Source organism: Cupriavidus sp. FW306-01-F10A, from assembly GCF_058782785.1.
Genome location: NZ_JBYSYA010000017.1, coordinates 1 through 57671, shown reverse-complemented (window position 1 = coordinate 57671; position 57671 = coordinate 1). Strand labels below are relative to the sequence as shown.

The 57671-nt window shown below is 63.1% G+C and carries 45 protein-coding genes and 2 pseudogenes (1 of these 47 running past the window's edge); 33 read left to right on the top strand and 14 right to left on the bottom strand.

Annotated elements, in window-relative coordinates; translation table 11 throughout:
• From AC3WLF_RS22310 to AC3WLF_RS22285, 6 genes are all read left to right on the top strand, one after another.
• Positions 1–409, top strand: the 3' portion of a protein-coding gene (locus tag AC3WLF_RS22310; protein WP_492319514.1) for a winged helix-turn-helix transcriptional regulator. The gene continues 80 nt to the left of window position 1, outside the view; 409 of the gene's 489 nt are visible here — the last part of the coding sequence; its start codon lies off the left edge, out of view; its stop codon occupies positions 407–409.
• A 74-nt stretch (positions 410–483) separates the two neighbouring features.
• Positions 484–1590: an HlyD family secretion protein gene (locus AC3WLF_RS22305; RefSeq protein ID WP_492319515.1), complete on the top strand. Its 1107-nt coding sequence runs from the start codon at positions 484–486 to the stop codon at positions 1588–1590.
• Positions 1590–3191, top strand: a complete 1602-nt coding sequence (locus AC3WLF_RS22300) for a DHA2 family efflux MFS transporter permease subunit (RefSeq protein ID WP_492319516.1) — start codon at positions 1590–1592, stop codon at positions 3189–3191. Before AC3WLF_RS22305 ends, AC3WLF_RS22300 begins: the two co-directional genes overlap by 1 nt.
• A 13-nt stretch (positions 3192–3204) precedes the next feature.
• Positions 3205–3396, top strand: coding sequence for a hypothetical protein (locus AC3WLF_RS22295; RefSeq protein ID WP_492358861.1), 192 nt, complete (start codon positions 3205–3207; stop codon positions 3394–3396).
• 158 nt (positions 3397–3554) lie between these two features.
• Complete coding sequence (locus AC3WLF_RS22290) at positions 3555–4607, top strand: alpha/beta fold hydrolase (RefSeq protein ID WP_492319518.1); 1053 nt, start codon at positions 3555–3557, stop codon at positions 4605–4607.
• Between the two features lie 232 nt (positions 4608–4839).
• On the top strand, positions 4840–5274 hold the full coding sequence (locus AC3WLF_RS22285) for a MarR family winged helix-turn-helix transcriptional regulator (RefSeq protein WP_492351352.1): 435 nt from the start codon (positions 4840–4842) through the stop codon (positions 5272–5274).
• 32 nt (positions 5275–5306) lie between these two features.
• On the opposite strand, the gene AC3WLF_RS22280 is transcribed toward AC3WLF_RS22285, so the two are convergent.
• Positions 5307–6083, bottom strand: a complete 777-nt coding sequence (locus AC3WLF_RS22280; protein WP_492319520.1) for an enoyl-CoA hydratase — start codon at positions 6081–6083, stop codon at positions 5307–5309.
• Positions 6084–6374: 291 nt separating this feature from the next.
• On the opposite strand from AC3WLF_RS22280, the gene AC3WLF_RS22275 reads away from it, so the two are divergent.
• From AC3WLF_RS22275 to AC3WLF_RS22265, 3 genes are all read left to right on the top strand, one after another.
• Positions 6375–6863, top strand: coding sequence for a winged helix-turn-helix transcriptional regulator (locus AC3WLF_RS22275; RefSeq protein ID WP_492319521.1), 489 nt, complete (start codon positions 6375–6377; stop codon positions 6861–6863).
• Between the two features lie 128 nt (positions 6864–6991).
• Positions 6992–8179 carry a thiolase family protein gene (locus tag AC3WLF_RS22270; protein ID WP_492358860.1) on the top strand — a complete coding sequence of 396 codons (1188 nt, stop codon included), beginning with the start codon at positions 6992–6994 and terminating at the stop codon, positions 8177–8179.
• A gap of 65 nt (positions 8180–8244) precedes the next feature.
• Entirely contained in the window at positions 8245–8718 is a 474-nt protein-coding gene (locus AC3WLF_RS22265) for a MaoC family dehydratase (protein WP_492319523.1), read from the top strand.
• Positions 8719–9016: 298 nt separating this feature from the next.
• On the opposite strand, the gene AC3WLF_RS22260 is transcribed toward AC3WLF_RS22265, so the two are convergent.
• The 3 genes from AC3WLF_RS22260 to AC3WLF_RS22250 form a co-directional block, all read right to left on the bottom strand.
• Positions 9017–12136: an efflux RND transporter permease subunit gene (locus tag AC3WLF_RS22260; protein WP_492358859.1), complete on the bottom strand. Its 3120-nt coding sequence runs from the start codon at positions 12134–12136 to the stop codon at positions 9017–9019.
• Positions 12133–13257, bottom strand: coding sequence for an efflux RND transporter periplasmic adaptor subunit (locus AC3WLF_RS22255; protein ID WP_492340419.1), 1125 nt, complete (start codon positions 13255–13257; stop codon positions 12133–12135). Before AC3WLF_RS22255 ends, AC3WLF_RS22260 begins: the two co-directional genes overlap by 4 nt.
• A 94-nt stretch (positions 13258–13351) precedes the next feature.
• Positions 13352–13969 carry a TetR/AcrR family transcriptional regulator gene (locus AC3WLF_RS22250; protein ID WP_492319526.1) on the bottom strand — a complete coding sequence of 206 codons (618 nt, stop codon included), beginning with the start codon at positions 13967–13969 and terminating at the stop codon, positions 13352–13354.
• Positions 13970–14064: 95 nt separating this feature from the next.
• Between AC3WLF_RS22250 and AC3WLF_RS22245 the strand changes: the two genes are divergently transcribed.
• The gene (locus AC3WLF_RS22245) at positions 14065–15510 is read left to right on the top strand and encodes an efflux transporter outer membrane subunit (protein WP_492358858.1); all 1446 of its coding nucleotides are present in this window, start codon (positions 14065–14067) and stop codon (positions 15508–15510) included.
• A 12-nt stretch (positions 15511–15522) separates the two neighbouring features.
• On the opposite strand, the gene AC3WLF_RS22240 is transcribed toward AC3WLF_RS22245, so the two are convergent.
• Both AC3WLF_RS22240 and AC3WLF_RS22235 read right to left on the bottom strand, forming a co-directional pair.
• The gene (locus AC3WLF_RS22240; protein WP_492319528.1) at positions 15523–15846 is read right to left on the bottom strand and encodes a putative quinol monooxygenase; all 324 of its coding nucleotides are present in this window, start codon (positions 15844–15846) and stop codon (positions 15523–15525) included.
• Between the two features lie 73 nt (positions 15847–15919).
• A complete protein-coding gene (locus tag AC3WLF_RS22235; protein ID WP_492319529.1) occupies positions 15920–16669 on the bottom strand; it encodes an SDR family oxidoreductase in 750 nt (249 codons plus the stop codon).
• Positions 16670–16782: 113 nt separating this feature from the next.
• Here AC3WLF_RS22235 and AC3WLF_RS22230 point away from each other — a divergent pair, with 113 nt between their 5' ends.
• Both AC3WLF_RS22230 and AC3WLF_RS22225 read left to right on the top strand, forming a co-directional pair.
• Positions 16783–17700: a LysR family transcriptional regulator gene (locus tag AC3WLF_RS22230; protein ID WP_492358857.1), complete on the top strand. Its 918-nt coding sequence runs from the start codon at positions 16783–16785 to the stop codon at positions 17698–17700.
• Positions 17701–17768: 68 nt separating this feature from the next.
• Complete coding sequence (locus AC3WLF_RS22225; protein ID WP_492358856.1) at positions 17769–19148, top strand: FAD-containing oxidoreductase; 1380 nt, start codon at positions 17769–17771, stop codon at positions 19146–19148.
• Between the two features lie 12 nt (positions 19149–19160).
• Here the strand turns inward: AC3WLF_RS22225 and AC3WLF_RS22220 are convergent, their stop codons facing one another.
• The gene (locus AC3WLF_RS22220) at positions 19161–19793 is read right to left on the bottom strand and encodes a malonic semialdehyde reductase (RefSeq protein ID WP_492319532.1); all 633 of its coding nucleotides are present in this window, start codon (positions 19791–19793) and stop codon (positions 19161–19163) included.
• Between the two features lie 491 nt (positions 19794–20284).
• Between AC3WLF_RS22220 and AC3WLF_RS22215 the strand changes: the two genes are divergently transcribed.
• Positions 20285–21223, top strand: coding sequence for a S1C family serine protease (locus tag AC3WLF_RS22215; protein ID WP_492358855.1), 939 nt, complete (start codon positions 20285–20287; stop codon positions 21221–21223).
• A gap of 34 nt (positions 21224–21257) precedes the next feature.
• On the top strand, positions 21258–21473 hold the full coding sequence (locus tag AC3WLF_RS22210; protein WP_492351343.1) for a response regulator transcription factor: 216 nt from the start codon (positions 21258–21260) through the stop codon (positions 21471–21473).
• Positions 21474–21507: 34 nt separating this feature from the next.
• On the opposite strand, the gene AC3WLF_RS22205 is transcribed toward AC3WLF_RS22210, so the two are convergent.
• Entirely contained in the window at positions 21508–22104 is a 597-nt protein-coding gene (locus tag AC3WLF_RS22205) for a DJ-1/PfpI family protein (RefSeq protein ID WP_492358854.1), read from the bottom strand.
• A gap of 83 nt (positions 22105–22187) precedes the next feature.
• Positions 22188–23312, bottom strand: coding sequence for an NAD(P)H-dependent flavin oxidoreductase (locus AC3WLF_RS22200; protein ID WP_492358853.1), 1125 nt, complete (start codon positions 23310–23312; stop codon positions 22188–22190).
• Positions 23313–23579: 267 nt separating this feature from the next.
• On the opposite strand from AC3WLF_RS22200, the gene AC3WLF_RS22195 reads away from it, so the two are divergent.
• Positions 23580–24476 (top strand): GntR family transcriptional regulator, encoded by an 897-nt coding sequence (locus AC3WLF_RS22195; protein WP_492358852.1) that lies wholly within the window; start codon positions 23580–23582, stop codon positions 24474–24476.
• A 108-nt stretch (positions 24477–24584) separates the two neighbouring features.
• Here the strand turns inward: AC3WLF_RS22195 and AC3WLF_RS22190 are convergent, their stop codons facing one another.
• Entirely contained in the window at positions 24585–25253 is a 669-nt protein-coding gene (locus tag AC3WLF_RS22190; RefSeq protein ID WP_492319538.1) for a GntR family transcriptional regulator, read from the bottom strand.
• Between the two features lie 335 nt (positions 25254–25588).
• Here AC3WLF_RS22190 and AC3WLF_RS22185 point away from each other — a divergent pair, with 335 nt between their 5' ends.
• Genes AC3WLF_RS22185 through AC3WLF_RS22170 form a run of 4 tightly spaced genes read left to right on the top strand, consistent with a single transcriptional unit; the run spans position 25589 to position 31111 of the window.
• Entirely contained in the window at positions 25589–26842 is a 1254-nt protein-coding gene (locus AC3WLF_RS22185; protein WP_492351341.1) for an MFS transporter, read from the top strand.
• A 28-nt stretch (positions 26843–26870) separates the two neighbouring features.
• The gene (locus AC3WLF_RS22180; protein WP_492319540.1) at positions 26871–27683 is read left to right on the top strand and encodes a putative hydro-lyase; all 813 of its coding nucleotides are present in this window, start codon (positions 26871–26873) and stop codon (positions 27681–27683) included.
• Positions 27684–27710: 27 nt separating this feature from the next.
• Positions 27711–29354 carry a 5-oxoprolinase subunit PxpB gene (pxpB, locus tag AC3WLF_RS22175; RefSeq protein WP_492358851.1) on the top strand — a complete coding sequence of 548 codons (1644 nt, stop codon included), beginning with the start codon at positions 27711–27713 and terminating at the stop codon, positions 29352–29354.
• A gap of 26 nt (positions 29355–29380) precedes the next feature.
• Positions 29381–31111 (top strand): acetyl/propionyl/methylcrotonyl-CoA carboxylase subunit alpha, encoded by a 1731-nt coding sequence (locus tag AC3WLF_RS22170; protein WP_492356000.1) that lies wholly within the window; start codon positions 29381–29383, stop codon positions 31109–31111.
• A gap of 20 nt (positions 31112–31131) precedes the next feature.
• On the opposite strand, the gene AC3WLF_RS22165 is transcribed toward AC3WLF_RS22170, so the two are convergent.
• Positions 31132–31935 carry a BPL-N domain-containing protein gene (locus AC3WLF_RS22165; RefSeq protein WP_492319543.1) on the bottom strand — a complete coding sequence of 268 codons (804 nt, stop codon included), beginning with the start codon at positions 31933–31935 and terminating at the stop codon, positions 31132–31134.
• A gap of 1306 nt (positions 31936–33241) precedes the next feature.
• Positions 33242–34867 (bottom strand): AMP-binding protein, encoded by a 1626-nt coding sequence (locus tag AC3WLF_RS22160; protein ID WP_492358850.1) that lies wholly within the window; start codon positions 34865–34867, stop codon positions 33242–33244.
• Between the two features lie 629 nt (positions 34868–35496).
• Here AC3WLF_RS22160 and AC3WLF_RS22155 point away from each other — a divergent pair.
• The 14 genes and pseudogenes from AC3WLF_RS22155 (at position 35497) to AC3WLF_RS22090 (ending at position 54593) form a co-directional block, all read left to right on the top strand.
• A complete protein-coding gene (locus tag AC3WLF_RS22155; RefSeq protein WP_492358849.1) occupies positions 35497–36135 on the top strand; it encodes a TetR/AcrR family transcriptional regulator in 639 nt (212 codons plus the stop codon).
• A 654-nt stretch (positions 36136–36789) separates the two neighbouring features.
• Complete coding sequence (locus tag AC3WLF_RS22150) at positions 36790–38004, top strand: ABC transporter substrate-binding protein (RefSeq protein WP_492358848.1); 1215 nt, start codon at positions 36790–36792, stop codon at positions 38002–38004.
• Between the two features lie 44 nt (positions 38005–38048).
• Positions 38049–38948 (top strand): branched-chain amino acid ABC transporter permease, encoded by a 900-nt coding sequence (locus AC3WLF_RS22145; protein WP_492358847.1) that lies wholly within the window; start codon positions 38049–38051, stop codon positions 38946–38948.
• Between the two features lie 8 nt (positions 38949–38956).
• Positions 38957–39943 (top strand): branched-chain amino acid ABC transporter permease, encoded by a 987-nt coding sequence (locus AC3WLF_RS22140; RefSeq protein WP_492358846.1) that lies wholly within the window; start codon positions 38957–38959, stop codon positions 39941–39943.
• Positions 39940–40701, top strand: coding sequence for an ABC transporter ATP-binding protein (locus AC3WLF_RS22135; RefSeq protein WP_492358845.1), 762 nt, complete (start codon positions 39940–39942; stop codon positions 40699–40701). Before AC3WLF_RS22140 ends, AC3WLF_RS22135 begins: the two co-directional genes overlap by 4 nt.
• Positions 40694–41413: an ABC transporter ATP-binding protein gene (locus AC3WLF_RS22130; protein WP_492358844.1), complete on the top strand. Its 720-nt coding sequence runs from the start codon at positions 40694–40696 to the stop codon at positions 41411–41413. Before AC3WLF_RS22135 ends, AC3WLF_RS22130 begins: the two co-directional genes overlap by 8 nt.
• 102 nt (positions 41414–41515) lie before the next feature.
• Positions 41516–43618: a 3-hydroxyacyl-CoA dehydrogenase NAD-binding domain-containing protein gene (locus AC3WLF_RS22125; protein ID WP_492358843.1), complete on the top strand. Its 2103-nt coding sequence runs from the start codon at positions 41516–41518 to the stop codon at positions 43616–43618.
• A 121-nt stretch (positions 43619–43739) separates the two neighbouring features.
• Complete coding sequence (locus AC3WLF_RS22120; protein WP_492358842.1) at positions 43740–44915, top strand: acetyl-CoA C-acyltransferase; 1176 nt, start codon at positions 43740–43742, stop codon at positions 44913–44915.
• A 205-nt stretch (positions 44916–45120) separates the two neighbouring features.
• A complete protein-coding gene (locus AC3WLF_RS22115; RefSeq protein ID WP_492358841.1) occupies positions 45121–48429 on the top strand; it encodes a carboxyl transferase domain-containing protein in 3309 nt (1102 codons plus the stop codon).
• An 11-nt stretch (positions 48430–48440) separates the two neighbouring features.
• Positions 48441–49355, top strand: a complete 915-nt coding sequence (locus tag AC3WLF_RS22110; RefSeq protein ID WP_492358840.1) for a crotonase/enoyl-CoA hydratase family protein — start codon at positions 48441–48443, stop codon at positions 49353–49355.
• A gap of 128 nt (positions 49356–49483) precedes the next feature.
• A complete protein-coding gene (locus AC3WLF_RS22105) occupies positions 49484–50476 on the top strand; it encodes an NAD(P)H-dependent flavin oxidoreductase (protein ID WP_492358839.1) in 993 nt (330 codons plus the stop codon).
• A gap of 139 nt (positions 50477–50615) precedes the next feature.
• The gene (locus tag AC3WLF_RS22100; protein ID WP_492358838.1) at positions 50616–51167 is read left to right on the top strand and encodes a YbaK/EbsC family protein; all 552 of its coding nucleotides are present in this window, start codon (positions 50616–50618) and stop codon (positions 51165–51167) included.
• A gap of 153 nt (positions 51168–51320) precedes the next feature.
• Positions 51321–51622: pseudogene (locus AC3WLF_RS22095) on the top strand (carbonic anhydrase); the annotation flags it as partial.
• Positions 51623–51920: 298 nt separating this feature from the next.
• Positions 51921–54593 (top strand): indolepyruvate ferredoxin oxidoreductase family protein, encoded by a 2673-nt coding sequence (locus AC3WLF_RS22090; RefSeq protein WP_492358837.1) that lies wholly within the window; start codon positions 51921–51923, stop codon positions 54591–54593.
• Positions 54594–56374: 1781 nt separating this feature from the next.
• On the opposite strand, the pseudogene AC3WLF_RS22085 reads toward AC3WLF_RS22090, so the two are convergent.
• A pseudogene (locus AC3WLF_RS22085) lies at positions 56375–56522 on the bottom strand (transcriptional regulator); the annotation flags it as partial.
• 51 nt (positions 56523–56573) lie between these two features.
• Positions 56574–57539 carry a PDR/VanB family oxidoreductase gene (locus AC3WLF_RS22080; RefSeq protein WP_492358836.1) on the bottom strand — a complete coding sequence of 322 codons (966 nt, stop codon included), beginning with the start codon at positions 57537–57539 and terminating at the stop codon, positions 56574–56576.
• Positions 57540–57671: the final 132 nt, after the last annotated feature.

Genomic DNA, 57671 nt, shown 5'->3' with positions numbered 1-57671 from the left:
GATCCTGCGCGAAGCGTTCTACGGTGTGACGCGCTTTGACGAGTTCCAGCACAACCTGGGCATCGCGCCCAACATGCTGACCCGCCGCCTGAACTCGCTGGTGGAGGAGGGCATGCTGGTGCGGCGCCCGTACTGCGACCGCCCGCCGCGCTCGGAGTACGTCCTGACCGAGCGCGGCAACGACTTCCGCCCGGTCTTGCTGGCCATGCTGGCCTGGGGCAACAAGCATCTCGCGCCCGAAGGCGAAAGCGTGCAGCTGGCCAACCGGCTTACCGGCGAGCGTGTCGAGCCGGTACTGGTCGATGCCGCCAGCGGCCGCCCTGTCACCGACCCCGATTTCCACATCGCTCCCGGCCCGGCGGCTACCGACGGCCTGCGGCGACGGCTGAACCGCTCGGCCGAGGCCTGACCCGAACTCTCCCGAACCCTCCACCTATTCCGCCTCGCAGGCGGGGTAAGCCTTGAAAGCAGAAAGGAAGTGCCATGAGCAGTAATACGCTGACTGATCGGGCGGGTACCGAACCCGTTCCCGCTTCGAAATCCAAGGCCAGCCCCAGGCGGCTGCTGGCGACCGGCGCGCTGGTTGTCGCCGGACTGGCCGCGATCGGCTACGGCTACCACTGGTGGACAACGGCTCGCCACCTGCAGAGTACCGATGACGCCTATGTCGGCGGCGATGTCACGGTGATCGGCGCCAAGGTCGGTGGCTACATCGCGGAAGTCACGGTGACGGACAACCAGACGGTCCACGCGGGCGACGTGCTGGTGCGTATCGACGACCGCGACTACCGCGCCGCACTGGCCAAGGCGGAAGGCGCCGTGGCCGCGCAACAGGCACTGCTGGCAAACCTGGATGCCACCGCGCGCCTGCAGGAGGCGGTCATCGCCCAGGCCAGGGCTGGCATCTCGGCTACTATTGCAGACACCGTACGGGCGCGCGACGACCAGGTGCGCTACGCCAGCCTGGTGGCGAAGGCGGCTGTCTCCATCCAGAGCTCGCAGAAGGCTGACTCGGACTACAAGCAGGCCCAGGCCAATGGCGAGAAGGCGCGTGCCTCGCTGCTGGCCGCGCAGCGCCAGCTGGACGTGATCGGCACGCAGAAGCAGCAGGCGCAGGCGTCATTGGCGCAGGCGATTGCCGAGCGCGACATCGCCAAGCTGAACCTTGGCTATACGGAACTGCGCGCGCCCGTGGACGGCACCGTGGGCAACCGGCGCGCCCGCGTCGGCGCCTTTGCCGGTGCCGGCAGTCAGTTGCTGTCCATCGTGCCGGCCAGCGGGCTGTGGGTGGACGCGAACTTCAAGGAAGGGCAACTGGCGCACATGCGCCCCGGCATGCCGGTCGAAATTGAAGCCGATGTGCTGCCGGGGCGGGTCTTCCATGGCCACGTTGCCAGCCTGGCGCCCGCCACCGGTGCGCAGTTCAGCGTGCTGCCGCCGGAGAATGCCACCGGCAACTTCACCAAGATCGTCCAGCGCGTGCCGGTGCGGATCCGCCTGGACGAGCAGGACGCCCGGCTTGGCGTCCTGCGCCCGGGCCTGTCGGTGATCGCCCAGGTCAACACGCAGCCAGGCAAGCAGGTGCAGTGATGACCACGGCCACCCAGACCACCGCTGCGTCCGCCGTGGCGGCGATGCCGGACGAGATGTCCACCGCCGCCAAGGTGTTCGCCTTCAGCACGATGTGCGTGGGCATGTTCATCGCCTTACTGGATATCCAGATCGTATCCGCCTCGTTGCGCGATATCGGCGGCGCGCTCTCGGCCGGCGCCGATGAAACCGTCTGGGTGCAGACCAGCTACCTGATCGCCGAGATCATCGTCATTCCCTTGTCCGGCTGGCTGTCGCGCGTGATGTCGACGCGCTGGCTATTCGCCGCCTCCGCGGCGGGCTTCACGGTGGCCAGCCTGCTGTGCGGGGTGGCGTGGGACATCAACAGCATGATCGTGTTCCGGGCGCTGCAGGGTTTCCTGGGCGGCTCGATGATCCCGATGGTGTTCACCACGGCCTTTGCCTTCTTCGTCGGCCCCCAGCGCGTCATCGCCGCCGCCACGGTGGGCGGGCTGGCCTCGCTGGCGCCGACGCTGGGGCCCACCATCGGCGGCTGGATCACCGATCACTATTCCTGGCACTGGCTGTTCTTCATCAACCTGGTGCCGGGCATCTTCGTCACCATCGCCGTGCCGCTGCTGGTCAAGGTCGACCGGCCCAACTGGTCGCTGGTGCGCGGTGCCGATTACCTGGGCATGGTGCTGATGGCGCTGTTCCTGGGTTGCCTCGAATACACGCTGGAGGAAGGGCCGCGCTGGGACTGGTTCGGCGACGACGTGATCCTGGCCACCGCCTGGATCTCCGGCTTGTCGGGCGTGGCGTTCATCTGGCGCACGCTGACCTATGCCAACCCGCTGGTGGACCTGCGCGCGCTCAAGGACCGCAACTTCGCGCTTGGCTGCTTCTTCTCCTTTGTCACCGGCATCGGCATCTTTGCCACCATCTACCTGACGCCGCTGTTCCTGGGGCGCGTGCGCGGCTTCAGCGCGCTGGATATCGGGCTGGCGGTGTTTTCCACGGGCGTGTTCCAGATGGCGTCGATCCCGCTCTATGCCTTCCTGGCCAACCGGGTCGACCTGCGCTGGCTGATGATGATCGGCCTGGGGCTGTTCGCGGTGTCGATGTGGTACTTCGCCCCCATCACGCACGACTGGGGCGCGGCGCAACTGCTGCTGCCGCAGGCGCTGCGCGGCATGGCCCAGCAGTTCGCGGTGGCGCCCACGGTGACGCTGACCCTGGGCAGCCTGCCGCCGGAGCGGCTCAAGCTTGCGTCCGGGCTGTTCAACCTGATGCGCAACCTGGGCGGAGCCATCGGCATCGCCGCCTGCGCGACCGCGCTCAACAACCGCGGCAACATGCACTTCCTGCGCGAGGCAGAGCACCTGAACATCCGCAATGAAGCCATGGGCAACCTGTTGCAAGGGATCAGCGACCAGTTCGTCGCGGCCGGGCACGATGCCCTCGATGCGCAGACCGCGGCCCTCAGGCAATTGTGGGGGCTGGCCTGGCGCGAGGCGCAGACCCAGACCTTTGGCGACATCTTCCTGCTGATCCTGGTCTGCTTCGCGATCGCCACCGCCATGGTGCCGCTGATGCGCAAGGTTGGAGCGCCGAAGGGTCCGTCGGCAGACGCGCATTGATGAAGGAACGACCATGAATATCAGTCTGTGCAAGCGGTTCCTGTCTGTCGCGCTGATCGCGGGGAGCGTCACGGTGGCGTATGCGGGGGAGCGCCCGCGCGACAACGGTGTGGCGTGCGCTCGTGCAGCGAATGCTAATTGCAATCTTCCAGATAAGGGCTATAGGCCAATGCCGCAAGGCGTGCCGCAGGGAGAGTCCGATTGACTGGTGTGCCAGTCCTCAACCGGGCTGCTTTGTATCTACGTATGTCGCCATCACGGATCCATACACAGCAATACAAATCCCCCTGAAATCCGACACATGCCGCTTGCCATGGCCTCCTAGACTCGTGCTCACATTGATCACGCAAACAGGAGAAGAAGATGTCGAAGACAGTCGATTTACCCCGTCGAGGCTTTCTGGGTGCAGCGGCAGCGACGCTGGCCACCGCGCCGTTCGGGCTGCCGCAGGCCGCCCGCGCGCAAAACGGTGTGTCGAAGGCGCCGGCGCTGCCCTTGACCACGCCGGGCACCCATGCCAGCTTCGCGCCGATCAAGCACGTCAATGCCGGCGTGCTCAATATCGGCTACGCCGAGGCCGGCCCTGCCACAGGGCCGGTCGCGCTGCTGCTGCACGGCTGGCCCTACGATATCCACAGCTTTGTCGACGTGGCACCGCTGCTGGCGGCCCGCGGCTATCGGGTGGTCATTCCCCACTTGCGTGGCTTTGGCTCGACGTCCTTCCTGTCTGCCGACACCATGCGCAACGGCCAGCCCGTGGCAATCGCCGCCGACATGATCGCGCTGATGGACGCGCTGAATATCCGCAACGCCGTCGTGGCCGGTTTTGACTGGGGCGCGCGCACCGCCGACATCATGGCGGCGATCTGGCCGGACCGCTGCAGGGGGCTGGTCTCGGTCAGCGGCTACCTGATCGGCAGCCAGGCAGCCGGCAAGCAGCCGCTACCGCCTGAGGCCGAGCTCCAGTGGTGGTACCAGTTCTATTTCTCCACCGATCGGGGCCGCGCCGGCTACCAGAAGTACACGCACCAGTTCGCCAGGCTGATCTGGAAACTGGCATCGCCGCAATGGCAGTTCGATGATGCGACGTTCAACCGCAGCGCCGCCGCCTTCGACAATCCCGACCACGTGGAAATCACCATCCACAACTATCGCTGGCGGCAGGGGTTGGCCAGCGGCGAGGCCAGGTTCGACGACTTCGAGAAGCGGCTCGCTACGGCGCCAGCCATCGGCGTGCCCACCATCACCATGGAAGGCGATGCCAACGGCGCGCCGCACCCCGAGCCCAGCGCCTATGCCAGCAAGTTCACGGGCCGCTACGAGCACCGGGACCTGACCGGGGGGATCGGCCACAACCCGCCGCAGGAAGCGCCCACAGCGTTTGCGCAGGCGGTGCTCGACGTTGACAGGCGCTGACGAAAGCGGGGGCGCAATGCGCAGATTGCTGATACTGGCTGCCATGACGCTGTCGGCGCTGGCATCGGAGCTGGGCGGCGCAGGCCATCGGTGCGCATGGTCGGGCATGCCCCGGACCATGCGCCCGGAGAAGCGGGCACGAAACAGGGGCGGCTCGGGCGCTGAGGGCTACACCGGCGCATGATAATATTCGCATGCGAACGAAAATCCCCCCCTTTATGGCGCACCAGACATGGAACATCGCCTCGTCTACCTGTTGAACGTGGGCCAGCGGCGCCTGCAGCGCTGGTCACAAACGCGCACTGCCGCGGGTGGCGTGACACCAGCCCAGGCCGGACTGCTTTTCTTCCTGGGCAGCAACGATGGCGCGCTGACGAGCGAGGCTGCCGCGGCGCTGGACCTGGGCGCGCCCGGGATGAGCGGCCTGGCCGACCGGACCGAAAGGGCCGGCCTGATCGAGCGCCGGCCGGACGAGAACGATGGCCGTGCCTCGCGCCTGTGGCTGACGGAGGCAGGGCGCCTGGCGCGCCAGCGTTCCAAGGCGAGCATGAAGGCATTGAATGCCAGGCTGACCGAAGGTTTCACCGCCGCCGAGATCGACGTGGTGGCGCGCTGGCTGACCAGCCTGCAGACAAAGTTTCCGGCCGCGGACGAGGGCGAGGTGTAGCCTGGCAGCGGCCGGAAAGCGAGGCAGTCGACTTACTGCCCGGCAACCCTGGTGAAGTCAGGTTTGCGTTTTTCGGCGAAGGCGGAGAATGCTTCCCGGGCTTCCGCACTGGCCAGCCGCTCCTCGAACCTGGCGCTTTCGCTGTTCATCTGCGAAACCAGTTTTTCCGCATCGCGCATGAGCTGTTTCATTGCGCTCAGGGAGCCCGCCGGCCTGGCGGCAATCTTCTCGGCCATCCGGCGCGCATCCGTGCGCAGCTGGTCATTGGCGCAAATCTTGTTCGCAATGCCCCATGCCACGGCGGTTTGCGCATCAAGCGGCTCGCCCAGCGCGAACATCTCGAAGGCCCTGGCGTGTCCGATCCGCAGCGGGAGCAGGTAACTCGACGCCGCTTCGGGAACCAGGGCGAGATTGACGAAAGGCGTGATCAGTTGCGCATCCTGGCCGAGTACGACGTAATCACAATGCAGCAGCATGGTGGTCCCGACGCCGACGGCCTTGCCATTGACCGCGGCGACAATCGGTACGGTCGAATTGGCAAGGGCGCGCAGGAAGCGATGCACGTGACGTTCGCTGGGGCCATTTCCCGAGGCGATCGCCGCGAATTCGCCGAGATCATTGCCGGCGGTAAAGCTGTCTCCGTCCCCCTGCAACAGCAATACCCGGATAAGCCGGTCCTGCTGTGCCTGCTCGATAGTGTCGGCAAGCGCGCCGTACATCTCGTTCGTCAAGGCGTTCTTCTTGTCCGTCCGGGCAAGCGTAAGGGTCAGCACGCCGCCGGTGAGGTCAACGCGGATTTCCGGGGTCATTGGTCGGTCTCCAGGTGAGAGTTGCACGCCTGCCGTGCAGGCTTCGCGATTAAGTTCGCATACGAAGTATATAGATGGTTCGCGTGCGAAGTAAACGATGGAGGCCGGGCAGCGTGCGGAATCAGCACCTGGGCCAGCGTCCTCCACACAGACGGTGCGGGCAGACGCGTGCTTGCGGTGCTGATAGGCGCGGAATACAGCACAAGCGGAAAGCGAACTTGCATGATGATAGTGACTGCTCTAGACTGACTTTCAAATCGATAGCAAGTAGGTTTTTCGAGGGAGCCAATCATGCAGAGGAAGCCACTTGGTGAAACGCCGTGTCCGATCGCACGCACCGCGGCCCGCGTTGCCGACAGCTGGAGCGTATTGATCCTGCGCGAAGCCTTTTACGGCGTGACCCGGTTCGACGAGTTCCAGCAAAACCTGGATATCGCACCCAATATGCTCACCCGTCGCCTGAACTCGCTTGTCGAAGAAGGCATGCTGGAGCGTCGCCAGTACTGTGACCGCCCGCCCCGCTCCGAGTACATCCTGACCGAGCGCGGGCGCGATTTCCGCCAGGTGCTGCTGGCGATGCTGGCCTGGGGCAACAAGCATCTCGCGCCTGAAGGCGAAAGCGTGCAGTTGGCCAACCGGCGCACCGGCGTGCGCGTGGAGCCTGTGCTGGTCGACGCCGCCAACGGGCGCCCGGTCACCGATGCCGACTATCACCTTGCGCCCGGCCCGGCTGCCAGCGACCGCGTGCGCCAGCGGCTGACCCGCTCGGCCGAAGCCTGAGACGGATTTCCCGCATGGCCAATTCTTGTTGCAACTTTCAAGGCCCGGCCACCGGGCGCATACCGCATGGCGCCTCAACTGTAGTGCGTGCGGCCGATTGATACCGGGTGTTTGGCAGGGAGAATGCGATGCATGCAAGAGATGTCGTGCTGTGCCAGCCGGTGCGGACCGCTATCGGCGCCTATAACGGCTCATTGAAAGGCGTTCCGGCGGCTGATCTCGGCGCCGCGGCGATACGGGCAACCGTGGCGCGGGCGGGAATCGATCCAGGCGAGGTCGGCAGCGTGGTGTTCGGAAACGTGATCCAGGCCGGCAACCGCATGAACCCGGCCCGGCAGGCTGCCATCGGGGCAGGGCTGCCGGTTTCGGTTCCGGCGATGACCGTCAACCGTGTCTGCGGCTCGGGAGCGCAGGCGATCGCCACGGCCGCCGACGAGGTGCGGCTCGGTTATGTCGACATCGCTGTCGCCGGCGGCATGGAGAACATGGACCGTGCGCCATATCTGATGCCGTCCGGCCGCTGGGGGCAGCGCATGGGCGATTCCGTCCTGTACGACAGCATGCTGCACGACGGCCTGTTCGACGCCTTCTCCGGTGAGCACTCCGGATGGCATACCGAGGACCTTGTCGCCCGCTACGCCCTGACCCGCGAGGCCCAGGATCGCTGGGCCGAGCGTTCGCAGCGGAATTTCGCGCTGGCGCAGGCGAACGGGCGATTCACCGGCCAGATTGCCGGGGTGGCGACCAAAGGGAAGGGCGGTACGGCCATGTTCGACGTGGATGAAGCCAACCGCCCTGATACCAGCCTCGATACGCTCGGCCGGCTCAAGCCGGCTTTTCGACCGGACGGCACGATTACCGCCGGCAATGCGCCCGGGCTCAACAGCGGCGCAGCGGCCATGATCGTGGCCGAACGTTCGGTGGCTGAAGCCAGGGGGCTGGAGCCGATGGGACGATTGGCCGCTTATGGTGTCGGGGCCGTTGAGCCCGGCATGTTCGGGCTGGGTCCGGTCCCGGCGGTGCGGCAGGCGCTGCAACGCGCCGGCTGGGAGCTGGGCGACATTGAACGCATCGAGATCAATGAAGCATTTGCCGCGGTGCCGCTGGCCGTCGCGGCCGAGCTCGGATTGCCGCACGACATCATCAACGTCGACGGTGGCGCCATTGCCCACGGCCATCCGATCGGTGCGACCGGCGCCGTGCTGACGACGCGGCTGCTGCATGCCATGCGGGCCGACGGCATACGGCGCGGCATCGTCACGCTGTGCATCGGCGGCGGACAAGGGATTGCGCTGGCGCTCGAGGCGCTGGCCTGATCCGTCTGTTCTCGTGACGGGCGTGCATGGATCGGAAAGATCAGCGCAAACTATCTGGAGAAGAAATGAGCATTCAATACATTGAGGACCTCGCGCCGGGCCAGAAATACGGTTCGGGGCGGCTGACCGTCGAGCCAGAACGGATCAAGGCCTTTGCTGCCGAGTTCGACCCGCAGCCTTTCCACCTCGATGAAGCCGCTGCACGCGACACCCTATTTCGTGGACTGGCGGCGAGCGGTTGGCATACCGCCGCGCTGACGATGCGCCTGCTGGTCGACGGCGAATTCCGGCCCGCAGGCGGCATTGTCGGCGCGGGCTTCGAGGAACTGCGCTGGCCAAAACCGGTACGCCCCGGCGATGAACTGCATATCGAGAGCGAGATACTGGAAGTGCGGATTTCGAAATCGCGCCCCGACCAGGGCATCGTGAAGGTGCGTACCACAACCTTCAACCAGGCCGGCGAGCCAGTGCAGGTTTTCACCGGCAACCTGATCGTCCGGCGGCGCCCCGCAGCCGCCGCGCAGGCAGATGCGTCATGAAGATTCTTGTACTCGGTGCGGAGGGGGGCATGGGCGGGATGCCAGTTTGCGCCGCGGCGATCGGGCATAGCCGCGGCGCAGGCGGGTGACCGCATTGCCCGGCCAGCTTGAGGCTCTTGGCAATGCGGGTCAGCTTGGCGTGTTCGTTGCTCAGGAAGGCTTGCGCCTGGGCCATTGTCATCGGCTCGATCGCGCGCTGGAGATTGACGGCGCGCCGGATACGGCTTTCCGGGCTGACCCGCCCACGCATTCATGGCCTCCACCACCCGTGCCGTCATGGCATCCGGTGTCTGTCGGATCAAGTGGCGGCCGTGGGCGTGTTCACGCCGCTGTCGTTCAAATCCGCGGGCGTCATCTCGTTCGCATCGGCAGGCATCCTGATTTGGTACCAGATGGCATACATCGCTGGCAGGAACACCAGCGTCAGCACCGTGCCGGCAAAGGTGCCGCCGATCAGCGTGTAAGCCAGCGTCCCCCAGAACACTGAATGCGTCAACGGTATAAAGGCCAGGATAGCCGCCAGCGCGGTCAGGATCACTGGCCGGGCACGTTGTACCGTGGCTTCGACGACAGCGTCGAACGGCGCCAGTCCCGCGCGCTTGTTCTGGTGGATCTGCCCGATCAGAATCAGCGTGTTGCGCATCAGGATACCGGACAGTGCGATCAAACCGACCAGGGCGTTGATGCCGAATGGCTGCCGGAACAGCAGCAAGGTCGGGACTACGCCGATCAGTCCCAGCGGGCTGGTGGCGAGCACCATGACCATGGCCGAGATCGATCGCACTTGCAGGATGATGATCAGCAAGGTCAACGCAAGCATGATCGGGAACAGTGGCAGCAAGGCCTTGGTGGCCTTGTCGGATTCCTCGGTGGCGCCGGCCTGCTCGATCCGGTAGCCGGCCGGCAGCCTGGCGATGACCGGTTGCAGTTGCTGCAGGACGGCCGCGGACACGTCGGGTGGCTGCAGCCCCTCGGCGATGTCGCCGCGCACCGTAATGGCAGGCGTTCGGTCGCGCCGGCGCAGGATCGGGTCTTCCATGCGCACATCGACGGTGCCTACCTGCGAGAGCGGAATGCGCTGTCCTGCCGCACCGGTCAACGTGAAGCCGGAGATCTTCTCCGGGTCCAGGCGTATGTCTCCCGCGGCGCGTGCCAGGACCTGCACCGAGCGAATGTCCTCGCGGACTTCGGTGACCGGCAGGCCGTTGAGGAGAAGCTGCAATTGCTGGGCGACGCCGCTGGAAGTCAGGCCGACGGCCTGCAGCCGATCCTGCTGGAGCGTAAAGTGCAAGGCGGGCGCGCGCGGTCCCCAGTCGGTATTGACGGTTCTCATCAGTGGGCTGGTGTCCATCACCCGGCGCACGTCCGCCGCAATGGCACGCAGCTTGTCCGGGTCCGGCCCGGCGACGCGGAATGCCACGGGGAAGGGCGAGTATGGGCCGAATACCAGTTGGTTGACGCGCACCCTGGCCTCTGGCGCGAGTCCGGCGGCGACCGCCTGGCGCAGCCTGAGCTTCAGCGCCTCGCGTTCGTCCTGGTTCTCAGTCCGCACCACGATCTTTGCAAAGGAGGGATCCGGCAGCTCGGGGGACATGGCGAGATAAAACCGGGGCGCACCCTGACCGATGTAGGCCGTCACGATCTTCGCCTCTGCCTGCCTGGCGAGCCACGCTTCCACCTTGGACGTTGCCGCGCTGGTCTGGGCGATGGACGTGCCATAAGGCATCTGGACTTCGACCAGCACCTCGGGCCGGTCGGAAGTCGGGAAGAATTGCTTTTTCACCAAGCCCATGCCCAGCACGGACACCACAAAGCTGCCCACCACGACGGCGGCCACGATCCATTTGCGCTGGATGACGCGCCCTAGCAGACGTCGGAAGCGGTTGTAGTTCAAGGTGCCATAGATGGCATCGTGGCCGCCTTCGGCCTTGCCGATCTCAGGCAGCAGCTTGACGCCCAGGTAAGGCGTGAAGGCGACGGCGACGATCCAGGACACGACCAGTGCAATGCCCACGATCCAGAACATGTTGCTGGTGTATTCGCCGGCGGTGGAACGCGCAAAACCGTTGGGCATGAAGCCCACCGCCGTCACCAGGGTGCCGGACAGCATCGGCGCGGCAGTGTGACTCCAGGCATAGGCGGAGGCGGCAACGCGGCCGTAGCCTTCCTCCATCTTGACCACCATCATCTCGATCGCGATGATGGCGTCGTCCACCAGCAGGCCCAGCGCAAGGATCAGCGCGCCCAGGGTAATGCGGTCAAAGTTCTTGCCAGTGGCCGCCATGACGACGAACACTGCGGCCAGCGTCAGCGGCACAGCCGCTGCAACGACGATACCGACGCGCCAGCCCATGCTCAGGAAACACACCGCCAGCACCACGAGCAGGGCGACAAAGAACTTGACCATGAACTCATCGACCGATGCGCTGATGTTGACGGACTGGTCGGTCACTTTGGTCAGGCTCATGCCCAGCGGCAACGCTTCATTGATTGCTGACACTTCCGCATCCAGCGCCTTGCCCAGGTCCAGGCCGTTCCAGCCGTCGCGCATCACGATGCCCAGCAGCAGTGCGGGTTCGCCGTTGTTGCGGATCAGGAAGGTCGCCGGATCCTCATAGCCGCGTTCAACCGTGGCGACATCCGAAAGCTTGAGGGTCCGGCCCTGCGCCACCACTGGCGTGTCCCGGATCTTCTGCAGTTTGTCGAAGGCGCCGTCGAGGCGAATGAAAACCCGGGGACCCGAGGTGTCGATCGAGCCGGCCGGCGTGAGGGCGTTCTGGCTGTTCAGCGCGGTGAAGATGTCCTGCGGCGAGATACCCAACGTGGCCAGGCGATCATGGGAAAAGGAAACGAAAATGCGTTCGGACTGTTCCCCGATGATGTTCACTTTCTTCACGCCCGCTACGTGCAGAAGTCTCTGCCGCAGTGTTTCGGCGTCGCGTACCAGCACCCGATGTGGCTCGCCTTTTGCCTTCAACGCAAACAGGGCGAAGGTTACGTCCGAATACTCGTCATTGACGATCGGGCCGATGACGCCGGCAGGCAAGCTGCCCGACTCGTCCAGAATCTTCTTGCGCGCCTGATAGAACTCCTCCTGGACCTCCGACGGCGGTGTGCTGTCGAGCAGGGTCACTGTGGTGAACGCCAGGCCAGGCCGCGTGTAGGTTTCCGTGCGGTCATACCAGCGCAGTTCCTGCATGCGCTTTTCCAGTCTTTCCGCCACCTGGTCCTGCATCTCCTGCGCCGTCGCTCCCGGCCAGGCCGTGATGACCGTCATGGTTTTCACCGTGAAGGCGGGATCTTCCGCCCGGCCCAGCTGGAAGAAGGCGATAACGCCGGCCAGCGACACCAGGACGATCAGGAACAGCGTGACAGATCGTTCACGGACAGCGAGTGCCGAAAGGTTGAACCCACTCATTGCTGCACTCCACGAGCAGGAATCGGACTGGCTCCGGTTCCGCTTGCCGCGATGCGAACCTGCTCGCCGTCGCGCAGAAGATGGGCGCCGAGGGCAACGATCCGGTCCCCGACCCTGAGTTCACCTGCGACACGCGCGGCGTCGTCATCCAAACCGCGGACCTTCACCGGGCGCCAGGTGACGCGATTGGATCTCTCGTCCAGCACCCACACGCCAGGGCCTTTGCCCGGGTCGAAGAGGGCACCGATCGGCACCTGCAGGTCGACTTGCTTCGACGGGCGGATTTCCGGAATCCGGAGGGTAACGGTCGCGCCGAGCGGGGCCTCGGCCAGCGTGCCTTCGAGCACGTACCGTGCTTCGTAGGTGCGGGTCAGCCGGTCCGCCGAGTCGGAAAGCTGCCGGAGTTTCGCCGGCACGGTCAATGTGTCATTGCCGTATAGCGTCGCCTGGCTTACGGAGCCCACGGGGGGCCGGAGCGTTTCCGGCAGGTGAACGATGGCTTCGCGGCGGCCGGCATGCGCCACGCGTACCACGACCTGGCCGGCGTTGACGACTTGGCCGGCATCGGCCAGCGTCTCCACGACTACGCCGTCGGCGTCGGCGAGCAAAACCGCGTAGCCAGTTGCATTGCGCGCCACATCGGCCTGGGCTTCCGCTGCGTTGAGCTGTGCCCTGGCCGACTCCGCCGCGGCCTTGATCTGGTCATAGGACGAGGCCGATACGGCGCCGGACCCGACCAGGTCGCGATACCGGGCCTCATCCTCCGCGGTTTGCCTGGCCCGCGCCCGCGCGGCGACGACGGCCTCCTGCTGGGCGTGCGCCGCCAGCTTGAGGTCGTTCGGGTCGATGCGCATGAGCGGCTGGCCGCGCTTGACGGTCTGGCCGGTATCGACCAGCCGCTCCAGCACTTTGCCAGAGACACGAAAGCCCAGATCGCCCTGGACCCGGGCGGCAACGGTCCCCGTGAATGAACGTGTCGTGGCGGCCGGGTCCTGAACGGTCCCGATTCTGACCAGCGGCGGCTGGCTGCGCGGATCGGGAGGCGCCGTATCGCCGCAAGCGGCTAATACAAGCGGCAACACGCACGCGGCGGCGGATGAGGCAAAGCGGCGCTGAAGCATAAGGTCCTCTCAAGCGAGACTGGACCTGAATTATTGTTCTTGTGACCAATTTAGTCAATGGTCACAAGCAAATCCGCTAGCGATGTGCACCACCTTAAGGAGCAAGGCTGCGCAGTATCAGGCTGGAAAGCTGGACGTGGGCCTCCGCAGCGAGATCGAGGTTGTGCTGTAGCAGCAGCGGATCGATGTAAGGGCGCATGACGAGATAGATGCCCTTGGCGGTCTCATCCAGTGGCGTCTTGCGCTCAAACTCCCCGGACTTGCGTCCTTCCAGAACAATCCGCATTACCACTTGCTTGATGTGGTCCTCATAGGTCAGAACAGGCTGCCACCGCTCCTGGGCTGCCGCCGAAGCAATGGCGTAGAGTTTGCGGTCCTGGAAGAAAAGACGGGCGCTGGCCTCCATCAGGGCCTTGAACAGGCGCCGCAAACGTTCCGACGCGGTCGGGACGTCTGCAATCGCCGCATCAACCTCGGCCGTGATGGCGCACAGGCAGTTCGCGCAGATCACTTCTCCGATCGCCTGCTTGGAATCGAAGAACTTGTAGATGTAAGCCTTGGAAAAGCCGATCGCCTTGGCCAGGTCGGAAACTGTCGTCTTCTCATAGCCATACAGGCTGAAGTGCTCGGTCGCCGCCGCCACGATCTGGGAGCGGACATTGTGGTCGACAGGGCCTCGGGACGGCAGGGCGGTGGGTGTGGTTTCGGTCATGCAGCGAGCTTAGCGCTCCAGATGGCTGTTGACAACCAGTGACCATTTTATAATATAGTCACACATTCCTGTTCGCCCTGGCTTCCGTGAACCCCATGCTTACCCATCGCTTTCTTGCCCTGCTGTTGAGTGTCGGCGTATTGACGGGTTGCGCCGTCGGCCCCGACTACAGACAACCGGGCGCCCCGCTCCCCGACCGCTACCTGGGCCAGTCCGGCGTTGAACAAAGGCATGCGTCATCCGCTGCCGAGCTCGTCACGTGGTGGGAAGGATTTGGCGATCCGCTGCTGACCCGGCTGGTGTCATTGGCATTGGATCAGAACCTGGACCTGGCGCAAGCGTCGGCGCGCGTCACCCAGGCACGCGCGGGGCTCGGCGTGGCCAATGCGGCCTTGCTTCCTTCGGGCAGCGCCAGTGCGCAGGCGGCCAGAAACTATCAGTCGATCGAGACGCCCCTCGGGAAGCTGCTCGATGCAACGCCCGGCTTTGACAGATATGGCAACAGCTACGAGGCAAATCTCGGCGCAGCCTGGGAACTGGATGTATTCGGTGGACTGCGCCGTGGGCGGGAAGCCGCCCTGGCGGAGTACCAGGCATCGACTGCGGGCGCGACCGCGACGCGTCTCGCTGTGGCCGCCCAAACTGCGGATTTCTATATCACCGTGCGCGGACTGCAGTCCCGCATTGCCATCGCCAGGCAGCAAGTGGAGACCCAGCAGAAGCTGCTTTCGACGGTGAGCCTGCTTTACAGCAAAGGGCTTGCAGCCGAACTGGAGGTACGACAGGCCGAAGGCGCGCTCGCTCAGGTCCGCGCGACCGTCCCGGTGCTGGAGACAGGCCTCGATGCAGCGTTGAATGCGCTGGACGTAATGCTTGGTGTTCCGCCCGGCACGTATCGCGCCGAACTGGCCGGCCCTGAAGCGATTCCCGCCGCACCGCAGCTCGCCGGAACGGGCTCGCCGGCGGATCTGCTGCGACGCAGGCCCGATCTCATCGTCGCGGAGCGCCGGCTGGCGGCGGCGAACGCACGAATCGGTGTAGCCATTGCGGAGTACTACCCAAAATTCTCGCTCAGTGCCCTGTTGGGCAGCGCCACAACCGTAGCCAGCGGGAACCTCTTTTCCGCGGGCGCAAGCCAGGCAGCAGGCGTGCTGGGCCTGCGCTGGCGTCTGTTTGATTTCGGCCGCATCAATGCACAGATCGAACTGGCCCGAGGGCAGGAGGCAGAAGCGCTGGCGGCATACCGTCAGGCTGTGCTGCGCGCGACCGAGGATGTCGAAAATGCCTTCTCCGCGCTGATCAAGCGTGAAGATCAGGCAGGCACGCTGGCACAAGGCGAGACCTCGCTGACGCAGGCGCGCAATGCCTCATTTGCCGCCTACCAGAAAGGCGTGGTCCGCTTGATTGAGGTCTTGCATGCTGACGAGAGTCTTCTGCGGACGTCCGACGCCAGAGCGCAGGCACAGACAGAATCAGCGCGGGCCGCCGTGGCGGCGTTCAAGGCGCTCGGCGGGGGGTGGGAACCGGCAGCTGCCTTATAGGGCAATACCGCTCTAGTTGCCGGCTTTCTGGTAGTCGCGCACTGGCGTCAGAAACTCCAGCGTGCGTGGTGCTTTCAGCAAATCGGCCAGCACCGCCTCATATTCGCGCCGGTAGGACGCTTTCAGGTGGTGGTCCCTGAAATGCTGCGCGCTGCAGGCCCAGTTCTCATAGAGAACAAGCGTGTCAGGATCTTCGAGCGAGCGGTGCAGATACGTGTTGATAAAGTCCGGCTCCTTCGACATCTGGTTGAGGACATCAAGGAGTTTTGACTCGAGCTCGGCGCGCCGCTCGGGCTTGCCCGGCAGATGGACGATAAAGGCAATGGATTGGTTCATGGTACTGCTCCAGGCAGGATGGGCCACCTCATGCGCGGACCGCGCTCACGCCGCGGCCCGCAAAGGCATTGACTTACAGTTGGCTCATGCCACCGTCGGCGATGATTTCGGTACCAACGATGAAGGCCGATTCCGGCGCCGACAGATGCAGCACCGTCGACGCAATCTCGGCCGGCTGGCCGAAGCGGCCCAGCGGGATCTGGCTCTGGATCTGCGCGGCGGTGGCCGACAGGGTGTCGGCTTCCAGGCCCAGCTTGCCATACAGCGGCGTCGTCACCGGCCCGGGGCTGACCACATTTACCCGGATGCCCGAGCTGACCAGCTCACCCGACAGGGTCCTGGCCAGCGAGATCAGTGCTGCCTTGCTGGCGGCATACACGGAAGACATCGGCATGCCGATGCGCGCATTGATCGAGCCGTTCAGCACGATCGACGTGCCCGGGTTCAGCAGCGGCAGCAGCGCCTGGATCTGGAAGTACGCGCCCTTCACGTTGGCGTTGAAGGTGGCGTCCCACAGTGCCTCGTCCACATCGGCAACGGCGGCAAACCTCGCAATGCCGGCGTTGATGAAGACGGCGTCCAGGCGGATGCCGGCGTCGGTCAGCTGGCGAGCCAGGTCACGCGCGGCCTGCACGGTGCCGGTTTCGTTGCGGATGGCGATGGCCTCGTTGCCGAGCGTGGCGCGGGCGACTTCCAGTGCCGCTGCGTCGCGGCCGGTGATGACCACGCGGGCCCCTTCCTGGGCGAATGCCTGGGCAGCCGCCAGGCCGATTCCGCTGTTGCCGCCAGTGACCAGAACGGTCTTGCCTTCGAAGCGATTCATGATGTCCTCCGGTTGGGAAAGTTGAACTTGAACAATCGCGTGACTGCAGTATGGGCGCTGGCCTCCGGTTTGCCATACGATCGATCCGACGAACACGTTCGAAGGAGTCGCACATGTTGTCGGAAGACGAACTGGCCCTGCTGGAGGCCATCCGCGAGGCCGGCAGCCTGTCGCGCGCGGCGGCCAGGCTGGGCAAGGCGCCGTCCACGGTGTCGCACGCCGCGCGGCAGCTGGAGCAGCGCTTCGACGCACTCCTGTTCGACCGCCGCCGCTACCGCCTGCAGCTGACGCGTGCCGGCGAATTGCTCACAGAAGAAGCCGCCCGGCTCGCGCAGGATGTCGCGCGCGTCACACAACGCGTGCGGCAGGTCGCCAACGGCTGGGAAGACCGGTTGTGGATCGTGACCGACGAGCTGATGGAATTCGAGACCCTGATGCCCGTCATGCATGCGTTCGACGCGCAGGAATCCGGCGTGGCGCTGCGCGTCACGCACGAAGTGCTGGCCGGCACCTGGGAAGCGCTGCGGGACGGCCGCGCCGACCTGGTCATCGGTGCCACCAACGAGCCGCCCGCCATCCCTAACCTGGGGTGGTTCGAGCTGGGCGTGATCGAATGGGTGTTTGCGGTTTCGCCCCGGCATCCGCTGGCGGCCGCCCGCCAACCATTGACGCGTGAGGAGATCGCCCGCCATCGTGCCGTGGTGGTGGCAGATTCATCACGCCTCACGGGCGGCCGTGCTTACGGCATGGTGGGCGGACAGCGCCTGCTGGCCGTGCCGAGCATGCGAGCCAAGACCCTGGCGCAGCGCGATGGCCTGGGGATCGGCTGGCTGCCCAGGCACCGGGTCGGCTCGCTGCTGCAGCGCGGCGAACTGATAGAGAAGCGCACCGCCGACCCGCGCGAGCCCAACCTGCTCTACGTGGGCTGGCGCGGCGATCACGAAGGCCGCGCGCTGCAATGGTGGCTGGAGCAGTTGCGACGGCCCCGGCTGGCCAGGATGCTGGTGCGGGGCGTCGACGCCTACGCGTAGCTGGCAGGGCAGCGTCCTACCATCTAAAGTAGCTTGTGGCTTTGCGGTACCAGGCAAGGAGAATCGTGATGGCCCAAGGATTCGACGCGATCATCATCGGCACCGGGCAAGCCGGCCCCGCACTCGCTGCGCGGCTGGCCGGCGCGGGTATGAAAACGGCCGTCATCGAGCGCGCGCGTTTTGGCGGCACCTGCGTGAACACCGGCTGCATTCCCACCAAGACCCTCATCGCAAGCGCGTACGCAGCGCAACTGGCGCGGCGGGCTGCCGAGTACGGCGTGACCATCGGCGGGCCGGTCGCGGTCGACATGAAGCAGGTGAAGGCACGCAAGGACGAGATCTCCGGCCGTTCCAGCAACGGTGTGGAACAGTGGATGCGCGGGCTGGAGAATGGCACGGTCTATCAGGGGCACGCTCGCTTCGAAAGCGCGCGCAGTGTGCGGGTCAACGGCGAACTGCTGGAAGCCGACCGGATTTTCGTGAACGTCGGCGGCCGGGCCCTGGTTCCGCCCATGCACGGGCTGGACCAGGTACCGTACCTGACCAACTCGAGCATGATGGAGGTGGATTTCCTGCCGGAGCACCTGATCATCGTCGGCGGCAGCTACATTGGCCTCGAGTTTGGCCAGATGTACCGCCGTTTTGGGGCCAGGGTGACCGTTGTTGAAAAAGGCCCGCGCCTGATCCAGCGCGAAGACGAGGATGTGTCGCAGGCAGTGCGGGAGATCCTGGAACGCGAGGGGATCGAAATCCGGCTCAATGCCAATTGCCTGAGCGCGCGCAGGGAAGGCGATCACATTGCGGTCGGGCTGGATTGTTCGGACGGGGCGCGCGACGTCCACGGCTCGCACCTGCTGCTGGCGGTGGGGCGCGTGCCCAACACCGAGGACCTGGGGCTGGACCAGGCCGGGGTCGAGACCGACGCTCGCGGCTATATCCAGGTAGACGAACAGCTGCGCACCAACGTCCCTGGCATCTGGGCGCTTGGCGATTGCAATGGCCGCGGTGCCTTCACGCATACGTCATACAACGACTATGAGATCGTCGCTGCCAATCTCCTCGACAACGATCCCCGCAGGCTGACGGACCGCATTGCGGCCTATGCCATGTTCATCGACCCTCCGCTCGGCCGCGCCGGCATGACGGAAGCAGAAGCCCGGCAATCCGGACGCAGGCTGCTGGTCGGCTCTCGCCCCATGAGCCGCGTCGGGCGAGCCGTGGAGAAGGGCGAGAGCCAGGGCTTCATGAAGGTCGTGGTCGACGCCGATACCCGCATGATCCTGGGCGCCGCGATCCTCGGCTTGACCGGCGATGAGGTGATTCACTCACTGCTCGACATCATGTATGCCAAGGCTCCCTATACCACCATCAGCCGCGCGATGCACATCCATCCGACGGTGTCGGAACTGGTACCGACGCTGCTGCAGGAGCTGCGGCCACTGGCCTAGGTGCCGCCTCCTTCAGAGCAGTTTGCATGCCTCATCGAATTCCAGGCGGGGGCTGCGTGGGAACAGCTTGGCAGGGTCGCCATAGCCAAGATTGCACAGGAAGTTCGATTTCACGTGGCTGTCCGGGAAATATTCGAGCTGGAAGGCATTGTCCTTAGGGTCCGCGGGAAAGAATTCGTGATCGACCTTGGCATTGTCGAAGCCGGACATCGGCCCGCAGTCGAGCCCCAGCGAGCGGGCGGCGATGATGAAGTACGCGCCCTGCAGGGAACTGTTTCGCCTCGCGGTAGTCAGCGCGAGCTCGGGGGTTTCGGCGAACCACGAGCGTGCGTCCGCATGCGGAAACAGCTTGGGCAGAAGTTCGTAGAACTTGATGTCATAGGCGATGATGGCTGTGACCGGCGCGGCCATGGTTTTCTCTACATTGCCCGGCGCCAGCGCGGGCAACAGGCGCTGCTTGGCCTCAGGGGTACGCAGGAACAGAATGCGCGCGGGAGAGCAGTTGGCGCTGGTCGGCGCCCATTTCATCAAGTCATAGAGCTGCCGCAGGGTTTCGTCGCTCACGGGCTGGTTCAGCCATGCGCTGTGCGTGCGAGCATCGCGAAAGAGCAGATCCATGCCTTCTTCACTCAAGCGCTTGTTCATGGTTATCTCCTGGAAACGGGACCACGCGGCTGCCCGGCCAGGGCGCCGCTTCTGTCTAGCATAGGCAGCGCCGCTCGCCGCCGCGCCGCCGGCTTTCGCATGGATCCGCAGAGATTGTCCGCGCCATCGGCATGTGCCAGCGCGGGCAGGGGCTCAGGTATCCGCAAAGCCGCTTTGGCACGCCGGGCGAAACGCGCAGTGATCCGGTCGAAGTGACGATTGCCGGCCCTGGTGCTCGCGGTGATACTGGCAAGCACCTGGCGCACCTGTGCCACGAAAAATGGGGGAGCAATGGCGAGAAGGCAAAAGCTTGTGCAAACACATACGCCGCGCGCGAGTTCCCCCTGCACCAGCTACCCATCAGGGTGGTGCGCGGCCGTCGCGCGCCTGTCATTGTGAAACCACTCGTCTGCGCTTGCCTGCCTGGCTTCCTCAAGCTGGCCGGGCGCGCGACGCATCGGTTCATGTAGCAAATGGCAGGAGTCATCACCATGGAAACCTCAACCCCCAGCGGAAATCCCTTGCAGGATCTTTCCGCCAACCTGGCAGCCATCGCCGAGCGCGTCGGCCAGAGTGTCGTGGCGGTGCAAGGGCGGCATCGCTTTCCCTCCAGTGGAGTCATCTGGCAACCCGGCGTGGTGGTCACGGCCGCGCATACGCTCAGGCAGGAAGACGGCATTGAAGTCACCCTGGCCGATGGCCGTAGCGTGGCGGCCGTCCTGGCGGGACGGGACCCTGGCACCGACCTGGCCGTACTGAGGCTCGATGGCGTGGAGTTGAACCCGGTCGAGAGCGGTGATGCGCGCGCCCTCAAAGCGGGCCATCTGGTGCTCGCGGTGGCGCGAGTGGACCGGCTCGGCACCAGCGCGGATTTCGGCGTTGTCGGCACTGCCGGCGGTCCATGGCGTACCTGGCGAGGCGGGCAGTTCGACGCCTTCGTGCGGCTTGACGGCGGCCTGCGCCCCGGTTTCTCCGGAGCGGCCCTGGCGGATATGCAGGGGCGGGTCATGGGCCTGTGCACATCGGCGCTCGCGCCTGGCGCCGGCATCCTGATTCCGGCTGCGACCGTGGCGCGCGTGAGCGGCGAACTGCTAAGCAAAGGACGTGTCTCGCACGGCTACCTTGGCGTGGGCACGCAGCCGGTGAACCTGTCGGAGTCTTGGGTGACGAAGCTGAATCTGGCATGCGGGCGCGGGTTGCTGGTGGTATCGCTTGCGGCGGGCGGGCCCGCGGAGCAAGCCGGGGTGCTGATCGGAGATGTGCTGGTCGAACTGGATGGCAAGCCATGCCAAGACATGGACGACGTCCATGCCGCGCTGGGCGGCGACCGCATCGGGCAGTTGCTGAAGATCGGGCTGATCCGGGGTGGCGAGCGCAAGGAGTGCTCGGTCACGGTGGGCGAACGCCAGTCACGGAAGTCGTGCAGCTGAGATTCATGCAAGCCGTCGCATGCCGGATGCCAGGATGACCGCGGCTCTGACCGAAACGCTCACCCCACGCGAGCTTGAAGTGCTGGCCATGCTCGCCGAAGGGCTTGGCAACAAGGAAATCGCGCGCCAACTCGACATATCGGACAACACGGTGAAGTTCCACCTGTCCGCCATTTTCGGCAAGCTCGGCGCAAGCAGCCGCACCGAGGCTGTATTGCAGGGTATGCGGCACGGTCTCATCCTGGTGTAGGAGGCTCAGCCCGGAGTCACATCACCAGCGCGCATCAGAGGAACGGCGCAATGTTCGCCATCGCGCGCGACACGTAGGCCTCCTTCTCGCCCACTGGCGCCACATAGTCAATCGCGCTGCGTGCAGCCTCGACGCCTTCCAGGCGGGCGATGAACCAGGCGGCCAGGTACTGCGACGCCAGGCATCCGCCGGCGGTTGCAACGTTTCCCTTGGCGACAAACGGCTGATCGAGCACAGCCACGCCGGCCTCCACTACCCATGGCTTGGAGATCAGGTCCGTACAGGCCGGAACGTCGTTCACCAGGCCCAATTTGGCGAGGATGAGCGTGCCCGAGCATTGCGCGCCCAACAACTGGCGCGTCGGGTCGAAGCGCAGTTGCGACATCAGCGCGGCATCGGCAACGACGTCCCGGGTTCGTATCCCGCTACCCACCAGCACAGCGTCCGCGTTGCATGCGTCCTCCAGCGATGCTTGCGACTCAATCACCACACCGTTCAGCGAACGCACCTTGGCCGCCGGGCTGGCGATCGAAACCCGCAAGCCGGGCCGCTTGACCCGGTTGAGGATGGCGAGCGCGATCAGCGAGTCGATTTCGTTGAAACCTTCGAAGGTCAGGATGGCGATATGCATGGGGCCTCGTGGGAGTGGAGACGTTGGGTTGCGCCATCGTAGAGCCGGCAGTCAGTACATTCAAATAATTGTTATAGATACGCTCAGGCTGCGTCCTGCGGGTACGCAAACGCCGCCATGCGCAGGACCGCTTCCCTGAGCTCCGACCTGAGTTGCGCCACCAGCTCCGCGGCCGGCAGGGACCTGGCCAAGGGCGCTGCCTGCCCGGCCCACTGCGCTGCATACTCAGCGCTTCCCGCGGCCTTGGCTGCGGCGTGAAGCGCCTTTCCCGCGTCATAGGCGATCGGGTAGTCCGGCACCGGCGGTGCGTCGGCGGCGATGCCGAGTGCCGTGAGCCGGTTGGTGAAGCCCCTGGCCGCGCGGCCCGATATGGCGCGGGTGAGCGTGGTCGCGCGCGGCTGGGGCGCGGTCAGCGCCGCGCGATAGGCGGCATCGGCAGATGACTCCGGGCAGGCGACGAATGCGGTGCCAAGCTGGGCGGCTTCCGCCCCGAGAGCCAGCACCGCGGCAATGCCTGCCCCGTCCATGATGCCGCCCGAGGCAATCACCGGAAGTTTCGTGCCCAGCACCAGGAGACGCACCAGAGCCAGCGTGCCGAGGCCTTCGTCGTAGCCATCGGTGTCGAAGGCGCCGCGGTGTCCGCCGGCTTCGATGCCTTGCGCGACGATGGCGTCCACGCCGGCGGCCTCTATCTGGCGCGCTTCATGCAGCGACGTTGCACTGGCCAGCAGCACGATCCCAGCCGCGCGCAGCGCGTCAATTTTCTGCTGGGCGGGAAGGCCGAAATGGAAGCTCACGACCGCTGGCTTTTCTTCCAGCAGCATCTGGAACATGGCGTCGTCGGCCACGAAACTCTTGTAGATCTCGCGCAGGCTCGCCGGTGTGGTCCCGCCGTGTTCGGCAAACTGGGCGGCAAGGTAGCTGAGCCAGGCCTGCTCGCGCACCTCATCGGCCTTGGCCGGGGCGTGGCAGAACAGGTTGACGTTGAATGGCTTGCCGGTCAGCGCTCGGGTCTCGCGGATGGTCTTGCGCGCGGCTTGCGCGTCCATTGCCCCGACACCAAGCGAGCCCAGCCCGCCGGCCTCCGACACGGCGGCAGCCATGGCCGCTGTGCTGACACCGGCCATGGGCGCCTGGATGATGGGCGTGGAAATGCCCAGGATTGAAAGAAGGTTGCGGCGGTGGCCGGAGGGCGTGGAAGTGTCCATGAAGGTCTCTTTCTCTTTGAAGTGCAGGATTCCGCTCGGGAGCTCATTGAAGGCGAGGCTGTACCGGAGGGTATCGAGCATGCCATGAAATCCGGCGGCGTGAGATGTTGCTGCGGCTTCGCAATGGATTGTTCATCGCGCGGCGCATCCGGTCCTGTCGGTGCGGGGCAAGGTGGCTTACCGCACGCGCCCCGCATTGCAGGCTTGGGATACCCGGCAACTATCGACTAGCTTGGAAGCCTTGGGGCCGCTTCGATGGGGCATTTGATGAAGACGATCACAGGGCGCCTGGTCACGATTGTTTCCGTGGACATAGCAGCGGGCCTCCTTGCCGCAAGCGGCGCGTGGGCCTCTGACATCGTCTGCAAATCCACTGCGCGCGAACCCCCCGTACGCTGCAACAACCCGGATGGCTCCGGGGTGAGATGCAACCTTGCGACGGGCGAGGTCGGCCAGAAGGCGCGCCCGCGGCATCTGATCTGCGATTCCTCCAGGCTGTCAGAGCGCTACGAGCGCATCTACGCCGAGCAGCAGAGGATGCTGCGCAAGGGCAGGATCCTGGACTCGGACATCGGGGCGTGGCGCGGCCGGCGCGATGCCTGCGACTCGGTACGCTGCCTGGAAACCCTGTTCGCCAGATTCTGGCGGGAGCGGGATTCGATGCGAATCGCGCCAGGCCGCTCCGACGCCGCGAATCCGGCGGCAACTGCCAGATCGACCCCGGCCAGCCAGGAGGCGGCACCGCCGCCCGAGGCGGCTTCCGCACAGGCCCCACAGACCTCAACGCAGATTCCTGCGCCGACGCAGCGCGTGCAAGAAGAGCCGCCGCCGGCGGAGCCGCCTGCCATGTCGCCCGCACCGGAACCCGTCGAACCAGCACGGCCGACGGCTCCCGCTGTCGCAGCGCTGCCGGTCTGGCACGCCACAGCGCCTCCGGTTGCCGAGAACGAGAACAGCCGCGCGGACAAGTCCCATCCGGCAGCCCTTGCCGTGGAGAGCCTGCTTTCAGGGCTGGTCGTGATGGGTGCGGGTTTACTGTGGACGCGCCGTGCTGCGAGCGCGCAGGATCGGACGCGTTTCGCCATCCCGGCGGCGGCGGTGGTCGTCTATGGCTTGCTGCTTGTGAATGCCCTGCTGCTGCCGTTTACGCTCGCCGTGAAGTGAGGGCACTGGCGCCTTACCGACGACAATGCATGGCGCCGCATCTTGAGCAGGCGGTGGCCATCGCGGCTCGGCGTGCAGCAGCTATGCATGGATGCGCCGCACCGGCGTTCAACGCCCCTTGAAAATCGGGTGCCGGGCGCAAACCGACAGCACGATGCGCTCGGACTGCACCAGGTAGTCGTTGAGGGCCGCGGCACACTCTGCGAGCTTGCCCGCCTCGAACAACTGCAGGATGTGCTGGTTCATCTCGACATATGGGCCATGCAGGAATTCCGCATCCTGCAGCATGCCGAAAGCCAGGCGCAGCTCGGCCAGCAGGTGGGAGAACATCACGTTCAGCCGCTCGCTGTCGGCCAGTTCCACGATGGCCATATGGAACTCCATATTGGCGGTGCCCGCGCCCTGCCAGTCGCCGCTGTCGCGGCAGCGCAGTCCCATTTCCACCGCTTCGCGCAGGTGCTTCCTGGCCGGATGGCTGGGATAGGCCTGGGCGATGGCCTGGCACTCGATCATGCGGCGCACGCGGTAGATGTCGATGATGGCCGCGATGCTGGGAATTGCCACGGATACGCCGCGGTTGGGTTCGTGCTTGAGCAGGCCTTCCTTGGTCAGCACGCGAAAGGTCTCGCGCAAGGTGTTGCGCGAGATCTGCAGGCTCTCGCTAAGCGCGGCTTCCGACAAGCGCTGCCCGGGCGCGAATTCGCCATGCACGATGCGCTGGCGAATCTGCTCCGTGACCCGCTCGGCCAGGTTTCTTACGTCAGTACTGGATGTCATGTTGGCTTGCGTCGGGGGCGACAGGTTCCGGCATGCGCCCGTGCGGCGATGTTATCTCACTTTGTTGAACAATAGGCACAAGATTGGTGCGAACGATGCCCTACAGGCGTGACTTAGGTGTATACGAGGATCGAATAGCAGCCAATATTGTTCAACAATAAGGCACGGTGGTTGAGTCATACGTGCATATAAATGAACATGGTATGTGTTTTGCTAGACAGCGGCTGGGGTGCGGGGCCGCTGTTTAGCAGTCTTGCTCGCTACCGGAACTTCGTCGTGAAGACAGCACGACGAGCCTTGTCCACGCTTTGTCCTTATCCATAGTGAGCGCAACCATGTGGCTTAAAGAAACCAACCAGGCTGAGCGCAAGACGCTCTTTGCCGCCTTCGTCGGCTACGGGGTCGATGCCTTCGACTACATGATCTACACCTTCATGATCCCCACCTTCATCCTGGTGTGGGGCATGACCAAGGCCGAGGCTGGCTACATCGCGACGGGCGCGCTCATCAGCTCGGCCATCGGCGGCTGGCTGGCCGGCATCCTGGCCGACAAATATGGCCGCGTGCGGATCCTGCAGCTGACCGTGCTCTGGTTCAGTTTCTTTACGTTCCTGAGCGGCTTCACCCAGTCCCCCGAGCAACTGTTCCTGACCCGCATGCTGCAAGGCCTGGGCTTCGGCGGCGAGTGGTCGGTCGGTTCCTTGCTGATCGCCGAGATGATCCGGGCCCGCCACCGCGGCAAGGCGGTCGGACTGGTGCAAAGCAGCTGGGCCATCGGCTGGGGCCTGTCGGCGATTGCATTCTGGGCGGTCTATGCCGTGTTCGAGCAGCAATACGCATGGCGCGTGCTGTTCTGGGCCGGCGTGCTGCCGGCGATCTTTATCCTGTATATCCGCCGCAATATCTCCGAGCCCGAGGTGTATCAGGAAACCAGGGCCAAGCTGGCCCGCACCGGCCAAAGCAATAGCTTCATGCTGATCTTCAAGCCCGGCGTGCTGCGCGTGACGGTGCTGGCAAGCCTGCTGGCGACCGGCATGCAAGGTGCCTACTATTCGGTGACGACCTGGCTGCCCACCTACCTCAAGATGGAGCGCAATCTCTCCGTGCTCAACACCAGCGGCTACCTGATGGTGCTGATCGCCGGGTCCTTCGCCGGCTACCTGACCAGCGCCTGGCTGTCCGACCGTCTGGGGCGCCGGCGTTGCTTCATGCTGTTTGCGGTGAGCGCGGCCTTCCTCGTGATCTGCTATACGCAGTTGCCGATCACCGACGCCGCGATGCTGGTGCTGGGTTTCCCGCTGGGTTTCTTCCTGTCCGGCATCTTCTCGGGGATGGGGGCGTACCTGACGGAGCTGTATCCGAGCCATATCCGCGGCTCCGGCCAGGGTTTCTGCTACAACTTTGGCCGTGCGGTCGGTTCCGTATTCCCGGCCATGATCGGGCATATGAGCGCATCGATGTCGCTGGGTGTTGCCATCGGCTATCTCGCCGCCGGCGCCTATGGGCTGGTCGTCATCGCCTGCCTGCTGTTGCCGGAAACGCAAGGGCGCGAACTGCTCGCCGAAGCCGGGGCCGAGGCTGCGCATTGATCTGATCCAAGACACTGGAGCAACCCTCATGCAAGATTCCGCACTGGAACGCACCCGCATCGCCGCCGTGAACGCCGCGCGCGCAGCGCGCGCAAGCTATCGTGCCGGCACCGTACAGCCTACCGCCGGCATTGCACCGGGGATGACGCAAGCCAACATGATCGCGTTGCCGCGCGACTGGGCCTGGGACTTCCTGCTGTACGCACAACGCAACCCCAAGGCCTGTCCCGTGCTCGACGTGATCGAAGCGGGTGCACAGCAGACCGTGCTGGCGCAAGGGGCCGATATCCGCACCGACATCCCGCTGTATCGCGTGTGGCGCGACGGCAAGCTGGTGGAGGAGGTGGCGGATGCCACGCCCCTGTGGACTGAGCATCCGGATCTGGTCACCTTCCTGATCGGCTGCAGCTTCACCTTCGAGACGCCGCTGCAAGAGGCAGGCATCGAGGTGCGGCATATCGCCGACGGTTCCAACGTGCCAATGTACCGCACCAACCGCCAGTGTCGCCCGGCTGGCCGCCTGCATGGCGAGATGGTCGTGTCCATGCGGCCCATCCCCGCGCATCGGGTTGCCGATGCGGTTTCCATCAGCGCACGCTTCCCGTCGGTGCACGGCGCGCCCGTCCATGTCGGCGATCCGGCCGCGCTCGGCATTGCCGACCTCGCCAGGCCTGACTTTGGTGACGCCGTGCGTATCGAGCCGGGCGAGATCCCGGTGTTCTGGGCTTGCGGCGTCACGCCCCAGGCGGCCGTGATGGCGTCAGGCGTGCCGTTCGCCGTGACGCATGCGCCAGGCCACATGTTCATTACCGACGTGCCAGACAGCACGTATCACGTCTAGGACCGTCGGGTCATTGCGGAGCTAGTTTTGCGTTTTCTGCCCGTCACTTCGAATGCCCTGCTGGTGGAACTGGCCGACCTGGACCAGACCCTGGCCCTGCTTGCCTCGCTGCAGCGCGATCCGCTGCATGGCGTAGCGGAGCTGGTGCCCGCCGCGCGCACCATCCTCGTCCACTTCCGCCCAGTGGCCACCAGCGCCGCCGCGCTGGTATCGGCCATTGCCGCGCGCGACCTGTCGCAGCGCGTGGAGCGCAGCAACATCCTGGTCGAGATTCCGGTGCGCTATGACGGCGAGGACCTGGCCGAGGTGGCCCAGCTGCTTGGCATCACGCCCGCGGAAGTGGTGCGCCGCCACACCGGCAGCGAATACACCGTTGCCTTTACCGGTTTTGCGCCAGGCTTTGCCTATCTCAGCGGCGGCCATCCCAGCTTCGACGTGCCGCGCCGCAGTACGCCGCGCACGCGTATTCCCGCCGGCGCCGTGGGCCTGGCGGGCACTTTCAGCGGCGTGTACCCGCAGGCCAGCCCGGGCGGCTGGCAGATCATCGGGGTCACCCCCGTGGCCATGTGGGACCTGAATCGCGAACAGCCTGCGCTGCTGCAGCCCGGCTATCGCGTGCGCTTCATCGACATCGCCACGCTCGATGGCGTACTCGATGCGGACAATGCCATCGCCGCCGGCGCCCCGGCGCGCCAGCCGTTGCCGACGGACCAGGCGCCTGCTGCCGCGGCGCTGAAGGTGAAGGCCACCGGGCTGCAGACCGTGTTCCAGGACCTGGGCCGGCACGGCCAGGCGGGGCAGGGCGTCTCGGCCTCGGGTGCGATGGACCAGGCCGCCCTCAAGATGGCCAACCGCCTGGTCGGCAACCGCAGCGACGGCGCGGCGCTCGAGACCGTGGGCGGCGGCCTGCAACTGCAGAGCGTGGGCGAAACCGTGCTGGCTGTCGCCGGCGCCGATGCGGCGCTGACGGTGCGCACTGCCGATGGCCGCCAATGGAGCGTCCCGAACCACCAGGCCATGGCGCTGGCCGATGGCGACACGCTGAGCATTGGCCAGCCTCTTGCCGGCGCCCGCAGCTATGTGGCCGCACGCGGCGGGTTTGCCGTCGCGCCGGTGCTGGGCAGTTGTGCGACTGACACACTGGCCAAGGTCGGCCCCGCGCCGCTGGCCGTGGGCGATGTGCTGGAGCTGCTGCCGGCACCGGCCGGCGCCGTCGTGGGCACCCCCGGGTTGCCTGCGGCCGACCTGCCCACGGTGGAGCAGGACGTCGTGCTGGACGTGGTGCTCGGTCCCCGCACCGACTGGTTCACTGCCGAGTCCGTGGCGCGCCTTGCCGCGCAGCGCTGGCAGGTCACCCCACAATCCAACCGCGTGGGCCTGCGCCTGGCCGGCGAGGTGCCGCTGGAGCGCGCCATCACCGGCGAGCTGCCGAGCGAGGGCACCGCCCTGGGTGCGTTGCAGGTGCCGCCAAGCGGCCAACCCGTGCTGTTCCTGGCCGACCACCCGCTGACTGGCGGCTACCCCGTGATCGGGGCCGTGGCGCCTTACCACCTGGACCGCGCCGGACAGGTTCCGGTTGGCGCCTGGCTGCGCTTCAACCCGCTCGGCGCCTTCGAAGAACTTCAACCGTCAGAACTGCAACCGTCGGCGCAGCGACCGTCTGCCGCCTGAGCGCACAAGCCTTAACAGAGATTGCGATGAAGAAAGTCCTGATTGCCAACCGTGGCGAAATTGCCGTCCGCATCATCCGCGCCTGTGCCGACTACGGCGTCGGGTCGGTGGCCGTGTATGCCAATGCCGATATCGACGCGCTGCACGCGCGGCTGGCCGACGAGGCCTACGGCCTGGATGGCGACCGTCCGGCCGACACCTACCTGAACATTCCCAAGTTGCTCGATATCGCCCGACGCAGCGGGGCAGATGCCGTGCATCCAGGCTACGGCTTCCTGTCGGAAAGTGAAGCGTTTGCCAGGGCAGTGATCGATGCCGGCCTGGTCTGGATCGGCCCGTCTCCCGCCACGATTGCGCGGCTGGGCGACAAGGTGGAAGCGCGCAAGATCGCCCTGCAGGTTGGTGCGCCGCTGGTCGCCGGCACGGCAGACCCGGTCGTGGACGCCAGCGAGGTACTTGCCTTTGCCGAGCAGAACGGCCTGCCGATCATCATCAAGGCGGCTTTCGGCGGCGGCGGCCGCGGCATGAAGATCGCATGGCGCATGGATGAGGTGGAAGAGCTGTACGCCTCCGCTGTGCGCGAGGCTGTCACTGCCTTTGGCCGAGGCGAGTGCTTCGTTGAGCAGTTCCTCGACAAGCCCCGCCATATCGAAGCGCAGGTACTGGCCGACCAGCATGGCAATGTCGTGGTGCTGGGCACGCGCGACTGCTCGCTGCAGCGCCGCAACCAGAAGCTGGTCGAAGAAGCCCCGGCGCCGTTCCTGACCGACGCGCAGCGCGCGCGTATCCATGCCGCCGCCCGCGACATCTGCGCGGCGGCCAACTACACCAGTGCCGGCACCGTGGAATTCCTGCTCAGCGCCAGCGGCGCGATCTCCTTCCTGGAGGTCAACACCCGCCTGCAGGTGGAGCACCCCGTGACCGAGCAGACCACCGGCGTGGACCTGGTGGTCGAGCAATTGCGCGTGGCGGATGGCTTGCCGCTCTCCATTACCGAAACCCCGGCGCCGCTGGGCCATTCGATCGAGTTCCGCATCAACGCCGAGGACGTGGGCCGCGGCTTCCTGCCCACGCCCGGGCCGGTGCAGACCTTCGAGGCGCCGTCGGGCCCCGGCGTGCGCGTGGATTCGGGCGTGCAGTCCGGCTCGGTGGTCCCCGGCACATTCGACTCGCTGATGGCCAAGCTCATCGTGACCGGTGCCACGCGCGAACAGGCGCTGGCGCGCGCACGCCGCGCGCTGCGCGAGTTCCGTATCGAGGGGGTGGCGTCGGTGCTGCCGTTCCACCGTGCGGTGATCAACCATGCAGATTTCGTCGGCGCGGATGGCTTCAGGGTCCACACGCGCTGGATCGAGTCCGACTTCGCCGAGCCGCTGGCGGCGGCCACCCGTGCCGAGCCCCGGCACGATGCCAGCCTGCTGCGCACCGCCATCGAGATCGACGGCCGCCGCGTGGTGCTGGGCCTGCCGGCGCAGCTGCTGCGCGGCCTCGCCGATGCGCCCGGGCAAGGCAGCGCCGCGGCGCCGGCCCAGGCCGCCGCTACCGACCCGGCCGACCTGCCATCCCCGATCGCCGGCACCGTGCAGACCTGGAAGGTCGCAGTTGGCGACGAGGTCGAGGAAGGCGATCTGATCGCCGTGATGGAAGCCATGAAGATGGAGATGCAAGTCCATGCCCATCGCGGCGGCCGCGTAACGTGGCAGGCGGCCGAGGGCACTTTCCTGACGGCGGGGACGCGGCTGGTCAATATTGTGTGAATGCACTTAGGGTGCGCCGCTCAGTTCAGCGCAAGCCCCGCGTGCGCCAGCAAGCGGCGAAACACCGCCAGGCGTGTATCGCCGGTCTGCGCCAGCCGGTCACAGACATGGAGGTGTTCAGGCATATCGCTGTGTCCGCGCAGCGCATCCTTGCACTCCCGCTCTGAGATCTCCAGGTGGACGCCGGCGAGCACCGCGCGGCCCTTGCCAACCCGTGAACTGACGATGGCGGGCGGCGTGCCATCGATATCCGCATAGACGGCCAGGACCTGCGTGTCGGGGCCGAGAGCGTCGCCGAAGTCAAAGCGGCAGCCGCCATGGTAGTGGGCGTATAGCGACATCGGGACATCGGTCAGCCTGTCCGTGGTCCGCAGTTTCACCGCGGCCGTGGTACGCGGCGTGCCGTCATACAGCATGCCGTCGGTCAGTTCCGGCAGCGAGCCCACTGCCACCGCGTCGACAAAGCACAGTTCGCGCGGGCCGCAGATTGCGCCCCTGGTGCCGGCGTGAAACGCCAGTTCCCGGCATGCGTAGTAAGCGCCCGCGCAAATCCCGAGGTAGGCGCCGCCCTGCTCGACGAAATGCCGGATGCGCGCGTTCGGGGCCCCGTTCAGCAGTGCACAGTAGGGAAGGTCGGCGCCGCCCGGCATGACAAACAGCACCGCCCCAGCGAACAGCGTGGCGTCGTGCCGGATGTCGTCTGCCATCACCGCGCGGAGCTCGTAGGTGCTGGCATGGAGTTGGTGCCCGATGGTCCGCATCAGGCATGCGGTCCAGTCGGAAGCGCCGGCGTCGACATAGGTCAGGATCTTGGGCCTTGGCATACCGGTATCCGCTTTTGAATAACGAACGGGAACTCACGGGACGGCTCCGGTACCGGTCTCGGATAGGAGGTTGGGTGATTCCAGGTGCTCTTGTTGTGCATTGGTAAAGCACATCGTTGCCCTGAATGGATTCAAGCATAACGCGGCCGACCGGCAAGATTTCAGTGGCAACGCCACCTGGGAAATTCGGAGAATCGTGGCCGCGATTTCAAGCAATTCAGGGCCGAAACTTCTCTGAAATGTGGATATTGAGGCTTTTTTCTTCTGGTGGCATAGAAGCAAATAATGTCCGAACTTGCATTCTTCAACGATAACGCGACCGAATTTTCATTTTCTCTCTTAACTCCTTGAAAGTAATGGAGTTTTTGTTCGGCGACATCTGCGCGCTTCGGCCGGACGGATAATCGCCCAGGCTTTCTGGTGCTTCAAAATAGTGCAAACCGTTACGCTTCGCATCGCGGACGCTATGGAGGAAATTCGTCGACAACCACTGGAATGGCAGGCATATCGACTGCGGCCAGGCCCGAAGCTGCAAGTCTCCGCCGAGCAAACAACAAGGTACGCGAGTTTGAGCTGAGCGAAATTGTGGGACGGCGTGCGAAGACACCTCGTGAGCCGCGGTTCGGAGGGCCGGTACGCGGAGGTTAGCTCCTGTCGCTGGACCATCGGGGGAGGGGCGGTCCTGCTCCGTCAAACCTGGATCCGCTAACTTAGCGTTGATGCTTAACGCCTGCTCGATCACTTCGCATGCTTGCAAAGCAGCCACTGGTTAGCGTTTTACAGTGAACCAGTTCGGGGCTAGAGGTTAAGGAGCTGCCGTCCCTTTTTTGATACTACCTTCCGACCCCAGGGCAGAACAGGACTCTATTGCATAGGCGCTACGATGCAAGGCAAAATCGCAGAAGACCCGGTGCGGGCGAGGGGAGATCCTTCGCGCGGCACCGCATGGGCGGGGCCGCGCGACCGGTCAAGCACGGCGAGCGGGGAAGTTGGCGTCGCGGATTTGGATTTTGCGGCCGCTTGCACAAGAAAGTTCGGTTCATTCTAAGCTTCTTCGCCGAACTGTGAGGTGAGGACAGTGTCTCAAGGCGTCCCGACATCTCCTCCGCAATGGCCGTAGCTGACCCTTGGTAGGTCATCCGCAAAAGCTGAACGAGCGACCGCTTGAATCCACACTGAAGAAGAGACGATCGCCAGCCTATCCGGCACTGGCGAAAACTGCTAAGGGTGGTAGCAATTACGGGAGGGCGCTTCGCCAGGCATGGGGACGTCGGAATGTTCCCTGGCATTCAACAATGTCGCGCGTTCATGTCAACTTCTGACGCGTGACGCGGATACCTTGTGCGTCACGATCCCAGGTGTCGCTGGTAACGCCTGCCGCACGCAGGACATGCTTCTCTACCTTTCCGGTAGGGGTCTTTGGCAAGGCCGGCACAAACCGGAAGTAGCGTGGGACCATGAAATGCGGCAATCGATCGCACAGGAAGGCGACGAGTTCCGCGTTGGAGATCGCAGCATCGGGCTTCAGGGCAAGGGTGGCGAGCACGTCCTGTTCGCCGTGCTCGCTCGCCACGCCAATGACAGCGGCTTCCAGAATGCCGGGGTAGCTCAGCAGTTCGCTTTCCACTTCGAAGGACGAGATGTTCTCGCCCCGCCTGCGAATGGCATCCTTGATTCGGTCCACGAAGAAGTAATTGCCGTCCTCGTCCTGCCGGAACATGTCCCCCGTGTGGAACCAGCCATTGCGCCAAGCACTTGCGGTAGCCTCTGGCATCTTGTGATAGCCCTGCGACATTGTCCACGGCATGCCAGTACGCAGTGTCAGTTCACCGGCTTGCCCGACCGGCACTTCACAGTCATTTTCGTCGACGATCCGTGCTTCGACACCGTCACGCACCTTGCCACACGAGCCAGGGCGGATGGGGTTATCCTCCGAGCGAATCGGACAAGAGGTCTCGCTCATGTTGAAGACCGTATAGACCGTGAAGCCAAAGCGATCGTTCAGTAGTCTGGCGTCTTCGCTGAGCGGAACAACCATGACTCGCCGCAACCCGTGGAGTCGATCGTCTGGCTCGGGATCCTGGCGCAGCAAGAAGGTGGCCATTGCCCCCAGCAGACAGGCCGCGGTTACCCCAAGGCCGCGGCACGTAGCCAAAAAGGTCTCAGTGCGAAACTGGTTGAGCATTCCGATGGAGCTGCCGCGTGCCACCGCACCCATCACAAACAGCGTTCCCCCGACGTGGAACAGCGGCAGGTTGATCAGCCACCGGTCCTGGCAATCGGTACCAGCCGTGCATTCGACCCCCATGGTATAGAGGTGTAGATAGCTAGAGAGCACGCCCTTGGAAGGCCCTGTGGTTCCCGAGGTGAAGCAAATGGACTGAAGATCCCACGGTTGAATTCCTTCGACCGGGAGATCGTCCGCCGCCTCTTGCTCGAGATCACTGATGGGCCGTACGATGAGGCCCCTCTCCCGAAGAACATTCAAGTCGTTGACGCGCTCGATATCCGTAAACACCGTCTTCAACGGCAGGTTGGAGCCACAACTGGCGAGCAGGGGCGCGAGGTCAGGGTGGCAGATGATTGTCTTGGCATCCGTGTTCTCGATAACGTGCTGCAGAAGGGCGCCACGGTACGCCAGATTGATGCCGACGAAGACGGCGCCCAACATGTTGATACCGAACCACGTACTCAGACTTCGCGGGCCATTTGGCAGCCAAACCAGGACCCGCTCACCGCGGGTTACGCCAGCGCGCCTCAGTCCGGCGCCTACGCGCCGGGCGCGATCTGCTGTCTGCCGAAAGGTCCAGCTTTCCGCGTCCTCGAACGTGGCGAAGATGTCCTCCGGTCGCTCCTTGGCTGCACGGGCAATGAGGTAGGGCAGGACGCATTCGCTTGCAGCGGGAACGCGACAATCTGATTGCGGCTTCATCGCGCTTCACCTTGCCAAATCGTGAAGGACTGACCGGCGGGGAGGGCAGTGCTCGGCGCGGCCTGGTTGCTGGCCTTAACGTAGTTTCGTGAAGCGCAGCGTCTAACTCCTAGTCCGCGGTCGGATGGCGTATATCGGTTCTTCATTTTCATCATTGTCTCCTCGAACGGAATCGGGTTCTAGGGTGGCGCGAGTGGGCGCGGCGTACGGGCGGCGGATCGCTATCTCGTTGATACGTGCTGCCTAGACACTGCAAGGGCTCGTGGCCGCCGGGAGTTCAGTCTTATTGCCATGGAAAAGATCGCGAGCTGTAGCGTCCGCGTCGGGGCCTGAGCCGCACGTCAACGTCCACGAACAAGATGTCGTCTTGGTCGGCTTGCCACGCCCACCTCGCCGAGCCTGTTGGATGGTCTCAAGAAGTACGCCGATCGCCTCATGATGCTGTCTCCGGCCCGCATCTGTCGTCGCAGATGCGATGGCCGTGTGTGCGTGTACCGCCTCGCAGAAGGGGGTGCTCACCGCCATCCCGCATCATGTTCGCGCGCCTCGTCGCGTCTGTCAACAAAAAATGAAAAGCCTTTCATTTTTTGCGATTGACCTTCGATGTGACGCGGACATACACTTGTTCCATGAGCGAGTCAGAACTGAAACCGGCCGGTGTAGACACTCCTGCACTATCCAAGCGCGAGCAGAACCGAGAACGGACGCGGGAAGCGCTGCTGAAAGCAGCGGCCGTGATCATTGCCGAGAGCGGTTTTGCAGCGGCCACCCTGTCGCGGATAACCGAGCGGGCGGATGTCGCGCTGGGCACCTTCTACAACTACTTTGACAGCACGGAAGCCCTGTTCGCTGAGCTGGTGGTAAGCAGCGGCCGACGGCTGCGCGATGCGGTCCGCGCCGCGATGCCAACGGATGCCGATTTCTTCTTGCGTGAAGAGGCGGCGTTTCGTGAATGGTTCCGCTTTCTACATCAGCATCCGTTCTTTCTGCGGGTGTTAAACGAGGCAGAAATTTTCTGTCCCGATGCCTTCGAGGCATACTTCCAGGCCATTACGCAGGGGTACCGCAAAGTCCTGACCAGCGCGGCGAAGAAGGGCGAGATCCGCCCATTGGATCGCGTCGAAATCGAGACGGTGTCGCTGATGCTAATGGCGCAACGTTCGTTCTACGGCCTTCGCTTGCAAAAGTTCATCAACAAGAACGGTGCCATCGACAACCGCGTCGTCACCGTCTACCTGGACCTGCTGCGGCGGATCCTGCTCGACTGACCAGATGGCGATTTGATCCCGCCCTGGCGACGGGAGCGGCCCCGAACAATGATCTATAGTCGCTATCTTCTTGCGACAGAGCGGATCTGCGCGCCGCTTGACCCCGGTGGCACCGCTTTGCTCGCCCGGCGGACCGCTTAGCCTAGCGTCTGTCGCGCCGGGTCGCTAGCAGCAGGCCCGGCGGCCAGCGCCATCCCTTTCTCTTCTTGACCATCCCGGCGGCCGTTTTCCGTCGGTACCGTCGACGCTCAGCAACGGCTTCGACGAAGACTCGCCGTGCTCCCGTTTTGCGCTTGGAATCGCCAGAGCATTCCCTCCTGCGTGGTCGCATGCGCGCTATCCGAATTTCCCTGCTTCCGGTCTGGCCCGCCCGCGTTCCTCGGCTGACATAGCCGACGTGATGGACTGAGCCGTGACAAGTCAGCCAGCCGTCGGCGCGTGGCCCGCGCAGAGACGTCGTCCTGGTCTAGCCTCCGTCGCTGGTTGCTCCCTCTCGGCACGATCGCGCAAAAAATGAAAACACTTTCATTTTTTCTTGACAGCCCTATAACTAGAGGTAGAAGATCGCGGGGAACTTGAAGCAACTGGTGTTGCCGGCATCGCGGCTCGATCGGTTTCTCTCGTTCTGACTAGAAAAAAACATGGAGACGTCACATGAAGCGAATGAAGTTTTCAGCGTTGGCCCTTGTCGCAACTCTCAGCGCAGCGACGCTTGTGGCAAATGCCCAGAGCCAGCCGGGGATCACGGACAAGACCATCAGGATTGGTATGTTCTCGCCGATGTCGGGCCCGTCGATGAGCTACGGCTTCGATGTCATCAACGCAGCGCGGATGTGGTACGACAAGGTGAACAAGGAGGGCGGCATTCACGGCCGCAAGATCGAGGTGGTGCTGGAGGACGATCGCTGCAACGCCAATGACTTGGTCGCCGCGGTGAAGAAGCTCACCGAGCAAGAAAAGGTATTTCTCCTGAACGGCGGATCCTGCTCGGTCGCAGTCTTGGGGGCGCGTGAGTACATCGAGCGTGCCAAGATCCCGCTTGTCATGCTCAATGCGTCGGGAGATGGGGCACTGTATCCGCCGTCCCCATACATCTACGGCGCCTTTTCAATTTCCCAGCATGCCGTCGGTGGGTCGATGGTGCAGTTTGCCGCAAAGCACTTGAAGGCGAAGAAGATCGGCTACATCAACGCCGATGACGCTTACGGCGAATGGAATCTGGACGCCGCCAAGGCGGAGGCGAAGGGCCTCGGCGGCATCGAGCTGAATGTGCAGTCGGTGCGAAGCAATATCGCAGACGTGACTGCACCGATGCTGAAGATCAAAGCAGCAAATCCTGATGCCTTGTTGCTGACCGCCTATGCTCGCCCGGTCGGTTTGATTATCAAGCGTGCCTTCGAGCTCGGATTTAACAAGCCGATTGTGCTGGCGATCAACTCAACCGCTGACCTCAAGCAGCTCGTTGAAAACGTTGGCAGCAAGGAGGCGTTCAAGAACGTCTATATCCAGGAAGTACTGGCTGACGTCCCTGGAGGCCCCAAGATCAAATGGGTCTACGACATGTATAAGGCAGCCTATCCGGAGCTTGCGGCCAAGCCCGGACACCCGGAGCCTTACATGCCGCAGGGCCTGCCTTCTGCCATGTCCGTTGTCAATGCCTTGAAGGCGGCTGGCCCGCAGCCCACTCGGGAGAAGTTCCTGGAGGCGTTGTCCCGACTCAAATTCGATTCCGGCGTCATGGCAGGGCCGATCGAGTTCAGCCCGACTGATCACGCCGCGCAAGAGTCGGCCATGTATATCAAATTTGACGGCACGACGATGACGCCGGTATCGGGCAGCTTCAAGAGTAACTGGACTTACGCACCCTGAAACCAGGGATTGCCGACGAACTGGTATCGCTTTGGAGCGAACTCATGAGTCTTTCCGACATTTGGCTGTTTATCCAACAGGCCCTTCTCTCAGGGATCGTCACAGGCAGCGTGTATGCCTTGCTGGCAGTGGCGATCGTCATTGTGTTCAAGACCACGGACGTCCCCAACTACTCGCAAGGGGACATCTTCATGTTTGGCGGCTACGTCGCCTTGTACGCGTTGTTGGTCTGGAACGCTTCGTACTGGACAGCGGCGGTGCTGACGATCGTTGTCAGCGCTGTTGTTGCGGCGCTGTTTCAGCGTCTGGCGATGGAGCGTGTCGCCAGTACACGTGGTATTGCGCAACTGGTGATTGCCACGGTTGGCTTCTCCTACTTGCTCAAGGGCGTGGTGCGCAAGACCGGGCTTGGTGACACGCCCCGCTCCCTGCCATCGCTGGTTCCGCAAGATCCCATAACGATCGGCCAAGCGTCGCTCACTCAGCTTGATATGGTGATCTTCGCCACCGCGATCGCGGTCATGCTCTTGCTCTGGGTGATGTTCACCCGAACTCGGGCGGGGCGGGCGATGCGAGCGGTAGGCATGAATCCGCGAGGCGCACAGATCGTCGGCATTCGGCTGTCGACGATTCGCATGCAGGTCTGGGGAATCACCGGCGCGATCTCCGCCATCTCGGCACTGCTCATTACGCCGAAGATCCTGATGACACCTGACCTGGGTCACATCGCCATCCTGGCTTTTGCAGCGGCGATCGTTGGCGGCTTCAGCAGCCTTCCGGGTGCGGTAGTCGGCGGCTTCATCATCGGCATTGTCGAGAATATGGTTGGCCTCTTTATCTCGTCCAATGCCATTGTGGTCGCACCGTTCATGGTGATTATGGTTGTTCTGCTGGTGCGTCCCCAGGGACTGTTCGGCGGCAAAGTAGGGGTTAAGAAAGTATGAACCGCACTATGTCCTCCCTGCTCGGGAGTAAAGAAGCCACGACCCGCTCGCTCTGTTCCGCTACCGATTTGACTGTTCTCGGGATATTGACGTTGCTTCTGGTGGCGCTGCCTCTGGGCGCAAGTGGCTACGTGCTGTACGTGGTCAATCTGTTGATGGTCTATGTGGTGCTTTCCTTAGGCATGCACCTGGCAATCGGAGAGACCGGGCAGTTCACGCTGTCGCATACAGCCTTCTTCGGCATCGGTATCTATACCGCGGGCCTGGTCAACAACCACTGGCACTACCCGTTTCCGGTGTCGATTCTGGCAGGTGCAGCCGTTGCCGCCCTGGTTGGATGGGCGATCGGCGTGCTAGCGCTGCGGATGCGCGATATCTATCTAGCGCTGGCGACGTTCGCCTTCGGCGAGGCAATGCAATGGGTCCTCCTGAACTGGGAGAGTGCCACGCGTGGCGCCAACGGCCTGCGCATTCGTGCCGCCACCTTGGGCGAGTTGCAATTGGTTTCTGACCTGCTGGCATACCCGTTCGTCGTTGCTATTGCGGCACTCATGGTGACACTGACGGTCGCCATCTCGCGGTCCAGGCTCGGCCTGGCGTTTCGCGCGGTTCGAGAGAGTGACATGGCCGCCGTTGCAATGGGAGTCAACGCGCGCGCGATCAAGGTGGCCTCGTTTGTCCTGTCGGCCGCCTTTGCCGGTGTTGCGGGTGGCATGTACACCCTCTTTACGTCCTTCATTCATCCGGAAAGCCTTGGCTTTGAGACCACGGTCATGGTGCTCACGATGGTGGTGGTCGGGGGATTGGGCTCGGTACGCGGCGCGATTGCCGGCGCAATCATTGTAGGCCTGATATCGGAACTCCTGCGCCAGGCACCGTCGTACCAGGAGATCATCTACGGCGTCGTCTTGATGCTGTTCATGATGTTCCTGCCCAAAGGGTTGGCTTCGTTAAGGAGTGCCCGCACGGTGGCAAAGAAGGGGGGAGCATCGTGAAGACGCCATATCTTGCAGTCGACAATCTTTCGGTCGTTTTCGGTGGCCTCAAAGCGGTGAGCTCGCTGTCGTTCGAAGTGGAACAGGGCAAGGTACACGCACTGATCGGTCCTAACGGCGCTGGCAAGTCGACGACGTTCAACTGCATCTCACGGTTCTATACCCCGTCCAGCGGACGCGTGACCTTGCAGGGCAAAGAACTCACCACGGTGGCACCCCACCGTATGGCAGATCTGGGCATTGCGCGAACTTTCCAGAACCTGGAGCTCTTCGCCGAACTGTCAGCACTCGAGAACGTCTTGTTGGGGACGCATTCCCGCGGCACGCGCACCCTCGGACGACTGATGCGAAGCGCCGACCGCGAAAGTGTCGACTTCGCTGAGCATCTGCTTGACCGGGTCGGTCTGGCCGACGAGCGTCACCAGAAGGCGAGCGAGCTGGATTTCGGGAACCAGAAGCTGCTGGAGCTTGCGCGAGCCCTGGCGATTCGACCCAAGTTGCTCCTGTTGGACGAACCAGCAGCGGGTCTGCGTAATCGTGAGATCGAGCGCCTTGATCGACTCCTCAAGGAGCTCTCAGTGCGAGACGGAATTACGGTGCTCCTGGTGGAGCACGTTATGCAGTTGGTGATGTCAATATCCGATCAGATCACCGTGATGGCCTTTGGCCAGAAGATTGCCGAGGGTACCCCGGAGCAGGTCGGAAGGGACGAGCGTGTCATCGAAGCGTACCTGGGTCAAAGGGGGGCGCATGCTTAACGCACTTCTCGAACTCGACAATGTAAGCGCTGCCTACGGGCGCATCCAGGCGCTGTCCCGCGTTTCGCTACGCGTGTGGACCGGTCAGATTGTTGCCCTTCTCGGTAGCAACGGCGCCGGCAAATCGACCACGCTGAACGTCATCTCTGCGATTGTCAAATGCACGGAAGGCCAGGTGCGCCTGGCAGGGGAGCGGGTGGACCGCGCCACATCCGACGAACTGGTGCGCCGAGGCGTTGTGCAAGTACCGGAAGGGCGACAGGTCTTTGGCGATATGAGTGTGCGCGAGAACCTGGAGCTCGGCGCCTATATGCGGCAAGACCGCGCCCAGATTCGTAGCGACATGGATCTTGTGTATTCCATGTTTCCGCGTTTGGCCGAGCGGCGGAACCAGATGGCGGCCACCCTCTCTGGTGGGGAGCAGCAGATGCTTGCGATCGGTCGCGCCGTGCTGGCGCGACCCAAACTCATGCTCTTCGATGAGCCATCGATGGGACTGTCGCCATTGTTGGTGCAGCAGATGTTCCAAATTATCGCGCAGCTCAACAGGGAGCGCGGTATCACGATGCTGTTGGTAGAGCAGAACGTGCAGTTGGCGCTGAATATCGCCAATTACGGCTACATCCTAGAGAACGGTGAAATCGCCCTGGAAGGGCCGGCTGACAAGCTCAGCGGCGATGAAAGGGTGCGCCAGGCGTATCTCGGCATGTAACCCCTGTTTGCCGTTCTCACGACTTTGCTATGCGCACAGACATTGAGTACGTGATGCCATGCACACATCAACGACAAAGATTTGATTGCAGGAGAGAAATGTATGACCGCTAACTATCAGAAAGATGGCAACGTCGCCGTGATCACCCTGAACAACCCACCGGTGAATGGGCTCAATCATGCCACGCGGGTGGGGATTACCGACGGTCTCGCCAAGGCTTTGGCGGATAGTGCCGTGACAGCGATTGTGCTGACCGGGGCCGGCAAGGCATTCTCGGGGGGCGCCGACATCAATGAATTCGGAAGTCCCAAAACCTTCCAGGACCCGAGCCTACTCTCGACCATCCTGGCGTTGGAAGCCTCGACGAAGCCGGTCGTGGCGGCGGTGCATTCGGCTTGCATGGGCGGCGGCCTCGAACTGGCGCTCGGGTGTCACTATCGCATGGTCGCGCCCGGCACCATCGTGGCGCTGCCTGAAGTGAAGCTTGGCCTCATTCCCGGTGCAGGCGGCACCCAGCGTTTGCCGCGCGTACTTGGCGTGGAGCGCGCCCTGAACATGATTATCAGTGGCCAGCCGGTGAAAAGTGAGGAACTGGCGGCAGTTGATGGTCAGCGCCTGTTCGACGAGCTTTCCGAAACAAAGGAGTCGCTGCTCGCGGAGGCCGTGCTCTTTGCCAGGGAAGTTGCAGCCCGGGGCGGCGAACTGCCGCTGGTGCGCAACTTGCCCTGCGGACATCCTCAGGGCGACGCCTACTTCCAGTTCGCCAAGAACATGGTGGCTGGCGCGTCGAAGCACTATCCCGCTCCACTGCAGTGTGTGGAAGCCGTCCAGGCAGCGACGAAGCTCAGGTTTGACGAGGGCCTCGCCAAGGAACTCGACATCTTTATGGCGCTGATGAGGACGCCTGAGTCCGCGGCGCTGCGTCACGTATTCATGGCCGAGCGCGCGACCAGCAAGATTCACGATGTCCCCGAAGACACCCCGATTCGCTCCGTACGGAGCGTGGGCGTGATCGGCGCAGGCACCATGGGTGGGGGGATCAGCATGAACTTCCTGAATGCGGGCGTCCCCGTCACCATCGTGGAGACCACCCAGGAAGCGCTCGATCGCGGCCTGGCAACGATTCGCAAGAACTATGAGGGGCAGCTAAAAAAAGGCAAGCTCAATCAGGAGGCGCTGCAGCAGCGACTGGCGCTGCTGACGCCTGCGCTCGACTTCAGCCAACTTCGCGACTGCGATCTGATCATCGAGGCCGTGTTCGAGGATATCGGGGTGAAGGAAAAGGTGTTCAAGCAGTTGGATGAGGTCGCCAAGCAGGGCGCCATCCTCGCTACCAACACCTCTATGCTCGATGTAGACAAGATCGCAGCCTTTACCCGGCGGCCGCAGGATGTCCTGGGCATGCACTTCTTCAGCCCGGCCAACGTCATGAAGTTGCTTGAGGTGGTGCGGAGCAAGGCCACTAGTAAAGAGGTGCTGGCCACGGTGGTAAGACTCGCCAAGCAGATCGGCAAGACGGCCGTGGTGGCGGGGGTGTGCGACGGCTTCATCGGCAATCGCATGATCGAGCATTACAGCCGCCAGGCAGGTTTTTTGCTGGATGAGGGTGCCACGCCCCAGCAGGTGGACAAGGCCATCGAGAAGTTTGGCTTCGCCATGGGGCCGTTCCGAATGAGCGACCTGGCAGGTAACGACATCGGGTTAGCGATCCGCAGGCATCGGGCCGTAGTCAATCCAGACATGAAGTTCAGCGGAACCGCCGACAAGCTATGCGACATGGGCCGCTTGGGCCAGAAGACCGGCGCAGGATGGTACGACTACCAGCCGGGCAAACGTGACGCTATCCCGAGTGACGTCGTCCTAGAAATGATCGAGAAGCACCGTCAGGACTTGGGCATCAAGCCTCGCAAGATCAGTGACAAGGAGATCGTGGAACGCCTGGTGTATGCACTGGCAAATGAGGGGGCGCGAGTCCTGGAGGACGGCATTGCCAGTAAATCAGGCGACATCGACGTGGTGTACCTGACCGGATATGGCTTCCCCATGCATCGTGGCGGTCCGATGCGCTACGCCAGTCAGGTCGGCCTGTTCAACGTCGCGGAGACCATGAAGCGCTTTGCGAGCAATCCTCATGACGATGCGTCGTTCTGGGAACCGGCGCCGCTGATCAAGAAGCTCATTGCCGGTGGCAAGCAATTCAACTGACCATGCGAGACGCCCGCCTCGCAAATGAGGCAGGGCATGTAGCGGACCGCACGACAACTGTTGCTGGAAGCGATGGTGCGGGCTCTGCATGCATATCTCTTCACTATCAAGGACCGACATTATGACAAGCGCCGTGATTGTTTCCACTGCCCGGACCCCGCTCGCTAAGAGTTGGAAGGGTGCCTTCAACATGACCCACGGAGCCACACTGGGAGGTCACGCAGTCCAGCACGCGGTTCAGCGCGCTGGCATCGACGGAGCCGACGTGGATGACGTCATCATGGGTTGCGCGACGCCGGAAGGCGCCACGGGATCCAACATTGCGCGCCAGATCGCACTGCGCGCAGGGCTGCCGATCTCGACTTCCGGTATGACCATCAACCGCTTCTGCTCGTCGGGCCTGCAGTCCATCGCGACGGCATCGCAACGGATCATCGCGGGCGAAGGCGACGTATACGTGGCCGGTGGTGTCGAAAGCATCTCATGTGTGCAGAACGAGGCTAACAAACACATGCTGGCCGATCCGGTGTTGCTCCAGCGGAAGCCGGAAACCTACTGGAGCATGCTGCAGACGGCTGAACGAGTGGCCACGCGCTATCACATCAGTCGCGACGAGATGGACGAGTATGGCGCTGCCAGCCAGCAGAAGGCGGAGGCCGCGCAGCAGGCAGGCAAGTTCGACGACGAGATTGCCCCCATCACTGTCGTGACCGGCGTGGCAGACAAGCAGCTTGGCCTGGTCACCCGGGAGGTCACGGTTAGCGCAGATGAAGGCATCCGCGCCGGGACCACGAAGGAAGGCATCAGCGCCATCAAGCCGGCGCTGCCGGGTGGCGTTGTGGCCGCAGGCAACGCCAGCCAGTTTTCGGACGGTGGCGGTGCCTGTGTGCTGGTCCATGAGAAGTATGCCGAACGCAAGGGGCTGCAGCCGCTTGGCCGATTCCTTGGCTTCGCGGTTGCTGGTTGCGAACCGGATGAAATGGGAATCGGGCCGGTCTTCGCGGTACCAAAGGTGCTGAAAAATCTGGGCTTGAAAGTCGGCGATATCGACCTATGGGAACTCAATGAGGCGTTTGCGGTGCAGGTTATTTACTGCCGAGACCGGCTCGGCATTCCGGCAGACAAGCTGAACGTCAATGGCGGTGCGATCGCGGTCGGCCATCCCTACGGCGTCACCGGGCACCGCCTCACCGGCCATGCCTTGATCGAAGGCAAGCGCCGCAGTGCCAAGAAGGTGCTTGTCACGATGTGCATCGGTGGCGGCATGGGGGCCGCAGCCGTGTTCGAGGTCCTCTGAACGACGTTTTGTCGAGTGCATCGGCAGGGCCGCAGCGCACGACGCCGGGCGTCCAGAAGGTGATTGATAAGTAGAACGGGAGAGTCGGGCAAGTTTCCGCGCAGCGACGCGCTTTGCAACGCCAGACTCTCATGGTCGTGACGAAATGCGTACCGACTCGCATGTCAACGCTCGCCGGCCAGGACTTACCACAAAGGCAGCGCAGATGAATGAAGCACCTTTTCGCAAAATCTTGATCGCCAACCGAGGCGAAATCTCAATCCGTATTGGCAGGGCAGCAGCCGAACTCGGCGTCGCCTCGGTGGCGATCTACCCCGATGACGATGCCATGTCCCTTCATGTGCTTCGCGCGGATAGCGCGCAGCGGATTCCCGGCGTTGGCGCGGCTGCCTACCTGAACGTCGAAGAGGTTGTGCGCGCCGCCGTAGCAACCGGCTGCGACGCGCTGCACCCTGGCTACGGCTTTCTTTCGGAAAGCTCAGAACTGGCACGCGCCTGCCAGGCCGCTGGCATTGTCTTCATCGGTCCCCGACCCGAGGCACTGGATCTTTTCGGCGACAAGGGCGCGGCGCGGCGCCTGGCGAAACAGGCTGGAATTCCGCTTGCGCTGGGGACCGAGAACGCGACAACGCTGGAGGAGGCCAGGGCGTTTCTTGCGTCGCTCGGCTCGGGCGGTGCCGTGATGATCAAGGCGGTGGCTGGAGGCGGCGGGCGCGGCATGCGGGCCGTGCACAGCGAAGCCGAACTCGATGACGCCTTCGCGCGGGCAAGCTCCGAGGCGAAGGCTGCGTTTGGGTCGGACGCCGTCTACATTGAGGAGTTCATGACCGATGCACGCCATATCGAGGTCCAGGTCATTGCCGACGCATCCGGCAATGTCAGCCACCTGTATGAGCGCGAGTGCAGCCTTCAGCGCCGGTACCAGAAGGTCGTGGAGATCGCGCCTGCGCCGTGCTTGCCGGCGGAAGTCCGTGAGCGCTTGGCCGCTGCTGCGATCGGGCTCGCTCGAATCGGCGGCCTGCATACCCTTTGCACGTTTGAGTTCCTGCTGGACGGTCGCTCCGGCAGGGAGGGGCGCTTCGTCTTCATGGAGGCCAACCCCCGCCTTCAGGTCGAGCACACCGTCACGGAGGAAGTGACGGGCGTCGACCTCGTCCGGACGCAGATCGAGCTCGCGGCAGGGCGAACGCTTGCGAGCCTTGGCTTGCAACAGAGCCAAATTGGCCCGGCGCGGGGAACAGCGGTTCAGTTGCGTATCAACATGGAACGGGTGACGGCGGATGGCAGCGCTGTGCCTACCGGCGGTCGCCTGTCCGTCTTCGAAATCCCAGGCGGTCGGGATGTGCGCATCGACACTTTCGGCTACGCAGGCTATCAGACCAGCGCCTACTATGACTCGTTGCTGGCAAAGTTGATCGTGCGGTCCGAGTCTCAGGATCTGACCCAGGCGCTGGACCAGACCTACCGCGCCGCTTGCGAGTTCCGCATCGAGGGCGTTGAGACGAACCTGCCATTTCTGCAGTCGCTAATTAGTGATGATAGGGTGCGCCACGGTGAATTGGATACTGCGTTTATCGAGCGCAACGCGCGCCAGCTTCTCACGCGCAACTCGTCGCATCCGAAGCGCTTCGCTTCGTTGGCCGCAGCCGAAGCGGACGATCTGTCCCTCGTCGCGTTGCATCAACCCGAGGGCACGCACGCGGTAACATCGCCACTCACTGGCCGACTGATTTCCTACACGGTGGCGGAGGGCGACTTGGTGCGTGCCGAGTCGACGGTTGCGATAGTCGAAGCGATGAAGATGGAGCACGCCATTCCGGCAGGTATTGCGGGGACCGTGCGCACGCACTGTGCCGCCGTAGGCGATACGATGCTGCTTGACGCACCACTGGTGTACGTGGAGCCTGGCGATCACGACCTGGACGATGGCGTCGCGCATGTGGAAGTCGACCCCGACGCGATTCGGCCGGATCTTCGCGAGGTCCTGGATCGCCACGCGGAACTTAGCGATGAGGAGCGGCCGGATGCTGTCGCCCGGCGTCGCAAAACTGGGCAACGCACCGCACGCGAGAACGTCACCGATCTTTGCGATCCCAACAGCTTCATCGAGTATGGCGCGCTCGCACTCGCGGCCCAGCGTCAGCGCCGTTCGGTGAGCGAGCTCCGGGAGATCAGTCCCGCCGACGGGCTTATTGCGGGCATCGGGACCATCAATGCTCAGACGTCGGGCGTGAACGCCCGTTGCGCAGTGCTTGCTTACGATTACACCGTCTTCGCCGGCACCCAAGGGTTCATGGGGCACAAGAAGACGGACCGGTTGCTCCACCTTTGTGAGAAGTGGAATCTCCCGATCGTGATCTTTGCCGAAGGTGGCGGCGGCCGGCCAGGGGAGACCGACTACATGGGTGTGGCCGGGCTGGATATGCCTTCGTTCAAGCTGCTGGCCAGCCTGAGCGGTAAGGCGCCATCCGTCGCGATCGTGTCGGGCAGATGCTTCGCTGGGAATGCTGCCTTTGCGGGGGCCTGCGACTTGATTATTGCCACGAAGAACGCCAGTCTGGGGATGGGCGGGCCGGCGATGATCGAGGGAGGTGGGCTGGGACGCTATGCGCCGGAGGAAGTTGGTCCGGCTAAGGTGCAGGCCGCCAATGGTGTGATTGACGTGCTGGTCGAGGACGAAGCGGAAGCCGTTGCGGTCGCCAAGCGCTACATGTCCTACTTCCAGGGACGGGCGAACGATTGGACATGCCGCGATCAGCGACTGCTGCGTGCGGTTGTCCCGGAGAACCGCTCGCGGGCGTACGACATCCGGCAGGTTATCGAACTGCTCGCGGATGAGGACTCGGTACTGGAGTTGCGGCCGTCCTATGGCATGGGGATAATCACGGCGCTTGTCCGCATTGAAGGGCACGCCGTCGGGCTGTTCGCCAACAACCCGCACCACTTGGGTGGGGCCATCGACGGGGATGCCGCAGACAAGGCGGCTCGGTTCATTGAACTGTGTGAAGCCTACGCGCTGCCGATCATCTCGCTATGTGACACGCCCGGATTCATGGTGGGGCCGGAGGCCGAGAAGACGGCGCTGGTCCGACGGGTGTCTCGGATGTTCGTGGGGGCCGCGAACATCACCGTCCCGCTTCTGACGCTGGTGCTGCGTAAGGGCTACGGGCTCGGCGCACAGGCCATGGCTGGCGGCAGCACCATTGCGCCGTTCTTCACCGTGTCCTGGCCGTCAGGCGAGTTTGGTGGCATGGGCATCGAGGGCGCGGTCAACCTCGCCTATCGGAAGGAGCTGGCCGCCATCGAGGACGAGGATGAACGGCGCGCGCAGTTCGCACACTATGTCGAGGATCTGTATCAGAACGGAAAGGCCACCAACATGGCTTCGTTCCTTGAGATCGACGGTGTCATCGATCCGGTGCATTCCCGAAACTGGATTGTTCGTGCCCTCAATGCGATGTCGCTCCCGGTCAAGAGTGAGGAAAAGCGACGTCCCTTTGTAGCTCCACGATGAATCGGCCTGCCATGAAAACCCAAAAGCAACTTTTCCAGAAGTCATACGAGACCATCGAGCTCCAGCCGGTCGATGACGGAATTCTGATCGCCTGGCTGAACCGGCCTGAGCAACTCAATGCCTTCACCGTCACGATGGCCGAGGAGTTGGTGGATCTTTTCACTTCCGTCAACGACGACGATTCAGTTCGTGCCGTGGTCGTGACCGGCTCCGGCCGGGCATTCTGTGCCGGGATGGATCTGAATCGCGACGGCAACGTCTTTGGATTGAATGAGGCGCTTCGCCCCACGTTGCAGGATGTGCGCGAGCGGCTCGACGACCCCTTGATTCGAGACGGGGTCCGGGATACTGGCGGCCGCGTCACGCTGGCGATTCACGCCTGTCGTAAGCCCGTCGTGGCGGCGATCAACGGTCCGGCGGTTGGGGTCGGCGCGACGATGACGCTTGCGATGGATTTCCGCCTGGCATCGGAATCGGCTCGTATCGGCTTCGTCTTCAGTCGTCTTGGCATCGTGCCGGAGGCGTGTTCGAGCTGGTTCCTGCCGAGGCTGGTTGGGCTTCAGCGTGCGCTGGAATGGACGTATCGCGGGGAAGTCCTCAGCGCCCAGGATGCATGGGAGGGGGGGCTGCTCCATTCGCTGCACTCGCCGGAGACATTGTTGGATGCCGCTTGTACGCTGGCGCGGAGCATTACCAAGGGGAAGTCGCCGGTGTCGGTGGCGTTCATCCGCCAACTGATGATGCGCAACGTCGCAGCGGATCATCCCTTGGAGGCGCATCGGACCGATTCGCTGGCAATGTTCTATACGAGTATCGGCGATGGAAAGGAAGGCGTGGACGCATTCTTGCAGAAGACGTCGCCGGCCTTCTCACAGCGGGCGTCAGTCATGCCGGACTTCTACGAAGAGTGGACGAACCACAGGTAAAAACAGCGTTTCTGTCAATGGAAGGTTTCGATGGGGCGACAGGCAGCTCGGTATCGCGCCATCGGCGTTGGGAAGGCTTGACAGTTCATGGATAGCGCTTTCAAAGCGAATTGCAAAGTGAGGTCAGAGTGAAGACGAGGATCACGGAACTACTTGGAATCGAGCATCCCATCATCCAGGGTGGCATGCACTATGTCGGCTTGGCCGAACTGGCCAGCGCGGTGTCGAACGCTGGCGGACTGGGGGTCATCACTGGGTTGACTCAGCGGACGCCGGAGCTGCTTGCCAAGGAGATTGAACGCTGCCGCAGCATGACGGACAAGCCCTTTGGCGTCAATCTCACCTTCCTGCCGATGTTCAATGCGCCTCCATACCCCGAATACATTGCGGCGATCATTGAAGGCGGGGTCAAGGTCGTGGAGACCGCCGGACGCAGCCCGGAGCCCTATATGCCGGCGCTAAGGGCGGCGGGCATCAAAGTGATTCACAAGTGCACCTCGGTGCGTCACGCCTTGAAGGCTGAGAAGGTTGGCTGCGATGCCGTGAGTGTCGATGGCTTTGAGTGCGCAGGCCATCCGGGCGAGGACGATATTCCCAACATGATCCTGCTGCCCAGGGCCGCGGAAGAGCTGAAGATCCCCTTTGTCGCATCGGGCGGTATGGCCGACGCACGGAGCCTGGTTGCAGCGCTTTCGCTTGGTGCGGAAGGCATCAACCTCGGGACCCGCTTTGTTGCCACCCAAGAGGCGCCCGTTCATCAGAACGTCAAAGACGCGATTGTGGAGGCGACCGAACTTGACACGCGTCTGATCATGAGGTCGCTGCGCAATACTGAGCGCGTCCTCAACAATTCCAGTGTCGAACTGGTGGGCAAGATCGAGCGCGAGAAGGGCGACGCGTTGACGATCGACGACATTCACGATCAGGTCGCCGGTGTATACCCGAAGGTCATGATCAACGGGGATATGGCTGCGGGCGCGTGGAGCTGTGGCATGGTGGCCGGGCTGATCCGGGATATCCCAACCGTGCAGGAGTTGATTGACCGAATCATGCACGACGCGGAGCGGATCATTCATGGTCGACTGGTGGCCATGCTTGGAGGAGTCTCGCGGGCCGCATAACGCTTGTACCGGCCATTGAACGCGTCGCCGACTCCGGGTCTCGAACTCAGGACCGTTCCTGACACGGGGAATGGAGTCGGCAAAACTTCGAACATTTTGTCATTCTGTGTCGCCCGTAAAGGGTGAATGGATCCGTACCATGTCCTTGCTTGAATTCGCGAACAGCTTCCAATTTGACTCTATCGAATTCAATGACCGTGGCAAACATCTTCCTCCTTCGGTCGCGGCCGCACTGCCGGAGGAGGATGTCGTAGTGTTTCTGGTGGCCGATGAGGATTCGGACACCACCGGGTTCAGTCAGCGCTATGGCTTCAGCCTGGAAGACTGCGCAAACACGATCGTGATCCGATATATCAAGGATCGGATGGAGCAATATGCTGCGATAGTGACACTCGGGTCCCGACGCCTGGACGTCAATGGCGCAGTGAAGGAAGTGCTCGGGGCAAAGCGCCTGTCGTTCGCCAAACGCGAGGTCGCGACGGAGATCACCGGCATGGAGTTCGGCGGGATTACCGCGTTTGGCCTGCCCGGCGACATGCGCGTGTTGATCGATGCGGAGGTCATGAAGCGCCAGTTTGTCGTGGTGGGTGCCGGGTGCCGGGAAACCAAGATTCTGCTGGCGCCGGCTGTGCTAGCGAAGCTTCCGAACGCGGTGGCGGCCCACCTGACGGTGGCCCAGCCCGATCTGTAACCCGCTAAACAAGCCGGCTGCAATGGTACATCTCATGGGCGTTTAAGGGGCGTTCGCTTCATGAGGTAGCCCCGTCGCGGCGAGATCGGTTGCTTGCAATCCATGGCAGTCCACCGGAGGGGCGTCTTGCCTGCATCCGCCATGGCATGTGGAGAGCGCCTCGCACTGGTCGACAACTAGCAGCGCCATGTTTGCGACGTCGCCGACAAGCATGACGCCTACCTGGGCACTTTCCTGAGCGAGGACGACGCCCATCAGCGACTGTCCGAGCTCAACGTGATCGAGCAGGTCAGCGATGTCTGCAGGACCACCGTGGACCAGGATGTCTGGGCCCGCGCGCAGCTCGTCACCGTGCATGGCTGGATGTATGGCTTGTCCGGCTGCGCGATTTGGGCATGGCCGCCAGCAGCAACGACGAACTGCACGAGCTGCTGGCCGCGGCCTGCCGGCAGTAAGGCAATCCGCCTTCGCGTCAGGCCGGCTCCTATGCCGTTGCCCGTATGGACCATTCCTCCCCCCGCCGATGAGCGCGCTCCAGTCAATCTGCAAGCGGGCACAGGTACGTCAGTGCTGTCTGGCGGCGTTGAACCTTGAATTGGAAGGATATACCGAAGGTTTCATTGAAAGCGAAAGAAGCTTCCGAAATCTGATTGATTTTCGTGGAAATCGGCAACCGTTTTCACGTGGGGCGCGATAAAGTCCCGCTCAGAAAACTTCATGTCGGGACCTGCTTCTCGCTGTGGAGTGTCTCGCATGCGAGACGTAGGACGCATAGGCGCCTTTCCCCACCAACATCCCCACTATGCGCTTTGGTATGGCAGCACCTCGATGCACACAATGTGGTCTTCGGGAAAGGGGCCGGGTGTCGACCGTACCGGCGACGCCTTCCGCCATGGCAATCTCGCGGGTTCGTCCAAGCTCGGGGGCGTGGTCGTAGTCATGGGCGATGACCATACCTGCGAGTCGTCGTCGACATGCCATCAAAGCGAGTTCGCAATGGTGGACGCAATGATTCCTGTCCTGAGCCCCGCCGGCGTTCAGGAGATTCTCGATTACGGCATCATCGGCTGGGCGCTTTCCAGGTACAGCGGCTGCTGGGTGGGAATGAAGTGCGTCAAGGATACGGTCGAAGCGACGGCCTCGATTGACGTGAGTATCGACCGTGTCAACAGCGTCTTGCCCGAAGGCGTGGCGTTTCCCGCGGACGGCGTCAACATTCGTCAGCCGGATACGCCGCATGCGCAGGAAGCAAGGTTGCACCAGTACAAACTTAATGCGGTTCGCGCGTTTGCACGCAGCAACCGCATTGACCGCGTCGTGATCAAGGGCGAGGCCGCAAAGTTCGGCGCCGTGACCCATGGCAAGAGCTACCTTGATGTGCTGCAAGCGCTCGACAGTCTCAACCTCTCGGAGGAGGATACCGAGAAGCTCGGAATGTGTCTATACAAGGTCGGCATGCCTTGGCCACTGGAGCCAGAAGGTGCCGCGGACTTTGCCAGCGGTCTGGACAAGATTCTCGTTGTTGAAGAAAAGCGGAGTCTCATCGAATCCCAACTTAAGGAGCACATGTATGGACGGGCGGGGGCGCCCGCGATTGTTGGCAAGCTCGATGAGCATGGTCGGACCCTTCTCCAGTCTGAGATGGCGCTGGATGCCAATCAGATCGCAGTCGCCATTGGCGAGCGCCTGTTGGAAATCCAGGAATCCGACACGCTGCGTCAGCGCGTTGAAGAGATCCGCGCATACCGAACCCCGAAAGACATAGTCGATACCCTGTCTCGGAGCTTTTACTTCTGCAGCGGCTGTCCGCACAGTTCGTCAACGGTGTTGCCCGAAGGGAGCAAAGGCTACGCGGGGATCGGCTGCAGTTGGATGGCCCAAACGATGGATCGCTCAACACTCGGATTCACGCACATGGGTGCGGAGGGAATGTCTTGGGTTGGTGAAGCGCCGTTCTCACGCCGCAAGCACATGTTCCAGAACATTGGTGACGGGACATACTTCCATTCCGGCTTGCTGGCCATTCGTGCCGCCGTCGCGGCGAAGACCAACATCACCTACAAGATTCTGTTCAATGATGCCGTCGCGATGACTGGCGGCCAGCGACATGATGGACATCTCAGTGTGCCGAGCATTGCGCAGCAGGTGTATGCGGAAGGGGTGAGGCGTATCGTCGTCGTCACCGACGAGCCGGACAAGTATCCATCGGGAATCCAATGGCCACCGGGGCTGACTATTCATCATCGCGACACCATCAATCAGGTGCAGCGCGAACTGCGCGAGGTCGTAGGTACTACCGTTCTGATCTACGATCAGACGTGCGCGGCGGAGAAGCGGCGGCGGCGCAAGCGCGGCACGTTTCCCGATCCGGCAAAGCGTGTACTCATTAACGATCTGATATGCGAAGGCTGCGGTGACCGCGGCGTGCAATCCAACTGCGTTTCCGTGCAGCCGTTGGAGACGGAATTCGGAAGGAAGCGGCAGATTGAACAGTCATCGTGTAACAAGGATTTTTCCTGCGTCAAGGGGTTCTGTCCGAGCTTTGTCACAGTGTTGGGCGGCAAGCTTCGCAAGCCGGAACGCGGTGCCGGATCGACGCCGTTCCTGGCGCTGCCGGAGCCCAATCGTCCTTCGCTGGACAACCGGGTCTATAGCATCCTGGTGGCAGGGATGGGCGGCACCGGGGTAGTCACCATCGGCGCAATACTCGGCATGGCAGCGCATCTGGAAGGGCGCGGTTGCGGTTTGCTCGACATGGCAGGTCTGGCTCAGAAGGGGGGGTCAGTTTGGAGTCATCTGCGTTTCGGAGCCACACCCGAGTCGATCAAAGCCGTTCGCATTGCACCCGCCGGGGCAGACCTCGTTTTGGGTTGTGACATGATTGTCGCCGGCAACTCCAAGACGCTGGCGGCAACGCAACTTGGCAAGACGGCCGTGGTGGTAAACACCCACGAGATGATGCCAGGCGATTTCACGCGCAACGCGGACCTGCGATATCCGCGCGACGCACTGCGCCGCAACCTGGTGAAAGCCGGGGGGAAGGAGCGGGCGGTGTTTATTGATGCCGGAAGGCTCGCCACGGCGCTGATGGGTGACGGCATCGCCTCGAACATGTTCATGCTGGGGTTTGCTTATCAGCAAGGGCTGATTCCGGTGTCGGCGCAGGCCATTGAAGAAGCGATTGCGCTCAGCGGGACTGCCAGGCAAATGAACAAGGACGCCTTTGAGTGGGGGCGCCGCTTCGCCGTCGATCCTGCGGCAGTCGAACGCATTGTGGTGTCCAAAGCCAAGGCCGCCAGTTCCAGTGTGTCCCCGGTGCCCGTGCATGGCTTGCATGACGCGATCAAAATGCGTGCTGACTTCCTGTGTCCCGTGAGAATGGAGTTTGGCAAACCGCCAACTAAGTATTTGTCAAATTCCGATTGATGGACCGGAAACCCTTGCGGGAAAAGGCTTTGACAAATGGCGGTCGCCGTCTCCATTGAGACGTCGGAAAGGGTGGCGATTCACCTTTTTTCGACGGTTATATAGCACCCTTTCGGCTTCATGCTCGTGTAGCCCGGTCGATACCTCAATATAGACCATTCGCGAGAACGTTGTCCGCTCTCTATCAATTTGTTTCGGCTGCGGTAACCGTACTCGGAGAATCGTACTGGCGCACTCGCCCGCATGTGCGGCAGATTGACAGCATGAACTCGCATCGCGAGCAACCCGACTCCGCTTAGCCGAGGCAGATTCCGCTTAGTTCGCCGGGACGCTGGACGCGGCGGTTCCATCAGTGCCGACAGCACGGCTGCGCACTCCGGTCTGCCAGCAAGGCTGTGGCTCGCTAGAGGGCGAAGACGCGCAGATGCGCAGACGCCAAACGCATGCTTCTGGCTCCGTCTTCGTTGGCCGCTCACCCTCCCGCGAACAAAAGGATGGTTTCCGACATGCTTTCCACGGCTGTGAAGCGCGAAGGTATGAGCTCTACAGAAGTCGATTTAGAGCAGCCGTGCAGGTCCGAAGGACTGTCGGTGGTCCCGGGGCGCGGTCTGGCCGACAGGTCACCGAGTATGCGGCTGCGATTGCTGTGTACTTCCGCCTTTAGACGACACGGAGAGTGTGTCCCAGTGGCCCGTGCAGATTCAAGGAATGAATCTGTTCGAGTATCTTCGGTGAAGCGGTGAAGCGGTGAAGCGGTGAAGCGGTGAAGCGGTGAAGCGGTGAAGCGGTGAAGTGTGCACGGACAATAAAGTTAGAAAAATCGCGTCAATAAAGTCAGAAGAAATCGTCATCAAACACGCGGAGACCTATATCTGGCGTGGCTTTCCCGGACTTTAGTGACAGCCTGCATAGATGGCTGGCCACATATGCTTTATATGGCAGCACCTTCGCCACGAGTATACGATGAGGCACTACACCGCTTATCCGGCGCGGCGATAAGAGCACTCAGTAGTAAGGCCCGGGATTTGGAGGTCACGGTTTTCGAATCTTGCGCACTCAATGGCACGATTCGGTGGTGCTTACCCCAAGGAAGCGGAAAGGCGCGCTTTTGATTAACCTTAGAAGGTACGCGCGCTGACTTCGAAGCGGTGGGGTATGTATAATGAAATTGATGATTGAGCTGACCGAAGAACTTTACGCACGAGTCGCTGATATAGCCAGATCAGAGCAGACGACGCGCGAAAAAGTGATTCTCGATGCAATCCAAGCCTATGTTCCCAAGCGGCGGGTGACGGTGGAGTCAGTAGATGCTTTTGGCCTTTGGAGGAACCAGGCACCAGCCACGCGCCGATATGTAGAGTCAATTAGATCAGAATGGGGGGATGAGGCGATCTAATCTCATCTCCAGCCGAGTCGAAAGACATAGCCGACGCAGGATCCCAGCTTCCGAAGTTAGTAGAAGCCGCGATCGCTGTTGAAGAAATTATGGTCAACCGGGGGGCAGTGGTGCGGCTGCTACCGTTTCCCCAACAGATATCCGAGCGCCGCCTTGGCGCGCTAGCAAGGGGGAGATCCGTTTCTCCGGTCGACTTGGATCTACCTTTGCAGGCTTCTACTGACCCTAGATTGCAGAAATAGGGAGGCCAGATTCGGCCTAGACTGCTCTTGGACGCGGGGCGCAGAAGCATGGGCTTCGAAATCATGCGGAGGAAAGTCGACGTCTTCGCCGACGTCGGGCATGTCCAGCAATACGTCGGCGAACCACAATCGCGACGCTGCCTCTCGGGCGCGGCCAGCCGATAGTAGCGATTGCGACCGCGGGTCTCCACAGCGAGCAGCTCGCCTTTGCTGAGCCGGGTCGGGGTGTCCGCTCCCGGTCGAGGCGAACAGGCCAGCGATCAATGCCAGTTCGCCGGCGGGCCGGGCGCTGATCAAGTCCTCCGATTCGTGAGAAGACCCGTCAGACGAAAGCTCTAGCTGCTAAATTTCGAGCACAATTTTTTCGCTGAGCGAGCGTGAACAACAGGGCGTCATCTGAGTATTGGTTTGTTTCTCATCGTCAGTCTGATACTGATCGCGATGGTCGGGGACGCCCTCGATAACACGCGTCAGACAGGTCCCGCACACTCCTTGCTCGCATGAAAGCGGGACCGAAACGCCAGCGTTCATCAGCGCCTGCGCAACCGTGACGCCAGCGGGTACAGCCACCGAGACCCCGCTCACAGCGGCGACAACAGTGAAGGTGCTGCCGTCGGTCGAAACCTCCGCCTTGAAATGCTCGGAGTGGATCTGCCCGGGCTCCCAACCGAGGGCGATGGCACCTTCGGTGACGAAGCGGATGAAACCTTCCGGACCGCAGACATACAGGTGGGTCCCTTCTTTCACGTCCGGTAGACATGCTTCCAGCGAGAAACGCTGCGCAGGAGCGCCTTCGTCATAGTGAAACTCGACTTGGGACGCAAAGGCCGACGATGCAATCTCGGCCGAGAAAGCGGTGCGACGACTGCTCCGCGTGCAGTAATGCATCGTAAAGGGCACATCCTCCGCATGCAGCTTGTGCGCCATCGACAGCAAGGGCGTGATGCCGATTCCCCCTGCGAGCAGAACCGCCTGCTCGGCAGCTGTCGCAAGGTGGAAGTTGCAACGCGGCTCGCTGATTCGAATGACCTGGCCTGGCGCGAATGTGCTGTGGATTTCTGCAGACCCGCCCCGGGAGGTTTCATCACGCAGGATTCCTAAGCGATAACGATGACTTTCGGAAGGGTCGTTACATAGCGAGTATTGCCGTATGAGCCCTGGGGCAATATGGACATCCACATGGGAGCCTGCCTCGAAGGGCGGCAGATTCCCACCATCCGGCGAGACAAGTTCCAGCGAGATGATTCCCTCGGCAGTGTCATCTCGATTTGCGATAAGAACATTCAGGCAACGTTCGTGAGTGGTCATGCCAACCTCGCGTGGTTGCTTGGCGTATGAGAGCGTGTCATGCCGTTAATCCGCTTTCTGATCCTCGTTGAGCAAGCGCTCGAGGATGCGCCGATAGCGAGCGGGGCCTGCATCGATGGCCAGCAGCGTGGG

Excerpts from the sequence above, each read along its gene's own strand:
- AC3WLF_RS22305 (WP_492319515.1), top strand. The coding sequence starts at position 484 with ATGAGCAGTAATACGCTGACTGATCGGGCGGGTACCGAACCCGTTCCC.
- AC3WLF_RS22300 (WP_492319516.1), top strand. The coding sequence starts at position 1,590 with ATGACCACGGCCACCCAGACCACCGCTGCGTCCGCCGTGGCGGCGATG.
- AC3WLF_RS22295 (WP_492358861.1), top strand. The coding sequence starts at position 3,205 with ATGAATATCAGTCTGTGCAAGCGGTTCCTGTCTGTCGCGCTGATCGCG.
- AC3WLF_RS22290 (WP_492319518.1), top strand. The coding sequence starts at position 3,555 with ATGTCGAAGACAGTCGATTTACCCCGTCGAGGCTTTCTGGGTGCAGCG.
- AC3WLF_RS22285 (WP_492351352.1), top strand. The coding sequence starts at position 4,840 with ATGGAACATCGCCTCGTCTACCTGTTGAACGTGGGCCAGCGGCGCCTG.
- AC3WLF_RS22280 (WP_492319520.1), bottom strand. The coding sequence starts at position 6,083 with ATGACCCCGGAAATCCGCGTTGACCTCACCGGCGGCGTGCTGACCCTT.
- AC3WLF_RS22275 (WP_492319521.1), top strand. The coding sequence starts at position 6,375 with ATGCAGAGGAAGCCACTTGGTGAAACGCCGTGTCCGATCGCACGCACC.
- AC3WLF_RS22270 (WP_492358860.1), top strand. The coding sequence starts at position 6,992 with ATGCATGCAAGAGATGTCGTGCTGTGCCAGCCGGTGCGGACCGCTATC.
- AC3WLF_RS22265 (WP_492319523.1), top strand. The coding sequence starts at position 8,245 with ATGAGCATTCAATACATTGAGGACCTCGCGCCGGGCCAGAAATACGGT.
- AC3WLF_RS22260 (WP_492358859.1), bottom strand. The coding sequence starts at position 12,136 with ATGAGTGGGTTCAACCTTTCGGCACTCGCTGTCCGTGAACGATCTGTC.
- AC3WLF_RS22255 (WP_492340419.1), bottom strand. The coding sequence starts at position 13,257 with ATGCTTCAGCGCCGCTTTGCCTCATCCGCCGCCGCGTGCGTGTTGCCG.
- AC3WLF_RS22250 (WP_492319526.1), bottom strand. The coding sequence starts at position 13,969 with ATGACCGAAACCACACCCACCGCCCTGCCGTCCCGAGGCCCTGTCGAC.
- AC3WLF_RS22245 (WP_492358858.1), top strand. The coding sequence starts at position 14,065 with ATGCTTACCCATCGCTTTCTTGCCCTGCTGTTGAGTGTCGGCGTATTG.
- AC3WLF_RS22240 (WP_492319528.1), bottom strand. The coding sequence starts at position 15,846 with ATGAACCAATCCATTGCCTTTATCGTCCATCTGCCGGGCAAGCCCGAG.
- AC3WLF_RS22235 (WP_492319529.1), bottom strand. The coding sequence starts at position 16,669 with ATGAATCGCTTCGAAGGCAAGACCGTTCTGGTCACTGGCGGCAACAGC.
- AC3WLF_RS22230 (WP_492358857.1), top strand. The coding sequence starts at position 16,783 with ATGTTGTCGGAAGACGAACTGGCCCTGCTGGAGGCCATCCGCGAGGCC.
- AC3WLF_RS22225 (WP_492358856.1), top strand. The coding sequence starts at position 17,769 with ATGGCCCAAGGATTCGACGCGATCATCATCGGCACCGGGCAAGCCGGC.
- AC3WLF_RS22220 (WP_492319532.1), bottom strand. The coding sequence starts at position 19,793 with ATGAACAAGCGCTTGAGTGAAGAAGGCATGGATCTGCTCTTTCGCGAT.
- AC3WLF_RS22215 (WP_492358855.1), top strand. The coding sequence starts at position 20,285 with ATGGAAACCTCAACCCCCAGCGGAAATCCCTTGCAGGATCTTTCCGCC.
- AC3WLF_RS22210 (WP_492351343.1), top strand. The coding sequence starts at position 21,258 with ATGACCGCGGCTCTGACCGAAACGCTCACCCCACGCGAGCTTGAAGTG.
- AC3WLF_RS22205 (WP_492358854.1), bottom strand. The coding sequence starts at position 22,104 with ATGCATATCGCCATCCTGACCTTCGAAGGTTTCAACGAAATCGACTCG.
- AC3WLF_RS22200 (WP_492358853.1), bottom strand. The coding sequence starts at position 23,312 with ATGGACACTTCCACGCCCTCCGGCCACCGCCGCAACCTTCTTTCAATC.
- AC3WLF_RS22195 (WP_492358852.1), top strand. The coding sequence starts at position 23,580 with ATGAAGACGATCACAGGGCGCCTGGTCACGATTGTTTCCGTGGACATA.
- AC3WLF_RS22190 (WP_492319538.1), bottom strand. The coding sequence starts at position 25,253 with ATGACATCCAGTACTGACGTAAGAAACCTGGCCGAGCGGGTCACGGAG.
- AC3WLF_RS22185 (WP_492351341.1), top strand. The coding sequence starts at position 25,589 with ATGTGGCTTAAAGAAACCAACCAGGCTGAGCGCAAGACGCTCTTTGCC.
- AC3WLF_RS22180 (WP_492319540.1), top strand. The coding sequence starts at position 26,871 with ATGCAAGATTCCGCACTGGAACGCACCCGCATCGCCGCCGTGAACGCC.
- AC3WLF_RS22170 (WP_492356000.1), top strand. The coding sequence starts at position 29,381 with ATGAAGAAAGTCCTGATTGCCAACCGTGGCGAAATTGCCGTCCGCATC.
- AC3WLF_RS22165 (WP_492319543.1), bottom strand. The coding sequence starts at position 31,935 with ATGCCAAGGCCCAAGATCCTGACCTATGTCGACGCCGGCGCTTCCGAC.
- AC3WLF_RS22160 (WP_492358850.1), bottom strand. The coding sequence starts at position 34,867 with ATGAAGCCGCAATCAGATTGTCGCGTTCCCGCTGCAAGCGAATGCGTC.
- AC3WLF_RS22155 (WP_492358849.1), top strand. The coding sequence starts at position 35,497 with ATGAGCGAGTCAGAACTGAAACCGGCCGGTGTAGACACTCCTGCACTA.
- AC3WLF_RS22150 (WP_492358848.1), top strand. The coding sequence starts at position 36,790 with ATGAAGCGAATGAAGTTTTCAGCGTTGGCCCTTGTCGCAACTCTCAGC.
- AC3WLF_RS22145 (WP_492358847.1), top strand. The coding sequence starts at position 38,049 with ATGAGTCTTTCCGACATTTGGCTGTTTATCCAACAGGCCCTTCTCTCA.
- AC3WLF_RS22140 (WP_492358846.1), top strand. The coding sequence starts at position 38,957 with ATGTCCTCCCTGCTCGGGAGTAAAGAAGCCACGACCCGCTCGCTCTGT.
- AC3WLF_RS22130 (WP_492358844.1), top strand. The coding sequence starts at position 40,694 with ATGCTTAACGCACTTCTCGAACTCGACAATGTAAGCGCTGCCTACGGG.
- AC3WLF_RS22125 (WP_492358843.1), top strand. The coding sequence starts at position 41,516 with ATGACCGCTAACTATCAGAAAGATGGCAACGTCGCCGTGATCACCCTG.
- AC3WLF_RS22120 (WP_492358842.1), top strand. The coding sequence starts at position 43,740 with ATGACAAGCGCCGTGATTGTTTCCACTGCCCGGACCCCGCTCGCTAAG.
- AC3WLF_RS22115 (WP_492358841.1), top strand. The coding sequence starts at position 45,121 with ATGAATGAAGCACCTTTTCGCAAAATCTTGATCGCCAACCGAGGCGAA.
- AC3WLF_RS22110 (WP_492358840.1), top strand. The coding sequence starts at position 48,441 with ATGAAAACCCAAAAGCAACTTTTCCAGAAGTCATACGAGACCATCGAG.
- AC3WLF_RS22100 (WP_492358838.1), top strand. The coding sequence starts at position 50,616 with ATGTCCTTGCTTGAATTCGCGAACAGCTTCCAATTTGACTCTATCGAA.
- AC3WLF_RS22090 (WP_492358837.1), top strand. The coding sequence starts at position 51,921 with ATGCGAGACGTAGGACGCATAGGCGCCTTTCCCCACCAACATCCCCAC.
- AC3WLF_RS22080 (WP_492358836.1), bottom strand. The coding sequence starts at position 57,539 with ATGACCACTCACGAACGTTGCCTGAATGTTCTTATCGCAAATCGAGAT.